Source organism: Sinosporangium siamense (genome assembly GCF_016863435.1).
Taxonomy (GTDB): Bacteria; Actinomycetota; Actinomycetes; order Streptosporangiales; family Streptosporangiaceae; genus Sinosporangium; species Sinosporangium siamense.
Genome location: NZ_BOOW01000027.1, coordinates 1 through 57,267, shown reverse-complemented (window position 1 = coordinate 57,267; position 57,267 = coordinate 1). Strand labels below are relative to the sequence as shown.

At 70.2% G+C, this 57,267-nt stretch carries 52 protein-coding genes (1 of these 52 only partly in view); 18 read left to right on the top strand and 34 right to left on the bottom strand.

The window, feature by feature from the left end:
• Positions 1-801, top strand: the 3' portion of a protein-coding gene (locus Ssi02_RS39360) for a sensor histidine kinase (protein WP_204027568.1). Its footprint begins 423 nt before the window's first position; the window shows 801 of its 1,224 coding nt (coding positions 424-1,224); the start codon falls outside the window, past its left edge; it ends in the stop codon at positions 799-801.
• Here Ssi02_RS39360 and Ssi02_RS19970 read toward each other — a convergent pair.
• Positions 785-2,023, bottom strand: a complete 1,239-nt coding sequence (locus Ssi02_RS19970; protein ID WP_204027567.1) for an RNA-guided endonuclease InsQ/TnpB family protein — start codon at positions 2,021-2,023, stop codon at positions 785-787. The genes Ssi02_RS39360 and Ssi02_RS19970 overlap by 17 nt on opposite strands.
• 160 nt (positions 2,024-2,183) lie before the next feature.
• On the opposite strand from Ssi02_RS19970, the gene Ssi02_RS19965 reads away from it, so the two are divergent.
• Positions 2,184-2,867, top strand: a complete 684-nt coding sequence (locus tag Ssi02_RS19965) for a response regulator (RefSeq protein WP_204027566.1) — start codon at positions 2,184-2,186, stop codon at positions 2,865-2,867.
• Between the two features lie 73 nt (positions 2,868-2,940).
• Here the strand turns inward: Ssi02_RS19965 and Ssi02_RS19960 are convergent, their stop codons facing one another.
• The 8 genes from Ssi02_RS19960 to metH form a co-directional block, all read right to left on the bottom strand.
• Positions 2,941-3,954, bottom strand: a complete 1,014-nt coding sequence (locus tag Ssi02_RS19960; protein ID WP_204027908.1) for an ABC transporter ATP-binding protein — start codon at positions 3,952-3,954, stop codon at positions 2,941-2,943.
• Between the two features lie 14 nt (positions 3,955-3,968).
• On the bottom strand, positions 3,969-5,015 hold the full coding sequence (locus Ssi02_RS19955; protein WP_204027565.1) for an ABC transporter ATP-binding protein: 1,047 nt from the start codon (positions 5,013-5,015) through the stop codon (positions 3,969-3,971).
• A complete protein-coding gene (locus Ssi02_RS19950) occupies positions 5,012-6,031 on the bottom strand; it encodes an ABC transporter permease (RefSeq protein WP_204027564.1) in 1,020 nt (339 codons plus the stop codon). The genes Ssi02_RS19955 and Ssi02_RS19950 overlap by 4 nt, the downstream gene beginning before the upstream one ends.
• Positions 6,032-6,122: 91 nt before the next feature.
• Positions 6,123-7,901 carry an ABC transporter substrate-binding protein gene (locus Ssi02_RS19945; protein ID WP_204027563.1) on the bottom strand — a complete coding sequence of 593 codons (1,779 nt, stop codon included), beginning with the start codon at positions 7,899-7,901 and terminating at the stop codon, positions 6,123-6,125.
• Between the two features lie 57 nt (positions 7,902-7,958).
• Positions 7,959-8,954, bottom strand: a complete 996-nt coding sequence (locus Ssi02_RS19940) for an ABC transporter permease (protein WP_204027562.1) — start codon at positions 8,952-8,954, stop codon at positions 7,959-7,961.
• 296 nt (positions 8,955-9,250) lie between these two features.
• Entirely contained in the window at positions 9,251-9,796 is a 546-nt protein-coding gene (locus Ssi02_RS19935; RefSeq protein WP_307825721.1) for a cellulose synthase, read from the bottom strand.
• Between the two features lie 40 nt (positions 9,797-9,836).
• Complete coding sequence (locus Ssi02_RS19930) at positions 9,837-10,478, bottom strand: HAD family hydrolase (RefSeq protein WP_204027560.1); 642 nt, start codon at positions 10,476-10,478, stop codon at positions 9,837-9,839.
• A 124-nt stretch (positions 10,479-10,602) separates the two neighbouring features.
• A complete protein-coding gene (gene metH, locus Ssi02_RS19925; protein WP_204027557.1) occupies positions 10,603-14,061 on the bottom strand; it encodes a methionine synthase in 3,459 nt (1,152 codons plus the stop codon).
• Positions 14,062-14,355: 294 nt separating this feature from the next.
• On the opposite strand from metH, the gene Ssi02_RS19920 reads away from it, so the two are divergent.
• Together Ssi02_RS19920 and Ssi02_RS19915 are read left to right on the top strand one after the other, a co-directional pair.
• Positions 14,356-15,210, top strand: a complete 855-nt coding sequence (locus Ssi02_RS19920) for a PAC2 family protein (RefSeq protein WP_204027555.1) — start codon at positions 14,356-14,358, stop codon at positions 15,208-15,210.
• A 481-nt stretch (positions 15,211-15,691) separates the two neighbouring features.
• The gene (locus Ssi02_RS19915) at positions 15,692-16,252 is read left to right on the top strand and encodes a hypothetical protein (protein ID WP_204027553.1); all 561 of its coding nucleotides are present in this window, start codon (positions 15,692-15,694) and stop codon (positions 16,250-16,252) included.
• On the opposite strand, the gene Ssi02_RS19910 is transcribed toward Ssi02_RS19915, so the two are convergent.
• Positions 16,225-17,364: a uroporphyrinogen-III synthase gene (locus Ssi02_RS19910; RefSeq protein ID WP_204027551.1), complete on the bottom strand. Its 1,140-nt coding sequence runs from the start codon at positions 17,362-17,364 to the stop codon at positions 16,225-16,227. The genes Ssi02_RS19915 and Ssi02_RS19910 overlap by 28 nt on opposite strands.
• A gap of 231 nt (positions 17,365-17,595) precedes the next feature.
• Between Ssi02_RS19910 and Ssi02_RS19905 the strand changes: the two genes are divergently transcribed.
• The gene (locus Ssi02_RS19905) at positions 17,596-18,081 is read left to right on the top strand and encodes a peptide deformylase (protein WP_204027549.1); all 486 of its coding nucleotides are present in this window, start codon (positions 17,596-17,598) and stop codon (positions 18,079-18,081) included.
• Positions 18,082-18,239: 158 nt separating this feature from the next.
• On the opposite strand, the gene mshC is transcribed toward Ssi02_RS19905, so the two are convergent.
• The 5 genes from mshC to Ssi02_RS19880 all read right to left on the bottom strand — a co-directional run bounded on the left by mshC (position 18,240) and on the right by Ssi02_RS19880 (position 22,427).
• Positions 18,240-19,469: a cysteine--1-D-myo-inosityl 2-amino-2-deoxy-alpha-D-glucopyranoside ligase gene (gene mshC / locus Ssi02_RS19900; protein ID WP_204027548.1), complete on the bottom strand. Its 1,230-nt coding sequence runs from the start codon at positions 19,467-19,469 to the stop codon at positions 18,240-18,242.
• Between the two features lie 62 nt (positions 19,470-19,531).
• Positions 19,532-20,284 carry an NRDE family protein gene (locus Ssi02_RS19895; RefSeq protein WP_204027547.1) on the bottom strand — a complete coding sequence of 251 codons (753 nt, stop codon included), beginning with the start codon at positions 20,282-20,284 and terminating at the stop codon, positions 19,532-19,534.
• 96 nt (positions 20,285-20,380) lie between these two features.
• Positions 20,381-21,142: an SCO1664 family protein gene (locus Ssi02_RS19890; RefSeq protein WP_204027546.1), complete on the bottom strand. Its 762-nt coding sequence runs from the start codon at positions 21,140-21,142 to the stop codon at positions 20,381-20,383.
• A 25-nt stretch (positions 21,143-21,167) separates the two neighbouring features.
• On the bottom strand, positions 21,168-21,719 hold the full coding sequence (locus Ssi02_RS19885) for a DUF3090 domain-containing protein (protein ID WP_204027545.1): 552 nt from the start codon (positions 21,717-21,719) through the stop codon (positions 21,168-21,170).
• A gap of 9 nt (positions 21,720-21,728) precedes the next feature.
• The gene (locus Ssi02_RS19880) at positions 21,729-22,427 is read right to left on the bottom strand and encodes an MSMEG_4193 family putative phosphomutase (protein WP_204027544.1); all 699 of its coding nucleotides are present in this window, start codon (positions 22,425-22,427) and stop codon (positions 21,729-21,731) included.
• A gap of 363 nt (positions 22,428-22,790) precedes the next feature.
• On the opposite strand from Ssi02_RS19880, the gene Ssi02_RS19875 reads away from it, so the two are divergent.
• Together Ssi02_RS19875 and Ssi02_RS19870 are read left to right on the top strand one after the other, a co-directional pair.
• A complete protein-coding gene (locus Ssi02_RS19875; protein WP_204027543.1) occupies positions 22,791-23,735 on the top strand; it encodes an aldo/keto reductase in 945 nt (314 codons plus the stop codon).
• A 125-nt stretch (positions 23,736-23,860) separates the two neighbouring features.
• Positions 23,861-24,775 (top strand): hypothetical protein, encoded by a 915-nt coding sequence (locus tag Ssi02_RS19870; protein WP_204027541.1) that lies wholly within the window; start codon positions 23,861-23,863, stop codon positions 24,773-24,775.
• Positions 24,776-25,078: 303 nt separating this feature from the next.
• Here the strand turns inward: Ssi02_RS19870 and fabI are convergent, their stop codons facing one another.
• Positions 25,079-25,843, bottom strand: a complete 765-nt coding sequence (gene fabI, locus Ssi02_RS19865; protein ID WP_204027539.1) for an enoyl-ACP reductase FabI — start codon at positions 25,841-25,843, stop codon at positions 25,079-25,081.
• A 3-nt stretch (positions 25,844-25,846) separates the two neighbouring features.
• Entirely contained in the window at positions 25,847-26,551 is a 705-nt protein-coding gene (locus Ssi02_RS19860) for a beta-ketoacyl-ACP reductase (protein WP_204027537.1), read from the bottom strand.
• Positions 26,552-26,629: 78 nt separating this feature from the next.
• Between Ssi02_RS19860 and Ssi02_RS19855 the strand changes: the two genes are divergently transcribed.
• Both Ssi02_RS19855 and Ssi02_RS19850 read left to right on the top strand, forming a co-directional pair.
• Positions 26,630-28,129 (top strand): TldD/PmbA family protein, encoded by a 1,500-nt coding sequence (locus tag Ssi02_RS19855; RefSeq protein ID WP_204027536.1) that lies wholly within the window; start codon positions 26,630-26,632, stop codon positions 28,127-28,129.
• Positions 28,126-29,496 carry a metallopeptidase TldD-related protein gene (locus Ssi02_RS19850; RefSeq protein ID WP_204027534.1) on the top strand — a complete coding sequence of 457 codons (1,371 nt, stop codon included), beginning with the start codon at positions 28,126-28,128 and terminating at the stop codon, positions 29,494-29,496. The genes Ssi02_RS19855 and Ssi02_RS19850 overlap by 4 nt, the downstream gene beginning before the upstream one ends.
• Before the next feature lie 133 nt (positions 29,497-29,629).
• Here the strand turns inward: Ssi02_RS19850 and Ssi02_RS19845 are convergent, their stop codons facing one another.
• Positions 29,630-29,842 (bottom strand): dodecin, encoded by a 213-nt coding sequence (locus Ssi02_RS19845; protein ID WP_204027532.1) that lies wholly within the window; start codon positions 29,840-29,842, stop codon positions 29,630-29,632.
• 116 nt (positions 29,843-29,958) lie between these two features.
• Between Ssi02_RS19845 and Ssi02_RS19840 the strand changes: the two genes are divergently transcribed.
• Positions 29,959-30,276, top strand: a complete 318-nt coding sequence (locus Ssi02_RS19840; protein WP_239129139.1) for a DUF3099 domain-containing protein — start codon at positions 29,959-29,961, stop codon at positions 30,274-30,276.
• Between the two features lie 263 nt (positions 30,277-30,539).
• On the opposite strand, the gene Ssi02_RS38795 is transcribed toward Ssi02_RS19840, so the two are convergent.
• The 5 genes from Ssi02_RS38795 to Ssi02_RS19820 form a co-directional block, all read right to left on the bottom strand.
• The gene (locus Ssi02_RS38795; protein ID WP_239129136.1) at positions 30,540-30,665 is read right to left on the bottom strand and encodes a beta-lactamase family protein; all 126 of its coding nucleotides are present in this window, start codon (positions 30,663-30,665) and stop codon (positions 30,540-30,542) included.
• A gap of 17 nt (positions 30,666-30,682) precedes the next feature.
• Positions 30,683-30,928 (bottom strand): DUF6457 domain-containing protein, encoded by a 246-nt coding sequence (locus tag Ssi02_RS19835; RefSeq protein ID WP_204027530.1) that lies wholly within the window; start codon positions 30,926-30,928, stop codon positions 30,683-30,685.
• A 22-nt stretch (positions 30,929-30,950) separates the two neighbouring features.
• Positions 30,951-31,568, bottom strand: coding sequence for a molybdenum cofactor guanylyltransferase (gene mobA / locus Ssi02_RS19830; protein WP_239129132.1), 618 nt, complete (start codon positions 31,566-31,568; stop codon positions 30,951-30,953).
• 334 nt (positions 31,569-31,902) lie between these two features.
• The gene (moaA, locus tag Ssi02_RS19825; protein ID WP_204027902.1) at positions 31,903-32,892 is read right to left on the bottom strand and encodes a GTP 3',8-cyclase MoaA; all 990 of its coding nucleotides are present in this window, start codon (positions 32,890-32,892) and stop codon (positions 31,903-31,905) included.
• A 180-nt stretch (positions 32,893-33,072) separates the two neighbouring features.
• Entirely contained in the window at positions 33,073-34,260 is a 1,188-nt protein-coding gene (locus tag Ssi02_RS19820) for an RtcB family protein (protein WP_204027528.1), read from the bottom strand.
• Positions 34,261-34,487: 227 nt separating this feature from the next.
• Between Ssi02_RS19820 and Ssi02_RS19815 the strand changes: the two genes are divergently transcribed.
• From Ssi02_RS19815 to Ssi02_RS19805, 3 genes are all read left to right on the top strand, one after another.
• Complete coding sequence (locus Ssi02_RS19815) at positions 34,488-35,528, top strand: hypothetical protein (protein ID WP_204027526.1); 1,041 nt, start codon at positions 34,488-34,490, stop codon at positions 35,526-35,528.
• A 332-nt stretch (positions 35,529-35,860) separates the two neighbouring features.
• Positions 35,861-37,345 carry a peptide MFS transporter gene (locus Ssi02_RS19810; RefSeq protein WP_204027524.1) on the top strand — a complete coding sequence of 495 codons (1,485 nt, stop codon included), beginning with the start codon at positions 35,861-35,863 and terminating at the stop codon, positions 37,343-37,345.
• Positions 37,346-37,359: 14 nt separating this feature from the next.
• Positions 37,360-37,977, top strand: coding sequence for a trimeric intracellular cation channel family protein (locus tag Ssi02_RS19805; protein ID WP_239129131.1), 618 nt, complete (start codon positions 37,360-37,362; stop codon positions 37,975-37,977).
• Between the two features lie 66 nt (positions 37,978-38,043).
• Here Ssi02_RS19805 and yczR read toward each other — a convergent pair whose 3' ends face one another.
• On the bottom strand, positions 38,044-39,504 hold the full coding sequence (gene yczR / locus Ssi02_RS19800) for a MocR-like transcription factor YczR (RefSeq protein WP_204027521.1): 1,461 nt from the start codon (positions 39,502-39,504) through the stop codon (positions 38,044-38,046).
• A 64-nt stretch (positions 39,505-39,568) separates the two neighbouring features.
• Here yczR and yczE point away from each other — a divergent pair, with 64 nt between their 5' ends.
• A complete protein-coding gene (gene yczE / locus Ssi02_RS19795; RefSeq protein WP_204027519.1) occupies positions 39,569-40,198 on the top strand; it encodes a membrane protein YczE in 630 nt (209 codons plus the stop codon).
• 9 nt (positions 40,199-40,207) lie between these two features.
• Entirely contained in the window at positions 40,208-41,962 is a 1,755-nt protein-coding gene (locus Ssi02_RS19790; RefSeq protein ID WP_204027518.1) for a glycoside hydrolase family 15 protein, read from the top strand.
• A gap of 24 nt (positions 41,963-41,986) precedes the next feature.
• Here Ssi02_RS19790 and Ssi02_RS19785 read toward each other — a convergent pair whose 3' ends face one another.
• Complete coding sequence (locus Ssi02_RS19785; RefSeq protein ID WP_239129130.1) at positions 41,987-42,904, bottom strand: hypothetical protein; 918 nt, start codon at positions 42,902-42,904, stop codon at positions 41,987-41,989.
• A gap of 257 nt (positions 42,905-43,161) precedes the next feature.
• Between Ssi02_RS19785 and Ssi02_RS19780 the strand changes: the two genes are divergently transcribed.
• Positions 43,162-44,049, top strand: coding sequence for a sulfotransferase family protein (locus Ssi02_RS19780; protein ID WP_204027516.1), 888 nt, complete (start codon positions 43,162-43,164; stop codon positions 44,047-44,049).
• A gap of 286 nt (positions 44,050-44,335) precedes the next feature.
• On the opposite strand, the gene Ssi02_RS19775 is transcribed toward Ssi02_RS19780, so the two are convergent.
• The 8 genes from Ssi02_RS19775 to Ssi02_RS19740 all read right to left on the bottom strand — a co-directional run bounded on the left by Ssi02_RS19775 (position 44,336) and on the right by Ssi02_RS19740 (position 52,903).
• Positions 44,336-46,255: an ABC transporter ATP-binding protein gene (locus Ssi02_RS19775; RefSeq protein ID WP_204027514.1), complete on the bottom strand. Its 1,920-nt coding sequence runs from the start codon at positions 46,253-46,255 to the stop codon at positions 44,336-44,338.
• 142 nt (positions 46,256-46,397) lie between these two features.
• On the bottom strand, positions 46,398-47,201 hold the full coding sequence (locus Ssi02_RS19770) for an enoyl-CoA hydratase/isomerase family protein (protein ID WP_204027512.1): 804 nt from the start codon (positions 47,199-47,201) through the stop codon (positions 46,398-46,400).
• A 134-nt stretch (positions 47,202-47,335) separates the two neighbouring features.
• Positions 47,336-47,551, bottom strand: a complete 216-nt coding sequence (locus Ssi02_RS19765) for a helix-turn-helix domain-containing protein (protein ID WP_093173121.1) — start codon at positions 47,549-47,551, stop codon at positions 47,336-47,338.
• A gap of 114 nt (positions 47,552-47,665) precedes the next feature.
• The gene (locus Ssi02_RS19760; RefSeq protein WP_204027511.1) at positions 47,666-49,264 is read right to left on the bottom strand and encodes an ABC-F family ATP-binding cassette domain-containing protein; all 1,599 of its coding nucleotides are present in this window, start codon (positions 49,262-49,264) and stop codon (positions 47,666-47,668) included.
• Positions 49,265-49,473: 209 nt separating this feature from the next.
• Complete coding sequence (locus Ssi02_RS19755; RefSeq protein ID WP_204027510.1) at positions 49,474-50,172, bottom strand: acVLRF1 family peptidyl-tRNA hydrolase; 699 nt, start codon at positions 50,170-50,172, stop codon at positions 49,474-49,476.
• Between the two features lie 492 nt (positions 50,173-50,664).
• Entirely contained in the window at positions 50,665-51,510 is an 846-nt protein-coding gene (gene hisG, locus Ssi02_RS19750) for an ATP phosphoribosyltransferase (protein WP_204027509.1), read from the bottom strand.
• 89 nt (positions 51,511-51,599) lie between these two features.
• Entirely contained in the window at positions 51,600-51,863 is a 264-nt protein-coding gene (locus Ssi02_RS19745; protein ID WP_204027508.1) for a phosphoribosyl-ATP diphosphatase, read from the bottom strand.
• A gap of 362 nt (positions 51,864-52,225) precedes the next feature.
• The gene (locus Ssi02_RS19740) at positions 52,226-52,903 is read right to left on the bottom strand and encodes a TetR/AcrR family transcriptional regulator (protein ID WP_204027507.1); all 678 of its coding nucleotides are present in this window, start codon (positions 52,901-52,903) and stop codon (positions 52,226-52,228) included.
• Between the two features lie 93 nt (positions 52,904-52,996).
• On the opposite strand from Ssi02_RS19740, the gene Ssi02_RS19735 reads away from it, so the two are divergent.
• Both Ssi02_RS19735 and Ssi02_RS19730 read left to right on the top strand, forming a co-directional pair.
• The gene (locus Ssi02_RS19735) at positions 52,997-54,313 is read left to right on the top strand and encodes a serine hydrolase domain-containing protein (RefSeq protein WP_204027506.1); all 1,317 of its coding nucleotides are present in this window, start codon (positions 52,997-52,999) and stop codon (positions 54,311-54,313) included.
• A gap of 12 nt (positions 54,314-54,325) precedes the next feature.
• The gene (locus Ssi02_RS19730; protein WP_204027505.1) at positions 54,326-56,533 is read left to right on the top strand and encodes a S9 family peptidase; all 2,208 of its coding nucleotides are present in this window, start codon (positions 54,326-54,328) and stop codon (positions 56,531-56,533) included.
• Between the two features lie 346 nt (positions 56,534-56,879).
• On the opposite strand, the gene Ssi02_RS19725 is transcribed toward Ssi02_RS19730, so the two are convergent.
• Positions 56,880-57,267, bottom strand: a 388-nt coding sequence (locus tag Ssi02_RS19725) for a hypothetical protein (RefSeq protein ID WP_204027503.1), incomplete at its 5' end; no start/stop codon positions are given.

The window sequence follows — 57,267 nt, the reverse complement described above, 5'->3', positions numbered from 1 at the left end:
GCGGATCCGGTGCCGTCGTGGTCGGAGCGGGTTCTGGCGCTGCTGCTGCTCGGCGTCGTCTGGGGGGCGGGCCGGGGGGTACGGCTGCGCCGGGCATACACCGCCGAGTTGCGTGATCGCGCCGAGCGTCTTGAGCGTGCCCGCGAGTCGGACACGCGGGCGGCGAGGGCGGAGGAGCGTTCGCGAATCGCGCGGGAGCTGCACGACGTGGTGGCCCACCATGTGAGCGTGATGACGGTGCAGGCGGCGGCGGCCCGCCGGGTGCTGGGGAGCAATCCGGACGGGGCGCGGGAGGCCCTGTCGGCCATCGAGGAGACGGGCCGCACGGCGATGCGGGAGATGCGCAACCTGGTCGGGGTGCTGCGCACGGACGAGGTGGACGGCCCGGCCGAGCGGGGGCCGCAGCCGGGGCTGCGTGACCTGCCGGCGTTGTTCGAGCAGATGCGGGAGGCGGGGTTGCGGGCGCAGCTCTGGATCGAGGGCGAGCCTGGGCAGGTGCCGGCGGGGGTGGACCTCGCGGCCTACAGGCTGGTCCAGGAGGGGCTGACGAACAGCCTGAGGCACGCGGGGCCGGGTGCGCGGGCCTGGGTGACGGTGCGCCATGGGGACGGCGAGCTGGCCGTCGTGGTCGAGGACGACGGCGCGGGCCCGCCCGAGGCGTCGGAGGGCCGCCGCCCTGGTCACGGACTGGTGGGGATTCGCGAACGGGTGGCCCTCTATGGTGGAATTCTGAGGATCGGCCCGCGCTCCGGGGGCGGATTTGAGGTAACGGCGCGGTTCCCCCTCAAGGACGGTTCTTGACTTCCTCCCCCGCCTGAAGGCGAGGGATTCCAGCGGTCGCCCGCTGGGGTTCCTGCTTCACCGACGACCGCCCCGTCCGGGAGGACTCCCGTTGAGGTCTCACACCGTCTCCACAGGCGGACACCGCCAGCCCGGCGGCCAGGATGTTGCGCGCCGCGTTCACGTCGCGGTCGTGCACGGCGCCGCAGCCGCACGCCCACTCCCGGACGTTCAGCGGCATCCCCGCAGCGACCGTGCCGCAGGCCCCGCACAGCTTCGAGCTGGGGAACCAGCGGTCGACCACGACGAGTTCACGCCCGTACCAGGCGCACTTGTACTCCAGCATGGAGCGCAGCTCCGTCCAGGCCGCGTCGGAGACGGCGCGTGCGAGCCTGCCGTTCCTCAGCAGGTTGCGGACGGTGAGGTCCTCGATCACGACCGTTTGGTTCTCACGGACGAGACGAGTCGACAGCTTGTGCAGGAAGTCGCGGCGCCGGTCGGCGATCCGCGCGTGGACGCGGGCGACCTTCACCCGGGCTTTGGCCCGGTTCGCCGAGCCCTGCGCCTTCCGCGACAGCTCCCGCTGCGCCTTCGCGAGGCGGGCGCGGTCGCGACGCTCGTGCCAGGAGTTGGTGATCTTCTCCCCGGTGGACAGGGTCACGAGAGAGGTGAGTCCGGCGTCCAGGCCGACCGCCGCCGTGGCGGCGGGGGCCGGGGCGACGGTGTCCTCGCACAGCAGGGACACGAACCAGCGGCCCGCCGCGTCGCGGGACACGGTTGCCGTGGTCGGCTCCGCCCCCTCGGGCAGCGGACGCGACCAGCGGATGTCCAGGGGCTCCGCCATCTTGGCCAGAGTCAGCTGTCCGTCGCGCCACTTGAAGGCGCTGCGCGTGTACTCGGCCGCCGGCCGGGACCTCTTCCGGCTCTTATACCGGGGGTATCTCGCCAGTTTGGCGAAGAAGTTTGCGAACGCCGTCTGAAGGTGCCGCAGTGCCTGCTGGAGCGGGACGGAGGACACCTCCGTCAGGAAGGCCAGTTCCTCGGTCTTCTTCCACTCCGTCAGGGCGGCGGAGGACTGCACGTAGGAGATCCGGCGCTGCTCTGCGTACCAGGCCCGGGTGCGCTCCTCCAGCGCCTTGTTGTACACGAGGCGGACGCAGCCGAACGTGCGCGACAGCTCGGCCGCCTGCTCGTCGGTCGGGTAGAAGCGGTACTTGAACGCCCGCTTGACCTGCTGCGTCACGCCTCACATACTATCGGTTTCCGTGTGAGTGGCGGTGTCGGCCGGTGGATGGTGGACGCCGGATCGCCCGGGCGGCGATTCGGCATTCTCTGCCCTGCTCCGCAGGAGCCTCGTTTCCACCCCGGCCTGAAGGCCGGGGTACCCACGAAGGAGACCCCTGATGACTATCAGAGTGCTGCTGGTGGACGACCAGCCACTGCTGCGCACCGGGTTCCGTCTGATCCTGGAGGCCGAGACGGACATCACGGTGGTGGGCGAGGCCGGCGACGGCAAGGCCGCCCAGGAGCAGTCGCGTGCGCTGCTGCCCGACGTGGTGCTCATGGACATCCGCATGCCGGGTGTCGACGGCATCGAGGCGACGCGCCGCATCGTCAAGGAGGCCTCGGCGGGGGCGCATGTGCCGCGTGTGCTGGTGCTGACGACCTTCGACCTGGACGAATACATCGTCGAGGCGCTGCGGGCGGGGGCCAGCGGCTTCCTGCTCAAGGACGTGCCGCCCGACGAGCTGGTGCAGGCGATCCGGGTGGTGGCGGCGGGCGACGCGATCGTGGCGCCGAGTGTGACGCGCCGCCTGCTCGACAGGTTCTCGGCCCGGCTGCCTTCGGCCTACCAGCAGTCGACGCCGGCGCGGCTCGACCGGCTGACGGAGCGTGAGCTTGAGGTGCTCAAGCTGATCGCCAGGGGCATGTCCAACGCCGAGATCGCCGCGAAGCTGGTCGTGAGCGAGACCACGGTCAAGACCCATGTGGGCAACGTGCTGACGAAGCTCGGGCTGCGCGACCGTGTGCAGGCCGTGGTGCTGGCCTACGAGACGGGCCTGATCACCCCCGGGGCCATTCCTTAGCAGGCGGGCCCCTCACAGGCGCAAAACGTACGGCACGGGCCCGCGCGGGCTCGTGCCGTACCTCGTGGCTGTGTCAGGCGGTGGTGTTCTCGGCGGGCGCCGTCGTCTCCAGCACCGGCATGTTCTCCGGGAAGTGGCAGGCCACCTGGTGGCCGCTCGCGAGTTCGGTGAGGACCGGCTCGACCGTCTTGCAGACCTCCTGCGCCTTCCAGCACCGGGTGTGGAAGCGGCAGGCGGGCGGCGGGTTGAGCGGGCTCGGCACGTCGCCCTGGAGGCGGATGCGCTCTCGTCCGGTGCGGTTCGCCGGATCGGGGATGGGCACGGCCGACAGCAGCGCGTTGGTGTAGGGGTGCAGCGGCGAGCTGTAGAGGCTCTTGCGCCCGCCGATCTCGACGACCTTGCCGAGATACATGACCGCGACCCGGTCGCTGATGTGGCGGACCACCGACAGGTCGTGGGCGATCACGACGTAGGTGAGGCCGAGTTCGTTCTGCAGGTCCTCAAGGAGGTTGACCACCTGCGCCTGGATGGACACGTCGAGCGCGGAGACCGGCTCGTCGGCGATGATCAGCTTGGGTTTGAGGGCCAGGGTCCGCGCGATGCCGATGCGCTGCCGCTGCCCGCCGGAGAACTCGTGCGGGTAGCGGTTGTAGTGCTCGGGGTTGAGGCCGACGAGCGAGAGGATGTCCTGCACGGCGCGTTTGATGCCGTGTTCGGTCTTGATGCCCTGGATGCGGAACGGCGCACCGACGATGGTGCCGACGGTGTGGCGCGGGTTGAGCGACGAGTACGGGTCCTGGAAGATCATCTGCATGTCGCGGCGGAGCGGGCGGAGCCGCGACTGCGACATGTGGGTGATGTCCTCGCCCTCGAACACGACCTTGCCGGCGGTGGGCTCGATCAGGCGGGTGATGAGGCGGCCCGTGGTCGTCTTGCCGCAGCCGGACTCGCCGACCACGCCGAGCGTCTCGCCCTTGACGACGTCGAAGGAGACCCCGTCGACCGCCTTGACCGCGCCCACCTGGCGTTTGAGCAGGCCCGTGGTGATCGGAAAGTGCTTGCTCAGGTCCTTGACGGACAGGAGCATGTCCGGGTGCTCGCTCACGTTGTCTCCAGCATCGGCTTGACGTCGCTCTCCCAGATGGAACGCCGTTCCGCGGGTGGCATGTGGCAGCGGACCTTGTGGCCGCCGCGTGACTCGGTCAGCTCGGGCACCTCACCCGTGGAGAGGCCGCCGGTGCGTGAGCCGTAGGGGCAGCGGGGGCTGAAGGCGCAGCCCGGCGGCACGTTGATCAGGGAGGGCGGTGTGCCTTTGATGGGCTGCAGGCGGTCGGTCGGCTCACGGTCCAGCCGGGGCATCGAGCCGAGCAGGCCCCAGGTGTAGGGGTGCTCGGGGTTGTAGAAGATGTCGTCGGTGGAGCCGTATTCGATGCACTTCCCGCCGTACATCACGAGGATGTCGTCCGACAGCTCGGCGACCACGCCGAGGTCGTGGGTGATGATGATCAGCGCGGAGTCGAACTCCCGCTGCAGGTCGCGCATGAGGTCGAGGATCTGCGCCTGGACGGTGACGTCGAGGGCGGTGGTGGGTTCGTCGGCGATCAGCAGTTCGGGGTCGCAGGACAGGGCCATCGCGATCATGGCGCGCTGCCGCATGCCGCCGGAGAACTCGTGCGGGTAGTCGTCGACCCGCCGGTCGGGCTGCGGGATGCCGACGCGGCCCAGCATGTCGATCGCGTGCTTGCGGGCGACGGACTTGCTGACCTTGTTGTGGATCCGGTAGGCCTCGATGATCTGGTTGCCGATGGTGTAGTACGGGTGCATGGCCGACAGCGGGTCCTGGAAGATCATCGCCATCTTCTTGCCGCGCAGGCCCCGCACGACGTCCTCGGGCGCGGAGACGAGTTCCAGGCCGTCGAGCCAGATCTCGCCGGAGACCTGGGCGTTGCGCCGGTTGTGCAGGCCGAGCACGCCGAGGCTGGTGACGCTCTTGCCCGAGCCCGACTCGCCCACGATGCCGAGGGTCTTGCCCCGGTCGAGGCGGTAGGAGAGCCCGTCCACGGACTTGACGAGGCCGTCGTCGGTCGGGAAGTGGATGCGCAGGTCACGCAGTTCGAGGAACGCGTCCGTCGCCGGAGACACGGTCACGACAGCCTCACTCTCGGATCGACCACCGCGTAGAGGAGGTCCACGATCAGGTTGGCCACGATGACGAACACCGCGGTGAGCAGCGTGACGCCCATCACCTTGGGCAAGTCGTTGTTGGTGATGGCGTCGACCGCATACTTACCCAAACCCTGCAAAGAGTACGTGCTCTCCGTAAGTACGGCACCGCCAATCAAAAGCCCGAAATCCAGGCCGAAGATCGTGATGATCGGGGTGAGGGCGCCGCGCAGGCCGTGTTTGGTGACCACGACGCGCTCGGCCAGACCCTTGGCTCTCGCCGTACGTATGTAGTCCTCGTTCATCGTGTCGAGCATGCCCGCACGGGTGAGCCGGGCATATCCGGCGGCGAAGAGGAAGGCCAGCGTGACCCACGGAAGGATCAAGTTATAGGCCCACATGATGGGATTTTCAGTGATGGGTGTGTAATGCCCGCCTTGGGCAAATATCGAGAACGGATTGCCGTAACTCAGCGCCACCAGCGAGATCAGACCGGTGAAGAAGATCGGCAGCGACACACCCGCCAGGGCGACGGTCATCGCGGCCCGGTCGAACAGGCTGCCGCGCTTGAGCGCCGACACCACGCCGATGCCGACACCCACCAGCACCCAGATGACGGCCGCGCCCACCGCGAGCGAGAACGTCACCGGCATCCGGTCCAGCAAGTCCGGCCAGACCGGCTGGCGCGTGATGAACGAATATCCGAGGCAGGGGGCCGGGCAGGTCTCCACACCCGGGCCGTAGTCGTACTCGGCGCCGAAGACGATGCCCTTGACGTAGTTGCCGTATTGCACGATCACCGGATCGTTGAACCCTAGGCGTTCGGCCGCCAGCTTGGCGGTCTCCTCGCTGGCCGTTCTGCCGACGTATCGGCTGGCCATGCCTTCGGGCGTCGCCCCCGCGAGCCGCGGCACCAGAAAGAAGATCGCGAAAGTGACCATGCTCACGATGAGGAGCATGAGGATCGCCGCGATCAGGCGCCTGATGATGTATGTGACCACAGTGCCCGGCCCCGGTGACCGCCGGGGATCCTCTCCCCGGCGGTCACCTACGCCTTCACCTGCCTAACTATTCGTTGACGGCCGTCGCCTGCTATTGCTGGACGCCGAGTCCGACGTAGTCGTACATCTGCTGGCTGTCGCTGACGTAGACGTTCGTCAGTCCCTTGCCGCGGATGAGGAGGGCCTTGGCCCACACGCCGGGAAGGATCACGGCCTCCTCCATGACGCGCTTGTCGATCTGAGCCCAGAGAGGCTTGAGCTTCTCGGCGTCGGGCTCGGTGAGCGACTGGTCGATCATCTTGTCCACGTCGGGGATGCGGACGCTGACGTTGGAGGAGCCGCCGCCCGGACGGATGACGCGGCTGTCCACGATCTGCTGCAGGAAGCCGTAGCCGTCGGGGTAGTCCGAGCCCCAGCCGTTGACGGACAGGCCCAGCTTGTTCTCGACGACGTAGGACGGCTTGCCGGCGTAGAGCGAGAAGTAGTCGCCCTGCGGATACGGCTTGAGCGTCAGCTTGATGCCGACCCGGCCGAGAGCCTGCTGCAGGGCCTCGGCGGTCTGCTTCTCCTTCGGGCGCTCGGCGCGGTAGGCGATGTTGGTCTCAAAGCCGTTCGGCTGGCCGCACTTGGTCAGGTGCTCCTTGGCCTTGTTCAGGTCGCCGGTGTTGTCGGGACCCGCCGGGTAGAGGTCGAACCGCTCGAAGCCGGGAACGGTCGGCGGCAGCAGGCCCGTGGCGATCTCGCCGCCGGTGAACTCGCCGCCGTAGGCGGACTGGTAGCCGGCCCGGTCGGTGGCGTAGAGCACGGCCTTGCGGCAGTCGATGTTGTCGAGCGGCTTCACCGTCGGGCTGACCGAGGTGTACCAGAGGCGCTGCATGACGGCGTTGTCGGTGCCGGCCTTCAGGTTCGGGTCCGAGAGCACGCGGCCCTGCGCGGCGGAGCTCACGCCGTTGCCCGTGACGTCGACGTGGATGTCGCCCGAGAGCAGGCGGTTGTCCATGTCGTCGGCGTTGACCTTGAGCTGCACCTCGATGCGGTCGGGCAGCGCGGGACGGTTCGGGTCGGTCGCGGCGTCCCAGTTGGGGTTCCGGACCATGCTGAAGCCCTTGCCGATCTCGTTCTTCTCGAACATGTAGGGGCCCGAGGAGATCACGTGCTCCTGGTACTTCGTCCCGGTGTCCTTGCCCTCGGGCACCGGCATGGTGCCGGGCATCTGGGCCAGGTAGTCGAAGCCGGAGTAGGGCTGCTTCAGCTTGAAGACGATCGTGTGGTCGTCGGGGGTCTCGATGGCCGAGTCGATGTTGGCGCCCTTGGACTTGTAGGGGCCCTTGTAGTCCTTCGGCCAGTTGAGCATGTCGCCCATGTAGGTCGGGCCGTTGGGGAAGGTCTCCCGGTCGACCGTCCGGCTCACGGCGTATTTCACGTCCTTGGCCGTGATCGGCGAGCCGTCCTCGTACTTCAGGCCCTTACGCAGGGTGTAGGTCCAGGTCTTGAAGTCCTTGCTCGGCTTGCCGAGGCTCTCGGCGAGGTCCGGCACGACCGTGTTGCCGTCGGGGCCGGGAGCGGACTTGAACATCACGAGGGCTCGGCCGTACAAGCGGATGAAGTTCCAGGTGTACGCGTAGTACGTGTCGGCCGGGTCAAGGGAGTCCCACTCGCCGGGGTTGGCGAACTTGAGGGTTCCGCCCTTCTTGGTGGACGGGTTGAACACCTTGGTGAGGGCCGCGTTGAACTCGCCCTTGGCCGCGGCGCCCTGGTTGTCGCCCCCGCCGGACGTGGTTCCGCCCCCTCCGCCACCTCCGCAGGCCGACAGGCCGAGCGTGATGACGGCGCCGAGAGCGACGGCCGCCAATGTGGGTTTTCTCTTCATTTCGTGGTACACCCCTTGATCGTTAGGAAATCGAGGAACATGTGGGACGGCGGAAAGTCATCGAGCACGTGGGTCGAGAGCGTCGCGCAGGCCGTCTCCGAAGAGGTTGAACGCCAGAACCGTGAGGAAGATCGCCAGTCCGGGGAAGATCGCGAAGTGCGGCACGGTGTAGTAGCGCACCGCGTCCGCGAGCATGCCTCCCCAGGTCGGCGTCGGCGGCCGCACCCCGACGCCGAGGAACGACAGCGCGGCCTCGAACAGGATGTTGGTCGGGATGAGCAGCGTGGCGTAGATGAGGATCGGCGCCATGAGGTTCGGCAGCAGCTCGCGGAAGATGATGTACGGCCGGCGTGCGCCCAGGCTGCGTGCGGCGTCCACGAACTCGCGCTCGCGCAGTGAGAGCGTCTGGCCTCGGATGATCCTCGCGATGTAGGGCCAGTTGAAGAAGCCGATGATGAAGACCAGCAGGGACACGCGGAGGGTGTCGCCGGACAATCCGAGGGCCTCGTCCGGCACGACCCCGGCGAGCGCGATGGCGAAGACCAGGATCGGGAAGGCGAGGAAGACGTCCATAGCCCGGCTGATGATGGTGTCCACCCAGCCGCCCGCGAAGCCCGCGACGACGCCGAGGACGGTGCCGATCACCACCGACAGCAGCGTGGCCAGGAAGGCGATCAGCAGGGAGATCCGCGCGCCGTAGACGACCCGGCTGAAGATGTCGCGGCCGTTCTGCGGCTCGACGCCGAAGAGGAAGTCCGTACTGATGCCGCCGAAGGCGCCCTTCGGCACCTGGGTGGTCGGGTCGACCATGTTGCGGTAGTGCTGGAGCGGCGGGTGGCCGAAGAGGTTCACGATGAGCGGCGCGAAGACCGCGACGAGGATCAGGAAGACCACGATCGCGAGCCCCGCCATGGCCACGCGGTCCCGCTTCAGGCGGGCCCACGCGATTTGACTGAGAGACCTTCCCTGGATCGCCACGCCTGCGCCCGCCGAGGGGCCGGCGCCCTCATCTCCGGGGAGATGAGGGCCCGAGACGTCGAGCGGTGCGGTCATGAGATTCGGCCCCCTGCTGCCAGACGGTTCTTGTCCGGCCGACATGACACCAAGCAAGATGACATGTCGGCAGAGGTCCACGTGTGGACCCCTGGAGGCAGAATCTATGCGCTGAGCTGCGCTGACCAGTACCTCAACACGGGCTGTGGCTCAACCGTGATTCGGCCGAAACGGATTCGTGTTGATCTTGAGGTGATTGTCAGAGCGGTGTTTTAGTTACGTCTCGGAATTGAAACAACACGCAAAACTCAGGGCGGCGCGGGCCCCCGGTCTTCCCCTCCGGGAGCCCCGCCCTCCTAACTGATGCCTCGACGCTTGAGCAGCTCTTCGATGTCAGAAAAGTCGTCGTCGGCCTTCGGCTTCGACTTGGCGACCTGCGGGCGGCGCGGCGCGGCGGGCGCCTGAGGGGCGGCCGGCCCGGCCTGCGCGGACGGCGCGGCGGGGGCGGACCCGCCGCCGCCCTTGGCCGCGGAGGTCCCGGCCGAGCGTGCGCCTCTGCCGTACATATAGCCGGAGGCGACGTAGAGGACGACGGCGAGACCCGTCAGCGCCACGCCGACCCACACCGTGGGCGAGAAGACGAGCCCCGCGAGGAAGCCGGCGATGGAGGTGCCGATGCTCCAGAGGGTCTGCAGGGCGCCGATCAGATAGGCCGCGAGCGGCAGCAGCGACCATGCCAGGCCCCGTAGTCCGGCCGCCAGGCCCTTGCGCCGCATCGCCAGGAAGCTGAGGACCAACCCCACGGCGGTGAGCCCTCCGCAAAGCGGGAGCCAAGCGATGTCGTTGAAGTCCATAATCTGCCGCCCCTCGTCTCGTCCGTGCACCTCCATCCTGGCACGCACCCGGGCGTTCTCCCCTCCTCCGGAGGGAGGGGATCAACCCCTAGGGGATGAGGGACCGGAGGTACGGAAGATCCACATCGAGGAGTGAGGACACCACGGCGCGGCCGGGAGCCGGCTCGATGGGCAGCAGGCTCGGCACCGCCACGACCGCGCAGCCCGCGGCGGTCGCCGCGGCCACGCCGTTCGGGGAGTCCTCCAGCACCACGCAGCGGGCCGGATCCACCCCCAGCAGGCGGGCCGCCGTCAGGTAGGGCTCGGGGTGGGGTTTGGTGCGGGTCACATCCCCGGCGGTCACGATGGCCGAGAAGTGCGCGCGCCCGATGTGGTCGAGCACGAGGCCGGCGATCTCGGGCACCGACGACGTCACGAGCGCCGCCGGCACACCGGCCGCGACGACCTCGCCGAGCAGCTCCAGCGCGCCCGGCATGGCCTCGACGCCCTCGCTCAGCCGGCGGGTCATGCCCTCGGTGAGCCACTGCCGCAGGACCTGCGGGGACACCGGGACGCGCGAGTGCTTGATCATGTAGTCGACCGTGCGCTCCATCGAGCCGCCGACGAGATTGCGCTGGTGCTCGTGGCTCCACTCTCCGCCGAGCCGCTCCATGACCTCGGTCTCCACCAGCAGCCACACCTTCTCCGTGTCCGCCAGCAGGCCGTCCATGTCGAAGAAGACAGCTTCCACGTGCACCCCTTCATTTGCCCGAGACCATTTGTTCTGCCCGGGTCCATGTCTGCTAAGACCACGCCGCGCCCGGTGCGGACCGGGCGCGGAGCGGCTGATTAACCGTCTACATGCTTAGACATTGCTAGACGTTGAAGTATTTCGCCTCGGGGTGATGGACCACGAGGGCCGAGGTGGCCTGCTCGGGGTGGAGCTGGAACTCCTCCGACAGGGTCACGCCGATGCGGGCCGGGTCGAGCAGCTCCACGAGCTGCCGCTGGTCCTCCAGATTGGGACAGGCCGGATAGCCGAACGAGTAGCGGCACCCCTGGAAGCCGACCTTGAGCATGGCCGTCAGGGACTCGTGACCGCCGATCCCGAGCTCCGCGCGCACCCGGGCGTGCCAGTATTCCGCCAGCGCCTCGGTGAGCTGCACGGAAAGGCCGTGCAGCTCCAGGTAGTCGCGGTAGGCGTGCGCGGCGAACAGCTCCGCGGCGGCCTCGCCGACCCGGCCGCCCACGGTGACGATCTGGAAGGCCACCACGTCGGTCTGGCCCGACGCCCGGGACCTGAAGAAGTCCGACAGGCACAGATGCCGGTCGCGGCGCTGCCGGGGAAACGTGAAGCGGGTGCGCTCGCCGCCCTCCTCGCCGAGGACGACGAGCGAGTCGCCCTCGCTCACGCAGGGGTAGTAGCCGTAGACCACGGCGGCCTCCAGCAGCCCCTCGGTCTGCATGCGCTCCAGCCACATGCGCAACCGGGGCCGCCCCTCGGTCTCCACCAGCTCCTCGTAGGACGGCCCGCCGCCCCCTCGGGCCGCCTTCAGCCCCCACTGGCCCATGAACGTCGCCCGCTCGTCCAGGCAGGCCGCATAGCCGGCCAGCGGAACGCCCCTGACGACACGGTCGCCGTGGAAGGGGGCGGCGGGCACCGGGTTGTCGGCCGCCACGTCCGACCGGGCCGGGAGCTCCTCCACCGGGGTGCGCCGCAGCGTCGCCCCGGTCCGGACACGCCGCTCGCGCAGCGGGGGCGGGGCGGCGCCGCCGCGTTTGACCGCCATGAAGGCGTCCATCAGCCGCAGCCCCTCGAAGGCGTCGCGGGCGTAGCGCACCTCGCCCTGGAACAGCGCGGCGAGATCCTGCTCCACGTAGGCCCGGGTCAGCGCGGCCCCGCCGAGCAGGACGGGGTATCGGCGGGCGAGACCGCGGGCGTTCATCTCCTCGAGGTTCTCCCGCATGATCACGGTGGACTTGACCAGCAGGCCCGACATGCCGATCACGTCGGCCCGCATCTCCTCTGCGGCGGCGAGGATCGACGACACCGGCTGCTTGATGCCGAGGTTGATCACCTCGTAGCCGTTGTTGGACAGGATGATGTCCACGAGGTTCTTGCCGATGTCGTGCACGTCGCCCTTGACGGTGGCGAGCACGATGCGGCCCTTGCCGCCGTCCTCCACCTTCTCCATGTGGGGTTCGAGGTAGGCCACGGCGGTCTTCATGACCTCGGCCGACTGGAGCACGAAGGGCAGCTGCATCTCGCCCGAGCCGAACAGGTCGCCCACCGTCCTCATGCCGTCGAGCAGCACGTCGTTGACGATCTCCAGGGCGGGCCGCCGCGCCAGGGCCTCGTCGAGATCGGCCGCAAGCCCCTTGCGCTCGCCGTCCACGACGCGCCGCTTGAGCCGCTCCCACAGCGGCAGCGCGGCCAGCTCGGCCGCCCGGTCCGCGCGCACCGCGCCCAGGTCGACGCCCTCGAACAGCTCCATGAACCGCTGCAGCGGGTCGTAGCCCGGGCGCCTGCGGTCGTAGACCAGGTCGAGCGCGACCTCGCGCTGCTCCTCGGGGATGCGGGCCGTCGGGAGGATCTTGGAGGCGTGCACGATCGCCGAGTCGAGCCCCGCGTTGACGCACTCGTTGAGGAAGACGGAGTTGAGCACGACGCGGGCGGCCGGATTGAGGCCGAAGGAGATGTTGGACACCCCGAGGGTCGTCTGCACGGACGGGTAGAGCCGCTTGAGCTCGCGGACGGCCTCGATCGTCTCGGCCCCGTCGCGGCGGGTCTCCTCCTGGCCGGTGGCGATGGGAAAGGTGAGGCAGTCGACGACGATGTCCTCCACCGCCATCCCCCACCGGCCGGCCAGGTCGCCGATGGTCCGCGACGCCACGCGCACCTTCCACCCGGCGGTGCGGGCCTGCCCCTCCTCGTCGATGCACATCGCGACCACGGCCGCGCCGTGCTCCTTCACCAGGCGCATGATCCGGGTGAAGCGCGAGTCCGGGCCGTCGCCGTCCTCGTAGTTGACCGAGTTGACGACCGCGCGCCCGCCGAGCATCTCCAGCCCCGCCCGCAGCACCTCGGGCTCGGTCGAGTCGAGCACGATCGGCAGGGTCGAGGCGGTCGCCAGGCGGAAGGCCAGCTCCTTCATGTCGGCCACGCCGTCCCGCCCCACGTAGTCGACGCAAAGGTCGAGCATGTGCGCCCCGTCCCTGGCCTGCGCCCGCGCGATCTCAACGCACTCGTCCCAGTGCCCGGCGAGCATCGCCTCCCGGAACGCCTTGGAGCCGTTGGCGTTGTTCCGCTCGCCGATGGCGAGGTAGGAGGTGTCCTGCCGGAAGGCGACCGCCTGGTAGAGCGAGGAGGCCCCCGGCTCGGGCCGCGGCCGCCGCGCCGCCGGCTCGCGGCCGCGCACCCGCTCCACCACCCGGCGCATGTGCTCGGGTGTCGTGCCACAGCATCCGCCCACCAGGCTCAGGCCGTAGTCGCGCACGAACCCCTCGTGCGCGCCGGCGAGCTCGTCCGGCGAGAGCGGGTAGTGCGCCCCTGCGGACGTCAGCTCGGGCAGCCCCGCGTTGGGCATGCAGGACAGCGGCAGGCGGGAGTGCCGGGCGAGGTAGCGCAGGTGCTCGCTCATCTCCGCCGGGCCGGTGGCGCAGTTGAGGCCGATCATGTCGGCTCCGAGCGGCTCGATCGCGGTCAGCGCGGCGCCGATCTCCGATCCGAGGAGCATCGCCCCGTTGGTCTCGATGGTCACCTGCGCGATCACGGGGATGTCGCGCCCGGCCCCGGCCACCGCGCGGAGCGCTCCCACGACCGCGGCCTTCACCTGGAGCAGGTCCTGGCAGGTTTCGACGATCAGCGCGTCGGCGCCGCCGTCGATCAGGCCCCTGGCGTTCTCCTCGCTCGCGTCGCGGAGCCGCCGGTACGGCACGTGCCCGAGAGTCGGGAGCTTCGTGCCAGGGCCCATCGATCCCAGCACGAACCTCGGGTGTCCGGGGGCGGACCAGTGGTCGGCCCTTTCTCTGGCCAGCCGGGCACCTGCTTGGGACAATTCGTAAATGCGGGAGCTAATGCGATATTCGCCTAGATTCCCAAGGTTGGCGCCGAAGGTGTTCGTCTCGACGCAGTCGACACCCGCCGCGAAATAGGCGTCGTGCACCGCGCGGACGATATCCGGGCGGGTGACGTTGAGGACCTCGTTACAGCCGTCGTGGCCGTCGAAATCCTCGAGCGAGAGGTCATGAGCCTGCAACATCGTCCCCATGGCCCCGTCCGCGACCAGAACGCGACGTGACAAAGCCTCTCTGAACGACGACGTGAGAGTCATGCGGCCAGCCTATCCAGGCCGAATTCCCTTCCCCGGGAACGCCGGGCCGGGCTCTTCCTCCGGCCGTGCGGCCGCTCCGAGCAGCGGCTTCTCCGGGTATCCCGCGCCCCGCCCGCGCGAGCTTTTTCCGAGCCCGGCTCGCCACTCCGCGCTTATGGTCGCGTTCCCTCTCCCCTCGGCCCGCCAAGGCTCGCTACGCTCGCTAAAGCTCTCTTCGAGTCGGCTCGCCGCTCGTTTAACGCGAGGGGGGTCGCAACACATAGGCTTAGCCCAAACAGCGAGAGGAGACGGCGCGTGATCGAGCTCGAAGGGCTCCCCGAGCTCGTCGATCCGGTGCTCATCGCGGCGTTCGAAGGGTGGAACGACGCAGGTGAGGCCTCTAGTGGCGTGCTCACGCACCTGGAGACGGCCTGGAAGGCGACGCCTCTGATCTCCCTCGATCCCGAGGATTACTACGACTTCCAGGTGACCCGGCCGATCGTCGAGCTCGGCGACGGGCTGACCAGGTCCATCACCTGGCCCACCACCAGACTCTCCTACGCCAGACCGCCCGGCCTGGAGCGTGACGTCGTGCTCCTGCGCGGCATCGAGCCCAACATGCGCTGGCGCACCTTCTGCGAGGAGATCGTGGAGATCTGCCGTGAGCTCGGCGTGGAGACGGCGGTGCTGCTCGGGGCGCTGCTCAACGACTCGCCCCACACCCGTCCGGTGCCGATCGTGGGCGCGGTGAGCGACCCCGGCATGGCACGTGCGATCAACCTGGAGCTGACGCGCTACGAGGGGCCCACGGGCATCGTGGGCGTGCTGCAGCAGGCGTTCGGCTCCTCGGGGATGCGGTCGGTCTCGCTGTGGGCGTCGGTGCCGCACTACGTCGCCCAGCCGCCCAACCCCAAGGCCACGCTGGCGCTGCTCCGCCGGGTCGAGGACCTCCTCGACATCCCGATGCCGCTGGGCGAGCTGCCCGAGGAGGCGCGGGCGTGGGAGCACGGCGTCGACGAGCTGGCCTCGCAGGACAGCGAGGTCGCCGAATACGTGCGGGAGCTCGAGGAGCGCAAGGACGCCGCCGAGCTGCCCGAGGCGAGCGGCGACGCCATCGCGGCGGAATTCGAGCGTTATCTGCGCCGCAGAGACCACGACACCGACAGCTAAGAGGCTCCTGGATCGCCTCTCCGGCCGGATTTGGACGGAGCGGCATCCGGCGACACGTCGGCTCCTCAAGCTGGTGTACAGCCTTTTGAGATGGCAGGAGAACCCCTGCTCACAGGGGCCGGCCTGGTCTTTTGTTGGCCTGCTCCTCACCTACGGCTGAAGGCTTGCTGAGACTTCTCGTCAAATTCACCATTTCTCCTGGTTTTCGGGTAATAATGAGCGCCAACTGAGCGCCACCCGTCCCGAACGGTTTGCCCCCGCTAGGGAAGGGCTGCCGGTATCCACATCCACTACCAGGAGAAACGCGGCTCTGTAAACGTCGGTGTACGAGCGGCGAGCCCGGGTCCGACTACAAGTGAGGATCTGTGTGAGCGCGACTCTCAAGACTGCGCATGTTAGGGCAACTATGGCGATTCCCCAGCTTGAACCGCATCAGAGGACACAAGAGACGCGCCGTCGCGTCCTTGAGATCGCCGGTTACATGAAGCGGGATGATGGTGAGGACGCTGCGGCACGTCCCCCCATCAGAAACGGCCCGCCGGCGGCCGGGCAGGCGGTGGACAGATTCCTCGCCCTGCTCCAGGATCGGCTCCCCATGTGGCTGCGCATCTTGGATGACCTGAGCAATCTGGTCGGCAAGGGCAACGTCAACGACAATCTTCTCCCGATCGCACGCGCCGGCATCGAATACTACGTCGACGTGCACTCGGCCCAGCTTCCCGCGTTCACCTCGCCCACGGTGACCGTACGGTTCCGTGAGGCGCAGCGGGAGGCCGGCCTCAGCCCCATGTCCGAGATCCAGCCCCTGGCGGACTACATCGCCGCGGAGCAGAAGGCCGGACGGGTGCGTGCCGACGTCGCCCCGGTCGCGAGCGCGCGACTGCTCCTCGCCGGTTGTTTCCGCTATGCCTACGAAGAGCTCTTCGCCGGACCGCATGTCGGGACGTCACATGAGGACGTGGCCGAGGAAATCGTGCGCGAACTACGGCTCACACCGCAGATCCGCGTCGTGGATCAGGGCATCACCGACCACTTGTCGTAGGCGAGGCGATAGCCCCGCTTCACGACGGTCTCCACGATCCCGGCCTGTCCGAGTGCGCGGCGCAGCCGCGTGACGGCCATCTCGACGGCATGCTCTGCGGGATCGCGAGAGGAGCCACCGGGCAGAACGGTGCGCAACTCCGAACGGGCGATCACATGCCCCGGGCGGCGAGCCAGCCGCTTGAGCACAGCCATCGGAGCGGGCGGCAGCGGACGCAACTCCCCGTCGACGGCGACCGCGTGCCCGCGGATCTCCAGCTCGTGACCACCGGCCGACAGCCGGATCACACCGCACTCCGGAAGATGCCTCACCAGCGTGCGAGCCAGGGCCCCGAGGCGAAACCGATCCGGCTGAAGCACCGGCACCCCCCTGGCGAGCAGCGGCCCCGCACTCACCGGGCCCACACACGCCGCCACCACCGGCCCCGCCAGCGCCGCCAGCAGGGCCTCCTCCACCCCCTCCTCGCTCGCGACGGCGAGCGTCGCACGCACCGCGGGAGAACTCGTGAAGGCGACGGCGTCGAGGCTGCCCGACACGACAGCCGCGATCATGCGCCGCAGCGGCGCCGAGTCGGGATTGGGCAGCCAGCGGTAGACGGGCAGCTCGATCACCTCGGCGCCCGCCGACCGCAGCGCGCCCGTCAGCAGAGGCAGCGGCTCGCCGTGAGGCAGCACGGCGAGCCGTCGCCCCCGGAGGTCCTGCGCCAGCAGGTGCCGGGCGACCTCCTCGCACAACTCACCCGCGTATGCCTCGCACTCGCGCAGCCCCGCGGCACGCACCGCGCCCGTCGCCTTGGGTCCCCTGGCCAGGATCCTGGCCTTGTCCAGGTGGGCGGCCAGCTCACCGCCGAGGCCCCACCCCTCGGCCGCCGCCATCCACTCCTGGAACGCGACCCCGGTCGTCACCACGACGTCGTCCACCGGCGCGGCCAGGACATTCCGGGTCGCCACCAGCAGGTCGCCGTCGTCGGCGGCCGGCGCCAGGCGGATCGCGGGCGCGCCGACGACCCGTGCTCCCCTGCGTTCCAGCAGCACGCGCAGCTCTTCGTGGCGTCGGGTCGCGGTGATCCCGATGGTGAACCCGGCCAGCGCGTCAGGCGCCGTCTCCAGCATGGTCCGATCGTGCGGCCTCCCGGTTTCGGTCTTGAGTCCGCTCTGTTACCGCTGTGCTACGGCACGCACGCTGCCTTGGGTATGCGGCGACGATCGGCCTATAAAATAATCGCTCAACGCGGTCATCCGGACAGGCCGGATAATGCTCTTCGCCCCGATTCTGATGATTGGATGGATGCTGCCGCGGGCAACTCAAAAGCTGGATTCTCAGCTCGGTTTCGGGGAGGGCATGTGACGGTTCGGCAGATCCGCGTCTTCGGTGATCCCGGCCTGCGGGAAGTGGCCGAACCGGTCACCGCCTTCGACAAGGAGCTGCGGGGCCTGGTCAAGTCCCTCACCGCCACCCTGCACGCCGGCGCCGGCCGCGCCGGCCTCGCCGCACCCCAGGTGGGGGTGCCTTTGCGGGTGCTCGTCTTCTCCTACGACGGCAGGTCGGGGCATCTCGTCAACCCCCGCCTTGAGCTGTCCGAGCGCAAGATCACGGCCGATGAGGCCTGCCTGTCGGCCCCCGGGGTCTGGTGGCCGCTGGAGCGTTCCTACTCGGCGGTAGCCAAGGGGCGCGATATGTACGGCAAGCCGGTCACGGTGCGTGCCCTCGGGGTGCTCGCCCGGGTTCTCCAGCATGAGGCGGACCATCTTGACGGGACATTGTTCATCGACCATCTTCCCGCCGACGAACGCGCACGTTTCCTGACCTCAGCCAACCTCGCCGAGTAGGGCTTTTATCCGCTTTCCTGCGATTTTTCAGGACAAATCGCATTTGGAGGCTTCCCGCCGTACCGCCCTTTTCTTCTGGGCGGCACGGACGGTGAGATCGGCCGGGCCCGAGCCTCGCAGGGCTGCCCGGCACCACAGGGCACGGGTGCCGGAAGGTGTCAGATGGTGAGGTCGATGCCCAGGAGGGCGTCGGCGGTGCTGTGCATCAAAGCAGGGGCGGTGGTGTCGGGGCCGCCCTCCGACAGGGCGTGCTCGGACCAGTTGTCGACGGCGGCGACCGCCGACGGGGTGTCGAGGTCGTCGGCGAGGTGGTCGCGGACCTGCTCAAGGAGGCGTTCGGCGGGGGGACCGCTCGCAAGGGCCGCGGCGGCGCGCCAGCGGGCGAGGCGGGTCTCTGCGGCGGTGATCTGGTGGGGGGTCCACTCCCAGTCGGCGCGGTAGTGGTGGGCCAGCAGGGCGAGGCGGACCGCCATGGGGTCGTGTTCATCCCGGAGGCGGGACACGAACACCAGGTTGCCCCGGGACTTGGACATCTTCTCGCCGTCGAGGGCGACCATGCCCGCGTGGACGTATGACTTGGCGAAGGGCCAGTCGCCGGTGGCGACGTGGCCTTCGCAGGCGCCCATCTCGTGGTGGGGGAAGATCAGGTCGGAGCCGCCGCCGGCCACGTCGAAGCCCGAACCGAGGTTGGCGAGCGCGATGGCCGTGCACTCCACGTGCCAGCCGGGGCGGCCGGGGCCGAAGGGCGAGGGCCAGGAGGGCTCGCCGGGGCGCTCCGCCCGCCAGAGGAGCCAGTCGAGCGGGTGCTGCTTGCCGGGGCGGCCGGGGTCGCCGCCGCGGTCGGCGAAGAGGGCGAGCATCTCGTCCTCCGAGTAGCCGGACACGGCGCCGAACTTGGGGGCGGCGGCGACGTCGAAGTAGACGTCGCCGTCGAGGGTGTAGGTGGCGCCCTTGTCCCGCAGGACCGCGATCAAATCGGCGATCTGGTCGACGACCTCGGTCACCCCGACGTATTCGCGGGGCGGGAGCACCCGCAGGGCCTCCATGTCGCTGCGGAACAGGTCGATCTCGCGTTCGGCGAGCACCCGCCAGTCCTCGCCGGTCCTTTCGGCACGTTCCAAGAGCGGGTCGTCCACGTCGGTGGAGTTCTGCGTGAAATGAACCTCATGGCCGGCGTCACGCCACACCCGGTTGATCATGTCGAAGGCGAGGTAGGTGTTGGCGTGCCCGATATGAGTGGCGTCATAGGGGGTGATTCCGCAGACGTACATCTTGGCGGCGGGGCCGGGCTCGGTGGGCCTGACCTCGCGGGAGGCCGTGTCGTAGAGCCGCAACGGAGTGCCGACGCCGGGGAGCCGAGGGATCTTCGGGGCAGACCACGATCGCATGCCTTGAGCCTATCCATGCAGCGGACTACCCGGATCACCCCGGGGTGGACATTAAGTCGTTTTCACCCCAATCCAGGGCGAGGGAGGACGCGCTCCCACGGTCCCGGATCGTCGCCGAGCACGCGGAAGTCGTAGCGTGTGCCATCGGATCCCAAGGCCACCATGGTGACCGACAGGGAGGCGTAGACGAGCCCGCCGGACATCTCGTGCCGCACGACCATCGCCCTCGGATCCCCGAAGGGCAGCCCCGCGCCCGAGGCCAGCCCGGCCCACTCGCCCCAGAACTCCCCGGGCTCCGCGCCGAGGTCCGCCAGGGGCGCCGGGGCGGCGGCGAAGAGGGGGCCGAAGTGGTCGGCCCGGGGGTCGCCGGGCAGGCGCGCCCACCCGGAGTTGACCATGACATGGGTGCCTTCGGGAAGCTTGTCCTGGCTGAGCCGCGTGCCGTCCCAGCTCCACAACCTCACCCCGTCGAGATCGCCGAGCACCAGGTGAAAGGGGTCGTAGCGACTCAGATCACCGTCGGGTGGCCCGCCCTCCCGGATGGCGTGCAGGGGGATCCCACCGCGCGAAATGCGCCGGTCGTGATGAGCGGGCGTGCCGTGCCCGTTGAGGAGGGCCGCCACGCGCGGGAGCCCGGGCGCCGCCGCCAGCCAGGTGCCGCCGGCGCGCAGATCGACGCCCCCGTAGACACCGGGCGAATCCGGCCAGTGCTCCCCCGGTCCACGTGTGGGGCGGGTGGACAGCTCATCCCGCACTCCCACCAGCAGGACGGGCGCCCACCTGCCGGGGTCCACACTCACGACGACGGTGCACATCCTCAACCACCTCCCGGATCACCGGCCAGAGTACGGCGAAGCCGTACGGCGGTCCGGATGGACCCCCTGCCTTCCGCGACTCCTGCGGCCGGGCGGTCAGATCGGCGGCCAGGGAACCGCCGGCCAGTCGCCCGAGGGGACCGGGTGCACGCCGCTGTCGAGCAGGCGGCGCACCCGGGCCGCGGTGGCGGCGGCCTCGGCGGGGGTGAGAAGTTCGCGGAGGCGGCGGCCGAGGTGGCCGTTCTCGAGTTCGCGGTCGAGGCGGGCCAGCACGTTGACGGCCTCGCGGGGCAGGGTCTTGTTGCGCCACTGCCACAGCACGGTGCGAAGTTTGTCCTCGGCGGAGAAGCAGACTCCGTGGTCGACGCCGTATACGTGACCGTCGGGAAGCGGAAGCAGGTGCCCGCCCTTCCGGTCGGCGTTGTTGACCACGGCGTCGAACACCGCCATGCGCCGCAGGGCGGGGTGGCGGCTGCGGACCAGGGCCATGAGGTCGATCTCGCGGTCGCTGTCGATCCAGAGCTGGCACATGCCCGGCCCGAAGGGTCCGTCCCGGTAGACGGTGGGGGGGACGATGCGCCAGCCCGTCACGGCCGAGACCTCGAAGGCGGCGACCTCGCGGGCGGCCAGGGTGCCGTCGGGGAAGTCCCACAGGGGGCGTTCGCCGCGGACCGGCTTGTAGACACAGGCCGCGCCAAGGTCGCCGAGCCGTACCGAGCAGTAGAGCGTCATGTTGGTCGCCTCGACCAGCCGGCCCGCGACCTCGAGGCGGCCCTCCCTGAGAAGGCGGAGGGCGGATTCGTCGTCGATTCTGGACACGTGCGCCGCGCTCAACGCGGGCTCGCTTTCGGCGCTCATGCGGCCTCTTCCAGGGTTTGCTCGATCACACACCACCCCGACCGGCACGATATCCATTCAATCGCACGCAGATGTGCCCCTCCGCTTCCAATGGCTGACCGCACAGCGGACAGGCCGGACGGCCCGCCGCCACAAGTTCGAGTGCTCGTTTGGAGAAGGCCCGCGCCGACTTCGCGCTGATGTGCACGCGCAGCACGGCGGGTTCCGGGCCTTCGATCTCGTCTTCGTCGTCGATGAGCTCCTTGGCCTCGATGACCACGAGAGATGTCTCGGGATCCCAGCCGAGCGTCATGGTGCCCACCCGGAAGTCCTCGATCAGAGGCTGGTCGAGCGGGGCCTCGTCCTGGAGGTCGGCGGGCGCCATGGCGGGCACGTGGCCTTGGGGGCCTATGCGGCGCAGCACCTCGTCGAGCAGCTCGTCCAGCCGGTCGGCCAAGGCTGCCACCTGAGACTTCTCCAGGGCCACCGTCGTCAGCCTGCCACCCCCGCGGGCCTGCAAAAAGAAGGCACGTGACCCCGGCTGCCCTACGGCACCGGCCACGAACCTTTCTGGCGGATCGTAGTCGAAGACCGGCATAACCCGACCCTACGTGGTTCCGGCTCCGCCGCCGACGGCGGCATCGCTCCCGGTGAGGTTTACTGCCCCGTCAGCCGACTCCGAACCCTCCGCGGACGGCAGTCTCACAACGTCGCCCCCGACGTCGTTGAGGCGGAGGAGAAAAGGACGTAGCGGGGTGTATCGAATCACCGTGACCGATGCGGGATCGGCGGTGATGCGCTGGAACTGATCGAGGTGCAGGCCGAGCGCGTCGGCCACGATCGCCTTGATCACGTCTCCGTGACTGCACACGAGGTAGGCCTCCTCGGGCCCGAACCTCGCGTTCCACTCGCGGACCGCCGCGACCGCCCGCGCCTGAACCGCGGCGAGCGCCTCCCCGCCGGGGAACGCCGCCGCGCTGGGGTGCGCCTGCACCACCTGCCACAGCGGCTCACGCGCCAGCTCGGCGATCGGGCGCCCGGTCCACTCGCCGTAGTCGCACTCGCCGAACCTGTCGTCGGTCACCACCTCGGCCCGGCGCTCCTCCGCGACGGCGGCGGCGGTCTGCACACACCGGTCGAGAGGACTGGACACGACGGCCGCGAGCGGCACCTGAGCGAGCCTGGCCGCAAGCCCCTTGGCCTGCGCCCGGCCCGCGTCGTTGAGCGCCACCCCGGGCGTACGGCCCGCGAGGACCGGCCCGGTGAGATGGGTCAGCCCGTGGCGAGCAAGGATCAAGGTCGTCACACCCCACAGCGTACGGCTGCACTACGTTCGCCGTTCACGCATCCGACAATCTCCTACGAGTTATGCACAACCCCGCACCAGTCCTACCCGTATGAAAGACCACGGGGGCCGGTCCCCGCGGCCCGTACGGCGCCGCCAAGGCGGCCGGTCCCGCCGGGCGCGTGCACAATGTCACACCGCCGCACTCGCCTCCGGTGGCGCGGGCGCCCGATCCCCCTGTGCCGTAAGGGGTGCGGGGATCGACACGCGCGGTGGGACGGTGATTACGGCGTGCCGCAAAGCGGTTCAGAGGGGGGCAACATCAGCGGGTCGTGGCAGGGTAATCGAAGGTTCTCCCTGCCCAGACGGTAATCTGGCCGGATCATGGAGCAGCGTTACGTCGGGCGGAGCGGGCTGTCGGTGTCCCGCCTCGGGCTCGGCACAATGACATGGGGGCGCGACACCGGGGCCGAGGAAGCAGCGGCCCAGCTGCGCACGTTCGCCGATGCCGGCGGCACTCTGATCGACACCGCCGACGTCTACACGGGCGGCGACGCCGAGCGACTGCTCGGGCGCCTCATGCAGGACACGGTGCCTCGCTCCGAGCTGGTGATCGCGACCAAGGCCGTGCTGACCCCGACGGCCCGGCGCCCGCGCGACGCGTCGCGCAAGCATTTGATCGCGGCCGCCGACGCGTCGCTGGCCCGTCTGGGGCTGGAGGACGTCGACCTGTGGCAGTTGCACGCGTTCGACTCGGAGGTGCCGCTGGAGGAGACGCTGGCGGCGGTCGACACGATCGTGTCGACGGGCCGGGCGGCCTACGCCGGGGTGTGCAACTACGCGGGGTGGCAGCTCGCCGCGGCGGCGGTGCACCAGCGGGCGCTCGGGCGCACGCCGATGGTGTCGGCCCAGGCGGAATACTCGCTCCTGGCCAGGGACGCCGAGCGGGAATTGCTGTCGGCGGCCGAGCATCTCGGGGCGGGGATGCTGGCGTGGTCACCCCTCGGACGAGGGGTTTTGACTGGGAAATACCGTACGGGGGTTCCAGCCGATTCCCGAGCGGCCACACCCCATTTCGCCGATTTTGTCCGCCCTTATCTCGACGAACGCTGCCGTCGCATCGTCGAATCGGTCACCACAGCGGCGGAAGGCCTGGCCGTATCCCCTTTGTCGGTGGCCCTTTCATGGGTGCGCGACCAGCCGGGGGTGTGCGCCGCGATCGTGGGAGCCCGCACAAACGCCCAGCTCAACGGCATCCTGCAGGCAGAGGAACTGACACTTCCGATGGAGATCCGGGAAGCGCTGGACGACGTCTCGGCCATCGAATGAGAAGTGAATTCACATATCACTAATTGATACCGAATCGCAACTTTTTGTGGAATGCTTCAGTGTCCCCACAAAACTATCAACGGGTAACAGGATGGGGTCACCCTTGATGGTCCGAGGGGGAACATATGGAAACTGGACGCCGGGCATCCGCGATCTCGGCCGGAGCCCTGGCGCTGGCGCTGGGCGGGCTGCCCGTGGTGGGTGCCGCACCCGCCCAGGCCGCCGTGCCGGGACTTGGCACCGCACGGGCTCCCGCGTGTGAGAAGAGCGGCGGGTTGCTCTCCGGCTTGACGGGCGGGATCTGCGACATCGTCAACGACGTCACCGATGTGGTGGACGAGTTGACCGGCAGTTCCCTGAACCCGGTCACCGGCACGGTGACCGACACCACGACGAATGTGCTTAACGGCGTCGGCGGCGCGCCCCAGGCGCCCCCCGCGCCGGCTCTCCCGGCGCCCGAGCCGCCCGGGAAACCGGGCCCGGCCCCCTCGGCGCGCCCGGCTCCGACGGACGGCGCACGGCCGGGCGAGGACGGCGCACCGGCGGCCCGGGACACTCACTGCCGGGCCGGGAGGGTCTGCGAGAGCGCCGACTCCGCCGCCGCGCAGAACGGTCCCGAGGCCCCGCCGCCTCCGGCACGGCCCCGGCCGCCGAGGGAGCGGCCCGAACGGCGTGCGCACAAACCCGCGCCTAAAACGCACGCGCCGTACATCCCCGAGCGGCGAGTGCATTCCTACGGCAGCAGCCCGATAGACGGGGCCGCCACAGGCCCCGGCAAACCCCGGAAGGGCACCTCGGTCGACGTCGACCGGATGGGGGTGACGCTGATGTGGCATCCGGACATCTTGAGCACCCCGCTGGGTCCGGGTCTGGTGCGGCCGCGCGCCAGGCAGTCGGACGCGCTCGGCACGACGCTGACGATGGCGCTGCTCCTGTCGGCGATCATCGCGACCCGCTTCGTGTACGCCAAGAGGCGGGGAGGCCGCGAATCGATCCCGTTCGAGCCTCTGCGCCCCGGCGGACAGCACCGGCTCGCCTGAGCCACGCCGCCCCGGACCGAGGGTCGAGGCACACTGTGCAACGGCCGGCCGCACGCCACCCGAACCGCTCCGCCGTACCGGCCGGAGAGCGAGCCGGACGGTGCAGCGGCCGGCCGCACGACGTCCGGGCGGCTCCGCCGCACCGATCCGGCACACGACATGCGTACGGCTCCGCCGTACCGGCCCGGCCCGGATCTGAAGGCCGGCGGCGACCGAGACATGAGACAGCCGCAGAGCCCCTCAAAACAGCACCGGCGCCCACCCGCCGGAGCGGGTGGGCGCCGGGTCGCATGTGGGACCGGGTCAGACCCCCATGGCGTGCACGCCGCCGTCGACGTGCACGATCTCACCGGTCGTGGCCGGGAACCAGTCGGACAGCAGCGCCACGCAGGCCTTGCCCGCGGGGCCGGTGTCGGAGAGGTCCCACCCGAGCGGCGCCTTGGCCGGCCAGCTCTCCTCGAACTCCTTGAAGTTCGGGATGTTCTTGGCCGCCATCGTGCGCAGCGGCCCGGCGGCGACCAGGTTGACGCGGACGCCGTGGGGGCCGAGGTCGCGGGCGAGGTAGCGGGAGCAGGACTCGAGGCCGGCCTTGGCGACGCCCATCCAGTCGTAGACCGGCCACGCCTTGGTGGCGTCGAAGTCGATGCCGACGATCGAGCCGCCGCTCTTCATCAGCGGCAGGCACGCCGTCGCGAGCGCCTTGAACGAGTAGGTGGAGACGTGCATCGCGGTGGCGACGTCCTCCCACGGCGTGTTGAGGAAGTTGCCGCCGAGCGCCCCCTGCGGGGCGAAGGCGATGGCGTGGACGACGCCGTCGAGGCCGTCGACGTGCTCACCGACGCGGTCGGCGAGGGTGTCGAGGTGCTCGGTGTTCTGCACGTCGAGCTCGACCACCGGGGGCGGCTCAGGCAGCCGCTTGGCGATGCGCTCGACGAGGCTCATGCGGCCGAACCCGGTCAGCACGACCGTGGCGCCCTCCTCCTGGGCGATCCTCGCCACCGCGTAGGCGATGGAGGAGTCCGTGAGGACCCCGGTGACCAGGATGCGCTTGCCTTCGAGTATTCCCATGACTCAGTGCCCCATTCCCAGGCCGCCGTCGACGGGGATGACCGCCCCGGTGATGTAGGCGGCGTCCTCACTTGCGACGAACCTGACCACGCGCGCGATCTCCGACGGGGTCGCGAAGCGCCCGAGGGGGATGTTGCCGCGGATCTTCTCCTGATAGGTGTCGTCGAGCACCGCGGTCATGTCGGTCTCGACCATGCCCGGGGCCACCACGTTAACGGTGATGTTGCGCGAACCGAGCTCGCGGGCGGCCGACCGGGCGAACCCGATCATGCCGGCCTTGGAGGCGGCGTAGTTGGTCTGCCCGGCCGAGCCCATGGTGCCCACGACGGAGGAGATCAGGACGATCCTGCCCCGGCGCATGCGCAGCATGCCCTTGATCGCGCGCTTGGACACCCGGTAGGCACCGGTGAGGTTGGCGTCGATGACGTCGGTGAACGTGTCCTCCTTCATCATGGGAAGAAGGGTGTCCTTGGTGATGCCGGCGTTGGCCACGACGACCTCGACCGGGCCGTGCTCGGCCTCGGCCTTGTCGAAGGCGGCGTCGACGTCGGCGGTGCTGGTGACGTCGCAGCGGACGCCGAAGAGGCCCTCGGGGGGCTCCCCTGAGCGGTAGGTCACGGCGACGGCGTCGCCGGCCGCCGCGAGTTCACGGGCAATCGCGAGGCCGATGCCCCGGTTGCCACCGGTGACGAGTACTGAGCGTGCCATGAGCACTGACGTTATCGCCTACTGCCGCGTAACCCGCATGTCCGGGGGGTACAAGATCACGTGGCTAGGATCGTTGACATGCGCCAGATCGATCCAGATTTTCTCGCACTGCCCCTGCGGCAGCTCGCGGACGCAGCCTTGCAGCGGGCACGCGAACTCGGTGCCGAACACGCGGATTTCCGGTTCGAACGTGTGCGGGCTGAGACGTTGCGCCTTTACGACGCACGCTTGGAAGGCTCCATCGACTCCGACGATCTCGGCTTCGCCGTACGAGTGATCAAAAACGGCACCTGGGGGTTCGCCGCGGCCATCGAGCCGACCCCGGAGGCAGCCGCCCTCGCCGCCGAGCAGGCGGTGCGGGTCGCCACCGTGGCGGCGGCGGTCAACCGCGAGCCCATCGAGCTGGCCCCCGAGCCGGTCCACGCCGACGCCGTGTGGGTGTCGGCGTATGAGGTGGATCCGTTCGACGTGCCGATGAAGGACAAGGTCGAGCTGCTGTCGGGCTGGTCCGCCGACCTGCTCAAGGACTCCCGGGTGGACCACGTCAGCGCCACGCTGATGGCGGTCAAGGAGCAGAAGTTCTACGCCGACACCGCGGGCACGGTCACCACCCAGCAGCGCGTGCGGCTGCATCCGGAGCTGGTCGCCGCCCGGGTGGAGGGCAACCGGTTCGACGACATGGCCACGCTCGCGCCGCCGGTCGGGCGCGGCTACGAATATCTGACCGGGACGGGATGGGACTTCCCCGGCGAGCTCGCCCGCATGCCCGAATACCTCGCGGAGAAGCTCGCGGCGCCGTCGGTGGAGGCGGGGGACTACGACCTCGTCATCGACCCGACCAACCTGTGGCTCACCATCCACGAGTCCATCGGGCACGCCACCGAGCTGGACCGGGCGCTCGGCTACGAGGCGGCCTACGCCGGCACCAGCTTCGCGACGTTCGACCAGCTCGGCACGCTTGAGTACGGATCACCGATCATGAACGTGACCGGGGACCGCGTCGCCGAGCACGGCCTCGCGACCGTCGGCTACGACGACGAGGGCGTGGCGGGGCAGCGGTTCGACATCGTCAAGGACGGGCGGCTCGTGGGCTACCAGCTCGACCGGCGCATGTCCCTCATGAAGGGCCTCGGGCGGTCGAACGGCTGCGCCTTCGCCGACTCGCCCGGCCACATGCCGATCCAGCGCATGGCCAACGTGTCCCTCCAGCCGGCCCTGAACGGCCCCTCGACCGAGGAGATGATCTCCGGGGTCGATCGCGGCATCTACGTGGTGGGCAACAAGAGCTGGTCGATCGACATGCAGCGCTACAACTTCCAGTTCACCGGCCAGAGGTTCTTCAAGATCGAGAACGGCCGGCTGGCCGGTCAGCTCCGCGACGTCGCCTACCAGGCCACCACCACCGACTTCTGGCGGTCGATGGACGCCGTGGGCGGCCCCGAGACCTACGTGCTGGCCGGGGCGTTCAACTGCGGCAAGGGACAACCCGGGCAGGTCGCGCCGGTCAGCCACGGCTGCCCGTCGGCGCTCTTCCGGGGCGTGCGCATCCTCAACACCATCCAGGAGGGTGGAAAGTGACCCCACAGGAGACGGTCGAGCGGGCGCTTTCCCTCAGCACCGCCGACGACGTGATCGTCATCGCCGACGAAGGCTCCACCGCCAACCTGCGTTTCGCCGGCAACACCCTCACCACCAACGGCGTGGCCCGCTCGTCCCAGCTCACGGTGATCTCCATCGCGGGGCAGAGCACCGGCGTCGTGTCGCGGTCGGCGGTCAGGCCCGACCAGATCGCCGACGTCGTGGCCGCCGCCGACCGGGCCGCACGCGACGCGCGCCCCGCAGAGGACGCCCGCCCCCTGATCGAGGGCAAGGGCGAGAGCGGCGGGTGGAGCGCCCCGATCGAGCCGACCGGCATCGACGTCTTCTCGGCGTTCGCCCCGGCGCTCGGCGAGGCGTTCGCCGCCGCCGAGGAGGGCGGCAGGAGGTTGTACGGCTTCGCCGAGCACTCGCTGACCAGCACCTTCGTCGGGTCCTCCAGCGGCCTGCGGCTCCGCCACGACCAGCCCACCGGCCGGCTGGAGCTCAACGCCAAATCGCCCGACATGAAGCGCTCCGCCTGGGCGGGCGTGGCGACCCGCGACTTCGCCGACGTGGACGTCGCCGCGCTCAACGCGACCCTCGCGGGGCGCCTGGAGTGGGCCGTCAAGCGCGTCGACCTGCCGGCCGGCCGCTACGAGACGCTGCTGCCGCCCACGGCGGTGGCCGACCTCATGATCTATCTGTACTGGACGGCGGGAGCCCGCGACGCCGCCGACGGCCGCACGGTGTTCTCCGCTCCCGGCGGCGGCACCCGCGTCGGCGAGGAGCTCTCCTCGACCCCGCTGCGCCTCTACAGCGACCCGTCGGCCGCCGGGGTCGAGTGCGCGCCGTTCGCCGTCGCCCACGCGGGCGGGCGGGACTCCTCGGTGTTCGACAACGGCCTGCCGCTGTCGGCCACCGACTGGATCAGCGAAGGCCGCCTGGCCAACCTGCTGCAGACCCGCTACTCGGCGGGGCTCACCGGGTTGCCGGTCACTCCCGCGATCGACAACCTGATCATGACGGCCCCCGGGGCCGATGCCTCCCTGGAGCAGATGGTCGCCGAGACCGAGCGGGGCCTGCTGCTGACCTGCCTGTGGTACATCCGCGAGGTCGACCCGCAGCAGCTCCTGCTCACCGGCCTCACCAGGGACGGCGTCTACCTCGTCGAGAACGGCGAGGTGGTCGGCGAGGTGAACAACTTCCGGTTCAACGAGAGCCCGGTGGACCTCCTCGGCCGCGTCAGCCAGGTGGGTGCCTCCGGCCAGACCTTGCCGCGGGAGTGGAGCGATTACTTCACCCGCACCGTCATGCCGGCGCTAAGGGTGCCGGACTTCAACATGTCAACGGTCAGCCAGGCGAACTGATCTCCGGGCGAGTCCGGCCGGGGCCCGCCCCGGCCGGACCTTTACCCCATCGGACACGGCGTCTGTACGGCTTCCGCCGTACAGACGCCGTCCGGCGTGGGTAACGGCCCGGGTCTCCTGCGGCGGCGGCAGATCACGGGTCCTCCAGGCGGAACCCGACCTTCATCCCGACCTGGAAGTGGGCCACCTCGCCGTCGACCAGGTGGCCGCGCACCTCGACGACCTCGAACCAGTCCAGGTGGCGCAGGGTCTGCGCGGCCCGGCCGAGTCCGTTGCGGATGGCCATGTCGATGCTCTCCCCCGAGGAACCCACCACCTCGGTCACCCGATACGTTCGGTCCGTCATAGCGCTCCCCCGATCCCGTACGCGGCCTGATCGCCGGCGTGCTCCTTCGGTTTGACTACCCGGGAGCGCGCGCCACATGCAGTGGCCACACGGTGGCCGGGGAGGACTAACGTGGAATGGTGAAGCTGTGGCGTAAAAAGGCGATCGTGCATCCGGTGACCGATGCCCAGCCCTCTCTCAGCGAGGACATCGGCCGCAGGGAGAAGCGCTACCTGATTCAGATGGGCATTCGCACCCTTTGTCTGATTCTCGCCGTTGTCGTGCCCGGCCCCTGGCCGTACAAGATCCTGTTCATCGCTGGTGCGATCTTTTTGCCATACATTGCCGTCATCGGGGCGAACGAGCGGGGCAAAGGTGCCCCTGCGCCGACTTTTGACACACCCGAAGCTAACCAAAACGAGATACCACGGCATCGACGTGAGATCGGGTCGTGACTAAGTCTTGACGCACACCATGGGTAGTAGGTGTACGCTTTAGGCAAGCGCCCTGGTCCCCCGTCGGGGCGCTGGTGCCGGCGTTCCGGGCCCCCGTCGGAACGCCGATGACGCGGCGCCGGGTGGTTTGCCCCCGTAACCACCCGGCGTCGCCTTTTTATGCGACGCCTCCGGACATCCCGGCACTTCATGCGATTTGCGCCCTCGCTTCAGTCAAGGAAGCGAGTCAGGATCTTTCCGATTTCTCCGGCTCATCGGACTTTTCAGCACGGCCGCGCCCCCATCGTGATCGCGCCGACGTCGTTGCCGTTGCCGCGCACCAGGCCGGGGAGATATCTCTCGACGGGCGCGTCGAGGTCGGGCCTGTCCTCCCCCGCCAGCTGCAACACGACTCACGGCGCGGGCGTCAGTCCTCTTCCGGCGGCGCCTTGAAAGTGCGCGCCATGCGGGTGAGGAGCGCCACCGCCTCCTCAGGGCCGGTTCCGGCGCCGCGCGCCAACCCGAGCAGATAGACCGTGAGGGGGGCGGCGGGCCGCGCGACGTTGTGGGCGACCTCGCGGGTGAGGTCGAGCACCTCGTCCCGGTCGAGGGACGCCGGGTCGATGCCGAGCTCGCGGCACACGGTGGACGTCCACTCCTCCAGCACGTTCACGATGACGCTCCTTCCTGTGCTCTCACGCGTCCTCCCCCTCACGGCGCGCGATCAGCCGCCGCGCCGTGCGCAGGTCGTCCATTGTGTCGCAGTCGAACCACACGTCCGCTCCGTCGGGCCGTGGTGGTACGGCGAGGCGCACCGGACCGAGTGGACCGAGCAGGCCACGGAGCGAGCCCCCCTCATATCCCGCCAGAGCCTCCCTGAGGGCCTCCACGCGCCACGTACCGGCCAGCCACTGCTCTCGGCCCCCGTTGTCCACCAGAACGGCCCCAGAGGCGCTCTCAGCGGCTTTCAGCAGTTCGGCGACGATCCACGGCACCAGGAAGGGGAGATCTCCCGCGAACAGCGCCAGGCAGGGGGCCTCGACCTCGGCCAGCCCGGCCCGCAGCGCGGGCACCGGTCCGCCACCCGGCGGGTCCTCGCGGACGAAGACCGCTCCCGGCAGGTCCCTGCGCGGCCCGACCACGACGACCCGCCGCGCCCCGGCCTCCGCCAGCGCCGACACCACACGCCCCAGCAGACTCCGGCCCCCCACCTCCTGCGCGGGTTTGTCCAGCCCGTCCAGCCGCCTGGCCTGCCCTCCCGCGAGCACGACCGCGTCAAACGCGCGGGCGCCGGCACCCATGTCCGTGCTCATGCCGCCGTCCATACCGGTGATCGTGCCACTGCCGCCTCCCCGGATCGCCACCACATCCCCGCCGGAACCACCGCCACTCCCCCGCCGCCGGCCACCACTCACGGGCGGAACGTGTAACGGGCTGAATGCGGCGCACATGCCCTGCCCCTAGGCACCCGCAGGCCGGACCCGTCGCGGAGCGGAGCCTCCGGACGACGCCCCGGGGCAAGACCGGCGGATCAGCCGCCGCCCCGCCGCCACTCCGGCCCATCCCCCCCACCCCGGCTTGGCGAACACGACTCACCCGGCCAGAAGGCCCGTGCCGTACCCCACGTGGCGGCGAGCCCCCGGGCGGTCAGCCGCCGATGGCCGACATGGGGCGGGCGGGCTGCAGGAAGCTCGGGTCGTCGATGCCGTGGCCGGCCTTCTTGACGCGTACGGCGGAGGCCCAGCGCTCGGCCAGTTCGTCGTCGGAGGCGCCGCCGCGCAGCGCGGCGCGCAGGTCGGACTCCTCGGTGGCGAACAGGCAGTTGCGGATCTGGCCGTCGGCGGTGAGGCGCACCCGGTCGCAGCTGCCGCAGAAGGGGCGTGTCACCGATCCGATGACCCCGACGGTCGCCGGGCCGCCGTTCACCAGGAACCGCTCGGCGGGGGCGCTGCCGCGCTCGCCCGGGTCCTCGGGCACGAGGTCGAACCGGGTGAGCAGGTGTGCCAGGATCTCGTCGGCGGTGACCATGGTGTCGCGCCGCCACCCGTGCTGGGCGTCGAGCGGCATCTGCTCGATGAACCGCAGCTCGTAGCCGCGTTCCAGGCAATAGCCGAGGAGCGCCGCCGGCTCGTGGTCGTTGACGCCGCGCATGAGCACGCTGTTGACCTTGACCGGCCGCAGGCCGGCGGCGTCGGCGGCGGCGAGGCCGGCGAGCACGTCGGGGAGGCGGTCGCGGTGGGCGAGTTTGACGAAGGTGTCGCGGTCGAGGGTGTCGAGGGAGACGTTGACGCGGTCCAGCCCGGCCGCGGTGAGGGGGGCGGCCAGGCGGTCGAGGCCGATGCCGTTCGTGGTGATCGACAGGTGGGGCCGGGGGGTCAGCGCGGCGGAGCGGGACACGATGTCGACCAGTTCACGCCGGAGCAGGGGTTCGCCGCCGGTGAAGCGCACTTCGGCGATGCCGAGCCGTTCGACGCCGATGCGGACGAGGCGCACGATCTCGTCGCCGGTCAGAAGCTCGGGTTTCGGCAGCCATTCGAGGCCCTCGGGTGGCATGCAATAGCTGCACCGCAGGTTGCACCGGTCGGTGAGCGACACCCGCAGATCCGTGGCCACCCGGCCGAACGAGTCCACCAGCAACTGGGCCCACCTCCCGCTTTCCGTACGGAGCGTCCGCAGGAGAACACCGGCCAAGGCTATGAGTCCTGCTACAGACCACTCAAGAGTAGGGCTATCAGGATCTTTGCCGTCAAAAAACCCTTTACACCCGACAACAGTGGGCCACCCGGGGTGATTCCGGGTGGCCCGCCGTCTTCGCGGTCATCCCTTGATGCAGATGAGCTGCCGGAGGTGCGCGACGACCTGGACGAGGTCGGTCTGGGCGGCCATGACCGCCTTCAGGTCCTTGTACGCCCCCGGGATCTCGTCCAGCACCCCGTGGTCCTTGCGGCACTCCACACCCGCGGTCTGCGCCTCAAGGTCGGCCAGGGTGAAGGTCTTCTTCGCCTTGTTCCTGCTCATCTTGCGCCCGGCCCCGTGCGAGGCGGAGTTGAACGCCGCCTCGTTTCCGAGGCCGCGCACGATATAGGTGCCCGTGGCCATCGAGCCCGGGATGATGCCGAGCTCGCCGGTGCCCGCCCTGATCGCCCCCTTGCGGGTGACAAGCACGTCCACGTCGTCGTAGCGCTCCTCGGCCACGTAGTTGTGGTGGCAGGAGATCTCCGGCTCGAAGGTGATGTTCGGCAGGTGGCGGCGGAGCACGTCGCGGACCAGAGCCATCATGAGCGCCCGGTTGCGCCGCGCGTAGTCCTGCGCCCAGAACAGGTCCCGGCGGTAGGCCTCCATCTGCGGCGTGCCCGCGACGAACACCGCGAGGTCGCGGTCGGGGATGTCCTGGTTGTGCGGCAGCCCGCGCGCCTCCTCGATGTGGTGCTCGGCGAGCTCCTTGCCGATGTTGCGCGACCCCGAGTGCAGCACCACCCAGACCGCGCCCTCGTCGTCCGCGCACACCTCGAGGAAGTGGTTGCCGCCCCCGAGCGTGCCCATCTGCACCTCCGCGCGGTCCCTGCGCGGGCGTACGGCACGGGCCAGGTCGTCGAAGCCCCGCCAGAAGGCGGCCCAGTCCGCGGTCGGGAAACCGTGGAGTCTGGCCGGGTCGACCGGCCGCTTATGCGCCTGGAAACCGACCGGGACGGCCTGTTCGAGTTTCGAGCGGAGATATGCGAGGTTGTCGGGGAGTTGTGAGGCGGTATATGAGGTTTTGACCGCTGTCATTCCGCAGCCGATGTCGACTCCCACCGCGGCGGGCGAGACGGCGCCGCGCATCGCGATGACCGACCCCACGGTCGCGCCCTTCCCGTAGTGCACGTCCGGCATGACCGCGACCCCGTGCACCCAGGGCAAGTTGGCGACGTTGCGCAGCTGGCCCATCGCCTGGTCCTCGACCTCTGCGGGATCCGCCCACATCCGGATCGGTGCCCGGCCCCCCGCCACCGTGGTGAACGTCATTCCGTGTCGCCTCCTTCCATCTATTCGACCCCTATATGGCCAGAAAGTGTGGCAGTCGGGCAACTTATTTAGGCTCGACAAGCACAATTATCCGCCCCGACGAATCGGGCAAATGACATTGCCATGCCGTACGGCGGGGCGCGCTTTCCTCTGGCCCGGGGGGCTTTGCCGTAGGAGGTGCATGTCGGCTCCCGAGCCGTGACCCGGCACTTCCTAACCTCACGAACATGATCAAGAGAGTAGTGCTTCTGTCCCTCCTGACAGGGACGATGGCGTTGCCCGCGGTCGCCCAGGCGCTGCCCGCCTCGGCCGACGACGAGCTCGCCATCCGTGCCATCCGCATCAAGCCCGGAGCTCCCGTGGTGGGGCCCAGCGGGGCCGTCCGCATGGTGATCGACGTTGTGGCCCGGGGTGTCTCCGGCAAGAACGGCGTGACGATCAAGGTCAGTCCCGGCATGCCGCCGGCGCCGCAGGGACAGCCGGGGCAGCCCGCCCAGCCCGCCCAGCCCGCCCAGCCCGGTCAGCCCGGTCAGCCCGGTCAGCCCGGTCAGCCGGGACAGCCCGCTCAGCCGGCTCAGCCCGGCCAGCGGCCGGAGCAGAAGAAGCCGGACGCCGCGCAGGGTGAGGCCAGGCCCGAGGTCAAGGGCGACAAGGCGGCGGGGCCGGCGGAGGGCGACAGGGACCCCGCCAAGGAGAGCAAGCCCGCCCAGCAGCCGCAGGCCCCCGGGGCCGAGGCGGAGGTGGAGGAGCTGGAGGGCGAGGCACAGGAGACGCCCGCCGAGTCCAACGCGCCCAAGGGAGCCTGGAAGACCTGGCGCTTCCTGCCCGAGAAGGGCCTCAGCCGGTGGTATCCGACCGGCCACTGGACGGTGCGCGTCACCGCCAAGGGCGCCGACGGCAAGACCGTGACCGAGTTCGCCGGCTTCAGGCTGCGCCGCAACACCCACTTCAGCGACCTCCGGGCCGCCCGCGTCAAGAACACCCAGGCGGTGCGGGTGCGCGGCACGCTCGAGCGGGTCGACCCGACGGGCCACCTCGACTACGCCCCCTACGCGGGACAGCAGGTGGAGATCCTGCACCGGCCGCACCAGGGCAGCCGGTGGGAGCTCGCCGCGACGGTCACGACCGACCAGTCGGGCCGCTTCGCGGAGCGGATCGCCGGCCGGGCGGCGGGCCTGTGGCGCATGCGGTTCGTGGGCTCCGACCACTACGCCGGTGAGCTGAGCGAGGTGCAGCGCACGTCCGTCGTGCGGCCGCGGCGCCTCTAGTCGCCACCCATGACAAATTCTGTAAGAAACCAGTCAACCCTTCCGCACTCTGACGCGTCTTGATGTGTGGGGAGTAGCGGCTCGCGGCCTGTGCCCCGTGCGCTTGAGCGCCGGATCACCTCACCGCCGACGCCGCACCCACCCGCGGTCGTCGCTGAAGGGGCCCTTCCGGAAACGCGCCCGGTTCTCCGCCCCCGAGAACCGGGCGCGGCGCCGTTCACACCGGATCACATGTTCCCAGGTCAGACGGCATACATGAGGACTGACGCCCCCATTTTGTGGGCAATTTATCCGGCACGTGCCCATCGAGGTCGCGAACGGGGGCGGAGGCGATGGCCGACGGCACCCTCCACTCCACTGAGCGCACTTTTTTCGGCCACCCGCGCGGGCTGGCCACCCTCTTCGGCACCGAGATGTGGGAGCGTTTCAGCTTCTACGGCTTGCGCGCCGTCCTGGGGCTCTTCCTCATGGCCCCGCCCGTCCGCGAGGGGCTCGGGCTGCCCGCCGCCACCGCCTACGCGGTCGTCGGCATCTACCAGGGCCTGGTCTACCTGACGGCGCTGCCGGGCGGCTGGATCGCCGACCGCGTGCTCGGCGCCCGGCGCACGGTGCTCTGGGGCGGCGCCGTCATCATGGCGGGCCACATCTGCATGGCGATCCCCGTGCGCGGCCCGGCGTTGATCTGGGCCGGCCTGACCCTCATCGTGTGCGGCTCGGGACTGCTCAAACCCAACATCTCCAGCATGGTGGGCTACCTCTACCGCGACGACGAGGACGCCCGCAGGGACTCGGGATTCTCGCTGTTCTACATGGGCGTCAACATCGGTGCCTTCGCCGGGATTCTCGTCACGCCGCTGCTCGCCGGGGAGGACCGCTGGCACCTGGCGTTCGGCGCGGCGGCGGTGGGCATGGCACTCGGGCTCACGCAGTACATCGCCGGCGGACGCCGCCTGCGGGGCGCGGGGACACGCCCGGGGGACCCGCTGACGCCCGCCGAGCGCACCCGCGCGCTGCGCATGCTCGCCCTGGCCGGAGTGCTGTGCGCGACGGCCGCGGCGATCGCGGCCGCCACAGGGGTGCTCACGATCGACAACGTCACCTATATGGCGACGGCGATCACCCTGCTCGTGCCGTTCGCCTACTTCGTCTACATCCTGCGCCACCCGCAGGTCACCGCCGGGGAGCGGCGGCACATGACCGCCTACGTCTGGTTGTTCGTCGCGGCGGCGGTCTTCTGGATGATCTTCGATCTGGCTCCAGGACCGGTCACCGGCTTCGCCCACAGCCATGTGGACCTCACCGCGTTCGGGTTCGCGATCCCCGCGGGATGGACCCAGAACTTCAACTCCCTGTTCGTCATCGTCTTCGCCGGGGTCTTCGCGGCGCTCTGGCCGCGGCTGGGCGATCGGGTGGGCAGCCCGGCGAAGTTCGCGTTCGCGCTGTTCATGGTTGGGCTCAGCTTCGTGATCCTGGCCGCGGCCTCGGGCGTCGCCGAGGCGGGGGTGAAGGTGGGCCTCTGGTGGCTCGCGGCGATGTACCTCGTGCAGACCTTCGGCGAGCTCTCCCTCAGCCCGGTCGGCCTGTCGGTCACCGCCAAGCTGGCGCCGGCCGCGTTCAAGGGGCAGATGCTGGGCGTGTGGTTCCTGGCCGCCGCGGTCGGCGACTCCGTCGGCGGGCAGACCTACCGCCTGCGGGCGTTCCTCTCGGAGACGCACTACTTCCTGGCGCTCGCGGCGGTCGCCGTCGTGGCGGGCGCCGTACTCCTGCTGTTCTCGCGCCGCCTGCGGCACCTCATGTCGGAGCACGAGGCCGCGTAGACGAAACTTTGTCGGTGAATGTGACGTCCCTCCTCGACCTGACAGGAATCTTTGTCTTCGCCCTGTCCGGCGCGGTCATGGGGGTCCGCAAACGCCTCGACGTGGTGGGCATGGCGGTCCTCGCCTCGATGACCGCCCTCGGCGGCGGCATCCTGCGCGACCTCATCCTCAACGTGCGGCCCGCCGCCTTCGAAAGTCTCGGCTATGTGCTGGTGCCGCTGCTCGCGACCGTCATCGTGTTCTTCTGGCATCCGCAGGTCGAGCGGAGCATGCCGGCGGTGCTGGTGTTCGACGCGGCGGGCCTCGGCCTGTTCTGCGCGGTCGGCACCGAGAAGGCGCTGACCTTCGGGCTGAGCCCGCTGCACGCGGTGCTGCTCGGGGTCACCACGGCGGTCGGCGGCGGCATCCTGCGCGACGTGCTGGCCGGGCAGATCCCGAGCCTGCTCTACGACAGGCAGCTATACGCGGTCCCGGCACTGCTCGGCTCTGCCGTGATGGCGAGCCTGTGGCGCCTCGGCCACGCCGGCTGGCAGGCCACCCTCGCCGCCGCCGTGCTCGCGTTCACGCTCCGCATGTTCGCCATGAGGTACAGCTGGCGCGCCCCGCTGGCCCGCGGCGTGCCGGACGACTGAACCCCGGGGACAGTCACACGTGCTCCCTTACACCTGACCCTTACACGTGCCCCCTACACGTTCCCCCTACAACACCGGGGTCATGAGGTCCGCCGGCAGGCTCCCGCGAGGGGCGGTCGCGCCGGCCTGGGCGGCGGCGACGCGGCGGACCGCTTCGGTGATCACCTGGGGTGGCTGGGTGAAGGGCAGGCGGAGGTAGCTCTCCAGGGTGCCGTCGACACCGAACCACGGCCCCGGCGCCAGCCGTACTCCGTGGCCGACGGCGGCCTCGGCGATCGGGGTGGCGGCGGGGGCCGGCAGGAGCGCCCAGATCGAACCGCCGCCGCGCGGGAGCGTGTAGGTCCACGAGGGGAGTTCGGCGGCGAGAGCGGCGGTGAGGGCCGCGCGTGAGGCGAGCAGGGCGGCGCGGCGTTCGGCCCGGCCCGCGGGGAGGTCCTCGAACAGCCTGGCCACGACGAGCTGCTCCAAGAGCGGGCTCGCGATGTCCACCCCCGCGCGGAAGGCCGACAGCCTGCGCACCATGGCGGCGGTGGTGCGGATCCAGCCGATCCGCAGGCCGCCCCACCAGAGTTTGGCGGCCGACCCGATGCTGAAGACGCGCCCGTCGGTGTCGAAGGCGGCCATCGGCCGGACGGCGGGCACCTCGTCGAGCGTGGTCTCGGCCCAGGTCTCGTCGACGATCAGCGTCGTGCCGCAGGCGCGGGCCGCCGCGACGAGCTCGGCGCGGCCGGCGTCCTCCATCAGGTGCCCTGTGGGGTTCTGGAAGTCGGGGATGAGGTAGGCGAGGCGGGCGGCCGACTGCCGCATCGCGCACGTGAGCAGGTCGAGGTGCCACCCGCCCGGCGGGATGCCGACGGGGACGATGCGGGCGCCGCGCAGGCGGGCGAGGTCGAGCACGTGCGGGTAGGTGGGCGACTCGACGAGCAGGGCGTCGCCCGGCGAGGTGAGCAGGTGCACGATCAGGTGCATGGCCTGCTGCGCGCCGGTGGTGATGAGGATCTGCTCGGGCCGGGTGGCCGCGCCGCGTTCGGTGTAGCGGGCGGCGACGGCCTCCCGCAGCGGTTCGAGGCCGAGGGGGCGGTAGCCGATGCCGAGCGTGTGGCGCGGCAGATCCCTGGCGGCGGCGTCGACGGCGGCGGCCAGCGACGTGGGGGCCATGGGCGCGGCGGCGTGCATGGGGATCAGCCCGCCGTCCTCGTCCGCCGCCCACGGGCTGTCGGCGCCGAGCGCCTGCGGATCGGGCAGCTCGGTCCAGCTTCCCGCGCCCTGGCGGCTGGCGAGGTAGCCCTGCTCGCGGAGCCTGTCGTAGGCGGAGGTGACGGTGGTACGGCTGACGCCGAGCTCCTCGGCCAGGTGCCGCTCGGCGGGCAGCCGCACGCGCACGGCCAGGCGGCCTTCGAGGATGAGGGAGCGCACGGCGCCGGCGAGGGCGCGGTATTTCACCCCGGGGGCGGGGGTGAGCCCTCCGCCCGCCTGCACGAGCCGGGCCAGTTGCGGTGCGCTGATATGCCGGTCAATACCAGTCATAACGCCACTTTTCACGATTGGCCCTTTCAAAGCAACCTGGGACCGGTCCACTCTGAGTGGCGTTATGAGCGAACTCACCCTGGGCCGCCTCGGCCCCCTCCCCGGCCGCCTCCTGCGCCTCTACACGGGACTCGCCCTCTACGGCGCGGGGATCGGCTTCCAAGTCGAGTCCAATCTCGGCAACTCCCCCTGGGACGTGCTCCATGAGGGACTCTCCCTCAGGACGGGCTGGTCCATCGGCATGTGGGTCATAGTCGGCGGCGCGCTCGTGATGCTGCTCTGGATCCCCCTCCGCCAGCGGCCGGGCCTCGGGACGATCAGCAACGTGTTCTGCGTCGGGTTGTTCGCCGACCTCACCCTGTGGCTCACCCCCACCCCCGATGACCTCGCGGTCCGCACCGGCTACCTGGTGCTCGCCATCCTGATCACCGCCGTCGCCACCGGCCTCTACATCGGGGCGGGGTTCGGCGCGGGCCCCCGCGACGGGCTGATGACCGGTCTCGCGGCCCGGGGCCTGTCGATCCGGCTCAGCCGTACCCTCGTCGAGATGACGGTGCTGGCGGCGGGCTGGCTGCTCGGCGGCACCGCCGGCGTCGGCACGCTGCTGTTCGCGTTCACAATCGGGCCGCTCGCCCAGGTCTGCATACGGCTTCTCGCGGTGCGGAAGCCTCAATCCGAGGGCGGAGCCGTATAACGTCGAAGCATGCGGATCGAGGACTACGCCCTGATCGGGGACATGCAGTCAGCCGCCCTGGTGGGCAGAGACGGGTCGATCGACTGGCTCTGCCTGCCCCGATTCGACTCCCCCGCGTGTTTCGCCGGGTTGCTCGGCAGTGACCGGAACGGCCACTGGTGGCTCGGCCCCACCGGCAGGCCGATGGCGACGCGGCGGCGCTACCGCGAGGACACGCTCATCCTGGAAAGCGAGTGGGATACGCCGGGCGGCACGGTCCGGGTGATCGACTTCATGCCGCCCCGGCAGGCCAACCCCGACGTGGTGCGCATCGTCGAGGGTGTGGCCGGCACCGTGGAGATGAGCACCCGGATCCGCATCCGCTTCGACTACGGGCGCATCGTGCCGTGGGTGCGCCGCGCCGACGGCCACCTGCACGCCATCGGCGGGCCCGACTCGGCCTGGCTGCACTCGCCGGTGCCGCTCGCCGGCGGCGACTACGCCCACCACGCGACCTTCCGGGTGTCGGCGGGCGAACGGCTCGGGTTCATCTTCACCTGGCACCCCTCCCATGAGCCCCGGCCCGAGCTGATCGACACCGAGGAGCAGCTTGAGGAGACCGAGTCGTATTGGACCGACTGGGTGTCGGCCTGCTCCCACAAGGGCCGCTGGCGCGAGGCCGTCGTCCGGTCCCTCATCACGCTCAAGGGCCTGACCTACTCCCCCACGGGCGGCATCGTGGCGGCGCCCACCACCTCCCTGCCCGAGGACTTCGGCGGGGTGCGCAACTGGGACTACCGCTTCTGCTGGCTGCGCGACGCCACCATGACCCTCGACGCCCTCATCGGCGCCGGCTACCTCGACGAGGCGCGGGCCTGGCGCGAATGGCTGCTGCGCGCCATCGCCGGGCGCGCCCAGGACCTCCAGATCATGTACGGCGTGGCCGGCGAACGCCGTCTGCCCGAGCTCGAGCTCGACTGGCTGCCGGGCTATGAGAACTCCCGGCCGGTCCGCATCGGCAACGGCGCGGTCAACCAGCTCCAGCTCGACGTCTACGGCGAGGTCGTCAACTGCCTCTACTCCTCACGCACGTCGGGCCTTCCGCCCGACAAGCGGGCGTGGTCCATCCAGCGCGAGATGCTCGACTACCTCGAGTCCCGCTGGCACGAGCCCGACGAGGGGCTCTGGGAGGTGCGCGGCCCCCGCCGGCACTTCACCCACTCCAAGGTCATGTGCTGGGTCGCGCTCGACCGGGCCATCCGCCAGGCCGAGGTCTTCGACAAAGGCGGCCCGCTCAAGCGGTGGCGCGCGCTGCGCGACCAGATCCACGCCGAGATCTGCGCCAAGGGCTACGACACCGACACCGGCACGTTCACCCAGTCGTACGGCTCGCGCGAGCTCGACGCCGCACTGCTGCTGATCCCGGTCGTCGGGTTTTTGCCGGCGTCCGACCCGAGGGTGATCTCCACAATCGAGTCGATCGAGAACGAGCTGATGGTCGACGGGTTCGTGCTGCGTTACCCGGTCGCCGCGGAGAATCCGGTGGACGGCCTGCCCGGGCGGGAGGGGGCGTTCCTCGCGTGCAGCTTCTGGCTGGCCGAGGCCAAGGCCATGATCGGGCGCAGGGACGAGGCCGTCGAGCTGTTCGAGCGGCTGCTCGACCTGCGCAACGACGTGGGGCTGCTGGCCGAGGAATACGACCCGGTGACGAGACGTATGGCGGGCAACTTCCCGCAGGCGTTCAGTCACGTGCCGCTGATCCACACGGCACGGTCACTGTCCTAGAAGGTCTGCTCGCCGCCTGCCTGGTCAGTCGTCCCTGCCGGCGATCTCGGCCAGGAGGCGGGCGAACTCGCGGGACGGCGCGACCACGAGCCTGGTCTGGCCGTCCCCGCCGACCAGGTCGGCCTTGATCAGGGTGAGCCGCCCGTCGCGCCACCAGTAGATCTGCGGGCTGACCGGGCGGTCGCCGCCGTCGTATTCCCGCTGGGCATAGAGGCGGAGGCGCTCGATGGCACGCACCACGCCGATGCCCCGCACCGGGTGCACCACCATCGTCGAGTTCCCCGGGAACGCCACCAGGGCGCCGGCGGCCGGGACCGGCACATAGTCGGCGAGCCACCGCAGGTGGGCCGCCGCGCCGACGGTCGAGCCCGACAGCCGCCACACCGGGACGCCGCCCAGCTCGCCCTGCTCGACGGCGAGCCGCTCGTCGTCGCGGACGTTGGACACGGCCAGGTCGAGCGCCTCCCCCGACGGCACCGGCCAGCAGCCCGCCTCCTCGGGGCGCAGGGGCCGCGAGGCTCCGCCGTATCCGACCGTCAGCAGCTCGACGAGGTCGGAGGTGAGGTGGCGGCCCACGACCTGGGTGAGGTCGGGGATGTCGTCGGCGAGCTGCACGCTGGTGCGCAGCATGGGGCGGACCTGCTCAAGGTCGGTGGCGTCGAGCGGCTCGCCCGCGGTCTCGATCACGTGGCGGAGGTGGGTGGAGACGAGGGTCGGCCAGTCCTCGCGGGCGCGGCGGCCGGCCTCGCGGCGGAGGCCGCCGAGCCGCACGACGTGCCGTTTGACGCCGTTCAGCTCAAGGGTGAGGGTGCCGCCGCCGGGGGCGAAGACACAGGTATAACCGAGGCTCTCCCCGACGAGGGCGAGCAAGGAGTCGAGGTCGACGTCCTGGACCGGCCGCGGAGGTGCCTGCCGGTCCCGTCTCCGCCGAAACAGCCACACGCGATGGGCCCCCCTCTTCGCGTCTCGCTAGCGTTCATCCCCCTTTAGCGAATCTTCCCCGCCGACCGGAAGGAAGACCCGGCAACATGTCTCTATTGTCCCCTTCTCTCCGGATGCGGGATACCTCAGAGAGCACGATTCCGTATCAATAACACCAAGAGCTTTCCGCGGTGTGGCGCCTGTCACAGGCCCTTCGGGGGCGGAGCGGCGATCATTGGCTCGGACACCCTGCAAACGGTGTCACACTGTCCTCACCTATGCGACCCCCGACCCACATTCTGGTGGTCAACGGCGTCAAGGTCCGTCGGCCCGTCTTCGTGCTCGCCGCCCCGCACTCGGGAGCGGAGTTGCTCGGCCGTGCCCTCAAACGTTCCCCAGGCTTCCACGTCACCATGGGCCGCGCCTCCGTCGCCCACGTGATCTACGCCTACGCCCGCAGACCCTCCATCGCCACCACCCGCGGCACCGGCGCCGTGCGGGTGCTCCGCGACGCCCTCGCCGAGTGCTGGCAGCTAACCCCCGGTTCCTGTGGTCAGTGCCCCGCCTCCTGCCGCGACGCCGGCGGGGTCACCGGCGTCGGCCCCTGCACCGCCCCCGGCACCGTCGCCCGCTTCGGCGACGCCGGACCCGACCTGCTCTACAGCGCGCCGGTGCTCCTCCAGGCATTCCCCGACGCGCGTTTCGTCCAGCTCATCCGCGACGGGCGCGACGTGAGCGCCGACATGCTCAACGACCCGGCGTGCCTCGCGTGGTTCAAACCATCCATGCTGAGCGACGACACCGAGTTTCCCAACGCCTTCCTGGGCGTGAAATCCGAGGAACACCGCGACCGCTGGAAGGCCATGCCGACCGCCGGCAAATGCGCCCTGCGCTGGCGCGGCGCCGTCCGCCTCGCGGCCGAACTCCGCCAGGAGCTGCCCAAGGAGCAGCTCCTCACGCTCCGCTACGAAGACCTCGTGGCCGCGCCCGCGGAGACCGCCGAGGCCGTCTCGGCGTTCCTCGCCACCCGCGTCTCCAAGGTCGCCCTCTACGGCGGCCCCACCTCCCCCACCGGCACCTGGCGCACCCGCCTGCGCCCCGAAGACGCGGCCCTGGTGGAGAAGGTCGCCCGGGAGGAACTCACCCGCCTCGGCTACCTCCCCTGACCCGGCGGAGGTTTCCGGCCCCTTGCCCGCAGGCGGCTTCGAGGCGGTCACGACACGGGGTGCCCGGCATTTACCGCAAAGCCCACCTGGCGCCCCCGTACGCCCCACCCCTCGCCGCACAGGGGCACAGCGCCGCTCCCCTCCTCGCCGCTTCGCCGCACAGTCGGCCGAGTCGTCTCCCCGCCCTGTGGACCAAGCCGGCGCCCTGGGGCCGGTGCCGCGCCGTGCGGGCTTCGCCGTACGCCCCCATGAGGACTGCGAGGCTTCGCCGTACCTCTCGGCGGGGTCAGCCGGTTGTGCTCTGCGGGTCGTAGAGGGCGCGGGCCGGGGAGTCCGGCTGGTGTTCGAACTGGGTTCTATAGAGCTCGGCGTAGAGGCCGCCGCGGGCCAGGAGGGCTTCGTGGCGGCCCTGCTCGGCGATGCGGCCGCCGGCGACGACGAGGATCTGGTCGGCCTCCCTGATCGTGGAGAGGCGGTGGGCGATCACCAGGGACGTGCGGCCCGCCAGGGCGGTCTTCAGGGCGCGCTGGACGGCGGCCTCGGACTCGGAGTCGAGGTGGGCGGTGGCCTCGTCGAGGACGACCACCCGCGGGGCCTTCAGCAGCAGCCTGGCGAGCGCCAGGCGCTGCTTCTCGCCGCCGGACAGGCGGTAGCCGCGGTCGCCGACCACGGTGTCGAGGCCCTCGGGCAGGCCTTCGATCATGTCGGCGATCTGCGCGGCGCGCAGCGCTTCCCAGATCTCCTCGTCGGAGGCGGCGGGGCGGGCGTAGCGGAGGTTGGCGCCGATCGTGTCGTGGAACAGGTGGGCGTCCTGGGTGACGACGCCGACGGTGTCGCGCAGTGAGGCCATGGTGGCGTCGCGTACGGGCAGGCCGTTGACGCGCACCTCGCCGCCGGTGACGTCGTAGAGGCGGGTGGCGAGCGAGGTGATCGTGGTCTTGCCCGCACCCGAGGGACCCACCAGAGCCACCAGCTGACCGGGTTCCGCGGTGAACGTGACGCCGGTGAGCACCTCCTGGCCGGGGCCGGTGTCGGGGCGGGCCACGGCCTCCAGGGACGCCAGGGACACCTCGTCGGCCGCCGGGTAGCGGAACGCCACGTCGTCGAACTCGATCCGCACCGGGCCGCCGGGCACGGGCCGGGCGCCTGGGCGCTCGGCCACCATCGGCTTGAGGTCGAGGACCTCGAAGACGCGGTCGAAGCTCACGAGGGCCGTCATCACGTCCACGTGCACGTTGGAGAGGCTCGTGAGGGGGCCGTACAGGCGCATGAGCAGTGAGGCGAGAGCGACCAGAGTGCCGAGCGCGAACACGCCCTCGACCGCGAGCATGCCGCCGAGGCCGTAGACGAGCGCGGTGGCGAGGGCGGCGACCAGGCCGAGGGCGATGCGGAAGAACGCGCCGTACATGCCGACGGTGATGCCGATGTCACGCACCCGGCCGGCCCGCTCGGCGAAGGCGTCGGCCTCCTCCTCCGGCCTGCCGTACAGCTTGGCGACCATCGCGCCGCCCACGTTGAACCGCTCGGTCATCACCTGGCTCATGTCGGCGTCGAGCGTCATCTGCCGGCGGGTCAGCCCCGACATGCGCCGCCCCACCCATTTGGCGGGAACGACGAAGATCGGCAGCAGCACCAGGGCCACCAGGGTGATCTGCCACGACAGCAGCAGCATGGCCCCGAGGACCATGATCAGGCTGACCACGTTGGACAGGACCGAGGACAACGTGCTCGTGATGGCCCGCTGGGCGCCGATGACGTCGGAGTTGAGCCGCGACACCAGCGCCCCGGTCTGGGCGCGGGTGAAGAAGGCCACGGGCATGCGCTGCACGTGGTCGAAGACCTCGGTGCGCAGATTGAAGATCAGCCCCTCCCCGACGCGGGAGGAGAACCACCGCTGGCCGAGGGACAGGGCCGCGTCGAGCAGGGCGAGAGCGGCGATGGCGAGCGACAGCTGCACGACGACGTCGACCCGGCGGGGGATGATGCCGTTGTCGATGACGGCCTTCATGAGCAGGGGCGAGGCGATGACGGTCACCGACCCGAGCACGACGAGGATCAGGAACGCGGTGATCTGCCGGGAGAACGGCCTGGCATAGGCGGCGATGCGGCGGACGGTGCCCGGCGTGAGCCTCTCGTTGACCACCGAGCCGTCGCGCCTCAGCGACCGATAGACCGAAGGGCCGTAGCCCCCACCCAGCATCGACATACAAACCGCCCGTTCATTCCCGCACAAGGGCACAAATACGCTCTAGCCACTCAAGCACGGAAAAACGCCGGGTGATTCCCGGCCCGGGCCTCCGGCGGCCCGAGCTTCGCTGCCGGCCGGCTCGCGGGGGAACCTGCTCCCGTCAGTTCGGCGGGGCGAACAAAGCCTGCAAACGCCCCCACTGCTCATGCCGTTCGAGGGCGGCCTGCTCCTCCAGTGTGTTGCCCCCTGCCGCGACGAGGAGGCGCTTGGTGGCGGAGGCGGCGTCCCTGTTGACGGACAGCAGTGCCTTGACCAGGTCGTCGACGGCCGAGGGGAGTTGCCCGGGCTCGACGACGAGTTCGGCGAGGCCGAGGCGCAGAGCCTCGTGGGCGCCGACCGAACGCGCGGTCAGGCAGATCTCCATGGCTCTGGACAGGCCGACGAGGTCGACCAAGGGCTTGGTGCCGGTCAGATCGGGAACCAGGCCGAGTGCCGGCTCCTTCATGCAGAACCTCGCGTCCGAGGTGAGGATGCGCAGATCGCAGGCCAGTGCGAGTTGGAAGCCCGCGCCGATCGCGTGCCCCCGCACCGCCGCGACCGAGACGATGTCCGGTCGGCGCAGCCAGAGAAATCCTTCCTGGGCGGCGGTGACCCGCTCCATGAAGGCCGTGCGGGACGTCGCGGCGGCCGACGCGAACGACCCTTGTCCGGGAACCCCGTCAGGTGTGAACATGCGCAGGTCCAAGCCTGCTGAGAAGGACGGCCCCTCGCCATTGACCACGACGACACGCACCTGCTCTGGCAAGTTTTTTCCGATCCAAGCCAGTGCCGACCAAGTAGCGAACGTTTGAGCGTTTCGCTTCTCGGGCCGGTTCAGAGTGATCGTCGCGATTTCACCGTCCACCTCGTAGCGGAGCCCGCTGCCGGCGAGCTCAGCGCTCCCCCCATGCACCGCGTCCGTCATCGCCGCCTTCTCCCGCATCGGTGACCGTCGCACCCGAGCCTACCGATCCTCTAGAACGAGGTTCTATCGGTCCGGGTGCGACGGCTCCGGATGAAGGGGGACGAGCGGCTGCGGTCGCACGTTCCGAGGCGGTGTCAGCGCTTGGACTTGCCTCGGGTGGCCCCACCGCGTCCACGCAGAGTCACGCCTGACTCGCTGAGGATGCGGTGGATGAACCCATATGACCGGCCGGTGGAAGCAGCCAGGGCGCGGATGCTTTCACCCGCGGCATAGCGCTTCTTGAGATCGGCGGCCAGTTTTTCACGGTCGGCCCCGGTCACCCGGGTGCCCTTCTTCAGAGTCTCGGCCACGAGTACCTCCTGTAGTGCCAGACTTCCGCAGCGTTACTCACGCCATGATCAGTCATTTCGGCGGGATCGGCTACCTACTCCACGGGAAAAGATCCGTACCCGCTCAAATTAAGATCAGGCGAGTGCCACAAGATCGGAAAATTCATCGCTCCAAGCGTCTTCAACTCCGTCCGGTAGCAAGATCACCCTATCCGGTCTTAGGGCCTCTACTGCACCCTCATCATGCGTGACAAGGACGATTGCCCCAGAATAGGACCTAAGCGCTGAAAGCACTTGATCGCGGCTGGCTGGGTCGAGGTTGTTCGTAGGTTCGTCGAGCAGGAGGACGTTGGCGCTCGAAAGCACCAATGTGGCAAGGGCCAGGCGTGTCTTCTCCCCGCCGGAAAGCACCCCCGCGGGTTTGTCCACATCGTCGCCCGAGAACAGGAACGATCCGAGCACCTTGCGCAGGTCGACGTCCGCCACGTCGGGACCGGCCGAACGCATGTTCTCCATCACCGTGCGCCCGGCGTCGAGGGTCTCGTGCTCCTGGGCGTAGTAGCCGAGCTTCAGCCCGTGCCCCGGCCTGACCTCCCCCGTGTCGGGCGTCTCCAAGCCGCCCAGCAGGCGCAGCAGGGTCGTCTTGCCCGCGCCGTTGAGGCCGAGGATGACGACGCGCGACCCGCGGTCCACGGCCGCGTCGACGTCGGTGAACACCTCTAGCGAGCCGTAGGACTTGGACAGCCCCGTGGCCGTCAGCGGCGTGCGCCCGCAGGGGGCGGGCTCGGGGAAGCGCAGCTTGGCCACGCGGTCGGAGCGGCGCTCCTCCGAGACGCCGGCGAGCAGCCGCCGGGCGCGGCGCTCCATGTCCTGGGCGGCCTTGGCCTTGGTGGCCTTGGCCCGCATGCGGTCGGCCTGGGACATCAGGGCGGTGGCCTGGCGCTCGGCGTTGGCGCGCTCACGCTTCCTGCGCCGCTCGTCGGTCTCCCGCTGGGCCAGATAGGCCTTCCAGCCGACGTTGTAGGTGTCGATCACGCAGCGGTTGGCGTCGAGATGCAGGACGCGGTTGACCGTCGCTTCAAGAAGGTTGACGTCGTGGCTGATGATCACCAAGCCACCTTGATGAGATCGCAAAAAATCGCGAAGCCAGCCGATTGAGTCTGCATCGAGGTGGTTTGTCGGTTCGTCGAGCAGGAGAGTTTCAGCGGAACTGAAGAGGATTCGTGCCAATTCAACACGTCTCCGCTGCCCACCGGACAGTGTGCTGAGGGGTTGACCCAGCACACGATCGGGCAAGCCCAGACTGGAGGCGATCGACGCCGCCTCGGCCTCGGCCGCATAGCCGCCGAGCACATGAAGCTGGTCCTCAAGCCGCCCGTAGGCCTTGACCGCCCGGTCGCGCTTGCGCGTGTCGTCGGCCGCCATGCCCGCCTCCGCGGCGCGCAGCTCGCGCAGCACCTGGTCGAGCCCCCGTGCCGACAGGATGCGGTCACGCGCCAGCACCTCGAGATCGCCCGTGCGCGGGTCCTGCGGGAGATAGCCCACCGCGCCCGACACACTCACCGATCCGGCCGCCGGAGCTCCCTCGCCCGCGAGGACCCGGCAGAGCGTCGTCTTGCCCGCGCCGTTGCGGCCCACCAGACCGATCTTGTCGCCGGGGCCGACCCGGAAACTCGCATCCTCGATGAGCAGGCGTGCGCCGACTCTCAATTCGATATCAGAAGAAATGATCATGTTAGAGAAAGGACTCCCAGGCCGGAGGTCGTCGGGACTCACTGAGCATTGTCGTGCGAATCGGGGGCCGGAGCGTGAGAGCCGACAAAGACGAATCCGGACGTCAGCCCGCCGCGGAACCACCCGGCACCTCGACGTCAGGGGACGGCGCCGAGGCGGCCGACTCGGTCTAATCGGGAGTGGACATGGCGTTCAGTCTATGGCCACCCTCACAGACCGGGCTCACGCTTTTCATGCGGCGTTACAACCCTGGTCTTGACAGCGCGGAAAAGCCGGGGCGTGTCGATGAGCACGGCGAGCCGGGGCTCGGGCACCGACAGGAAGTCCCCAGTCTCCAGGGCGAAAAGGGGCGCGAGCCCCCGGACCTCCCGCAGCGCCTCCACCGACCGTCTGCTGCCCCCGAACACCACGCCCGCGAGCTCCGGGAGGCGAGGCACAAGCACCCTGACCACGGTCTCCGCCGCCGCGCCGTGCGCCTCGCCGGCCTGCTTGGCCCGGCGCCGCGCGAACCGCTGCTGCGACCATCCGCCCGCCGCCGTCCGGCCCTGCACGTGCCGGGATCCCACCTTGGAGACCACGAGATCGGCCCCCTCGAACACCCCCACCGCATAACCGCCGAGCCGCACAAGCACGACCCCGACCCGCCGCTCGCACATCGCGTGCTCCACCAGCGCCGCGGAGTACGGCTCGCGCAGCGGCCCCCCGGCCGTCCCCACAGGCGGAAGCGGTGGAAAAGGCACATGACACTCGGCCACCTCCCCATCGGGCGCACTCAGCCGCACGACCTCCGCTGTCGCCGACACCACCGGCGGCCCGTGCCGCTCGGCGAAACCACGCAGCCACCCGGCCAGCCTCTCGGGCGCCACCGACACCCACCGGCCCCCACCCGCGGCGGGTCGCGACCCCATCTCACCACCCCGTCACTCTCATCGGCGCCGCCTTGTTTTCCACACGGCAGGTCTCCACACGGCGGTCGGCGACACGATAGCGCCGCCCCACCACGGGACATCCCCCGCCCACCGCGCGAACGCACCTCATACCCCGGCCGCGCACCGGCACACGGATCTCGTGCCGGCGTTCGGCGGAATCCGCCCGCGGCACCAATCCCCTTCATCACCGCACGTCGGCAGCCTTCCCCCAGAAGGAGCTCACATCTGGACGACCGGCCGCTTCCACCGCCATCACACCACTGAGCAGGCCGATGCGGGAGACCCGTTCGCCGCCGATCGTTCCCGGGGGGCCGTACGGCGAGAGCCTCCGCGACCGGTTCGGCGCAGGTTGGCCGCGGGTCACCGTACGGCGCGGCGGCAGGGCGGGGGTCCCCCCGTGCTGCGGCCGTGTGCGGCGGTCAGAGCGGACGGGCCGGCGCCAGTGAAGGTGAGGCCGGCCCAGGAAGGGAGTCAGATGCGGCAGGCGTATATGTCGGTCACCAGGATGGCCCGGGCGCCGATGTCCCAGAGCTTGTCCATCACCTGCTGGTGGCCCTTGCGGCGGACCATCGCGCGGACGGCCACCCAGCCCTCGCGGTGCAGAGGCGACACCGTGGGGCCCTCCATGCCGGGGGTGAGCGCGATGGCCTCCTCGATGCGCTCGGCGCGGATGTCGTAGTCCATCATCACGAAGTCGCGGGCGTGCAGCACACCCTGAAGGCGGCGGATGAGCTGGGAGAGACCGTTACTCTCCGCGGCGCCCTCACGCTTGATGAGCACGGCCTCCGACCTCATGATCGGGTCGCCGAAGACCTCAAGGCCGACGTTGCGCAGCGTCGTGCCGGTCTCGACCACGTCGGCGACGGCGTCGGCCACGCCGAGCCTGATGGAGGTCTCCACCGCGCCGTCCAGCTTGATCACGCGGGCGTCGACGCCGGTCTCGGCGAGGTAGCGGCCGAGCAGACCGGCGTAGGAGGTGGCGATGCGCAGCCCGGCGAGGTCCTTGACGCTGTCCATGCTCCCCGGCCGGGCGGCCAGGCGGAACGTGGAGCCGCCGAAGCCGAGGGTGAGGATCTCCTCGACCGGGGCGCCGGAGTCGATCAGCATGTCGCGGCCGGTGATCCCGGCGTCGAGGGTGCCCTCGCCGACGTAGATCGCGATGTCGCGGGGGCGCAGGAAGAACAGCTCGCAGGAGTTCTCCTCGTCGATGACGACGAGTTCCTTGGAGTCGGAGCGGGGCCGGTAGCCCGCCTCCTTCAAGATTGTCTGGGCGGCCTCGTTGAGGGCGCCCTTGTTGGGTACGGCGAGACGCAGCATCGAGAAGTCCTCAGTCTGATGGATCGGAATCGGGCGAGGCCGGTCTTGGTCCTGCCCCGCGCGGCGAGCGGAGCCGGCGGGAGGAGGACCTAGAGATGCTTGTAGACCTCGTCCAGTCCGATGCCCCGGGCCAGCATGAGCACCTGCACGTGGTAGAGGAGCTGCGAGATCTCCTCGGCGGCGCGCTCACGCGACTCGTGCTCGGCGGCCATCCAGCTCTCGGCGGCCTCCTCGACGACCTTCTTTCCGATCGCATGGACGCCGGCGTCCAGCGCGGCGACGGTGCCCGAGCCGGCCGGCCGGTCACGCGCCTTCTCCGACAGCTCGGCGAACAGCTCTTCGAAGGTCTTCATGGTCTCTTCTCGGAAATCGGCGGATCTGCGAGTCCAGCTTAATGGCCCCCGGCCGGAGCACGGGTGAAGCGTCCGCGTGGCGAGACCGCGCGTGCCTGCGGGCGGCCCGGCGGAGGCGGCTCCCCCGCGAGTCGCCGGTATGGGCGGGGCCGGGCGTGTCGGCGGGCCGCTCTCACGGCCTGCCCGGCTGATCCGTACAAAATTCCAGGAATAATCCCCTGCCCACTGGAGGGGTTTTGTTGTGAAATATCGGGTGCGGAATCCATGACCGGATGCGCCGTCCAGGGAATACGTCCGGGAATCGAGCCTCCCGGTGGGCCGGTCGGCCCCGGATCGCCGTGGGGCGCGGCGATGCGGGATTCTCAAGAACTGTGTTCCGCCGCCGCGCGGAAGCGGTTCATGAGTTCGTTGAGGCCGAATTCGAAGACCTCGTCCTGGGTATAGTCCGACAACTCCGTGCTGAACAAATGGAGGGACGGGTAATCGTCCCGAGGGAGTTTGCCGAGCTCCGTCCGGAGTCTTTCCCAGTGGCGGGGATCGTCCCAAGCGCGGCGGCCGGGATAGAGCGTCGCGCAGCCGAGGGTGAAGCGGAAGGTGGTGGCGACGAGGCCGACGGCGGTGCGCTCGGGGATGCCGAGGCGGCCGACGATGGAGTAGATGGTCTCGGCCAGGCGCAGGTCGCCGGGTGAGGTCTCTTCGCGGCTGTGGTCGCGGCGCACGAGCCAGGGGTGGGCGACGAGCATGCGCCAGTAGGCGCGGAAGATCTCGCGGAGGGCCTCGACGCCGCCGGAGCCGGGTTCGGGCAGGTCGAGCATGGCGATCAGATGCTCCTCCGCGGCGGTGAGGAGTTGCTCCTTGCCCGAGAAGTAGGTGTAGAGCGACATCGACCGGGTGCCGAGCGCGTCGGCGACCGCGCGCATGGTGAGGGCGTCGAGGCCGCCGTCGGCGAGGACCTCGACGGCCGCCGTCACGATGGCCTCCCGGTTGAGAGTGCCCCGGGGTATACGCGCCCGCTGGGCCATTTCATCGTCTCCGTTCACGAATTTCCTGGCGATCGTTAGGCCGCGCCACCAAAGCGTACGGCATACGGTACGGCGTACCGTTCGTCATACGCTAACTGGAGAGGCTCCACAGTGTTCGACCTTCCCACGCTCCTCGCCGAGACGGCCAAGCGCCTCGGCGTCACCGGCGCCCAGGCCGCGTACTCGGTCGGCGGCGAACTCCACCGCGCCGCCACCGGGGTGGCCGACGCCCACGGCAGCCCGGTCGCCGACCACACGCTCTTCCAGATCGGCTCGACCACCAAGCTGCACACCGCGGTGCTGATCCTGGGACTGGTCGACGAGGGGCTGATCGACCTCGACCGGCCGGTCACCGAGCACCTGCCCGAGCTCGAGCTGGGCGAACCCGAGTGGACCAAGGCGCTCACCCCCCGCCACCTGCTGTCGATGTCGAGCGGCATCGACAACGGGCCCTACGACGACACGGCGACCACCGCGGAGGCGGTGCGCTCGGTCGCGGGCTATCCCTTCGCGTTCGAGCCGGGCACGGGTTTCGGCTACTCCAACACCTCGACCAACGTCTCCGGTCTGCTCATCGAGCGTGTGACCGGCCTGCCCTGGCACGAGGCGCTCCAGCGCCGCCTGTGCGGGCCGGCCGGGCTGACAGACACGGTGAGCGAGCTGGACGAGCTCGTCTACCGCCACGTCGCCCTGGGCCACACCCGCGAAGGCGAGATCGTGCGGCCCTGGACGTTCGCCCGGGGCGCGGCGCCGGCCGGCAGCACCCTGTGCGGCACGGCGGGCGACCAGGTGAAGTTCGCGCGGATGCTGCTCGGCGGGGGCGCCCCGGTGTTGTCCGCAGAGGCGGTCGCGACGCTGCACACGCCGCAGGTCGACGTGCCGTGCACGTGGTTCGCGGAGAAGTGGTGCGCGGGGCCCTATCTCAAGATCTGGGACGGTGTGCGCGTCTACGGGCACGGCGGCACGAACCTCGCCGGTTCGTCCACGGTCGTGTGGATCCCCGAGCACGACGCGGCCATGGCGGTCACCGTGAACACGCCCTCACGCGGTTATCCGTTCGCCGACGCCGTGTTCGAGGCGATCTGCGCGGAGGTGCTCGGCATCACGAAGCCGGGGCCGCCCGAGCCCGGCCCCGCGGCGGCGGTCGCCGATCCCGGCCTCTACACGGGGGTCTACGAGGCGTACGGCTTGCGCTACGAGGTGACCGCCCCCGAAGGGCGGCTGTTGATCGCGATGACGGCGCAGGGCGAGACCCTCACCAGCGAGCTGCTCCCCCTCGGCGGCCACCGCTTCCTTCCCGCCGACGAGCGCATCGGCGGCTACCACGGGTGGGACGTCGCGTTCGTGCCGGGCCCTGACGGCAGCGCCGTACGGTTCGTCAACGGCGCGTTCCCGGCCCGGCGCACCGGCCCGTCCGCGACCCGCTGAGAGGACCCCCAAATGCGTGACGCCTACGAGCGCGCGGACCGGCTGACCGGCGCGCACGCCGATAAGTTGATCTTCCGGGCGTCGGTCGCCCCCGTGTGGGTGGGCACGCCGCCCACCGCGCTGCGCTACCTGGTGCGCGTGCCCGACGGACACGAACTGATCGAGGCCGACCTGGCCACCGGCGAACGCCGGGTGGCGGCGCGGGTCACAGAGCCCGGCGGCGAGAGCCTGTCGGCGGTGGACCTCACCGGCGAGCACGAGGTGACGCTCGGCTCGGCCGAGTCCCTGTGGACGCTGGACCTCGCGACCGGCGGGCTCACGAGGTCCGGCGAGCGCGACAAGCCCCCCATGGACCGCTCGGCGTCGCCGTGCGGCAAACACCACGCGACCGTCGCCGACGGCGACCTCCACGTCGACGGCCGCCGCCTCACCCATGACGCCGAACCGCCCGGCCTCGCCTACGCAAGGCCGAGTGACCAGCGCGACCTGCCGATCGTGCTCCAGCAGCGTGGCCTCTCGCTGCCGCCGCTCGTCGTGTGGTCGCCGGACGGCGAGCGCCTGGCGACCGTCCTGCGCGACCAGCGGCACGTGCCCGTGCTGCCGCTCACACAGGCGATCCCGCCGGACGGCGGCCCGCGCCCGATCCTGCACACGCTGCACTACGAGATGCCGGGCGATCCCCTGCCCACGGTGCGGATCATCGTCTTCCACGCCGAGACCGGCAAGCGGATCGACGTGGACCTGCCGCCGCTGGAGTTCACCTACGGGGACCCGGTGAGCGCGGGCAACCTGTGGTGGAGCGAGGACGGCGGCACACTGTGGCTGCTGCACCCGTCCCGCGGCCACCGCTCCCTCACGCTCTACCGGATCGACCCCGGGACAGGGGCCGCCCGCGTGATCGTCGAGGAGAGCGGCGGCACGATCGTCCAGCCCGGTCCTTCCATCGTGCTCCCGCGCGTCACGCGCACCACGGCGGACGGCGAGGTGCTGTGGTTCTCCGAGCGCGACGGGTGGGGCCGGCTCTACTCCTACGACGCGCGGACGGGTGACCTCAAGGCGGCGGTCACCGAGAGCCCCGGCATCGTCACGGGGATCGCCCACGTCGAGGACCGCACCGCCTACGTGAGCATCTGCGGCCGCGAACCGGGCAACCCCTACCACCGCTACCTTTACGCCGCCGATCTGGACGGGGGCGGCCAGCGGCTGCTCACCCCCGAGCGCGGCGACCACCACGTGGTGTTCTCCCCCGACGGCAAGTGGTTTGTCGACACGTACGGCAGTGCCGGCACGGCCCCCGTGACCCTGCTCCGCGACGCGTCCGGCGCGGTGGTGGCCGAGCTGGAGACCGCCGACCTGTCGCGCCTGCTCGCGACCGGGTGGCGGGCGCCGGAGGAGGTCAGCGGCCTCGCGGCGGACGGCGAGACCGAGGTGTGGGGCCTGCTCTACACCCCGAGCACGTTCGACCCCGAGGCGAAATACCCGGTGGTCGACTCGGTCTACCCCGGCCCGCAGATCATCCGGCAGATCAGGGTGCCGGGCGACGGCGGGCTGGACGGCCCCTTCCTCATCGACGAGCTGGGCCACGCCAACGCCGTCGCCGAACTGGGCTTCGCCGTACTCGTCATGGACGGGCGGGGCACGCCCTTCCGCAGCCGGGCGTTCGCCGACGTGTCGTACGGGAGGCTCGAGACCGCGGGCAGCCTGGAGGACCACGTCGCGCTGCTCAAGCAGCTCGCCGCCGACCGGCCGTGGCTGGATCTTGAGCGGGCCGGGATCTACGGGCATTCCGGCGGCGGTTTCGCCACTGCGACGGCCATGATGCGCCACCCCGGCTTCTACAAGGTGGGCGTCGCCTCGGCCGGGAACCACGACCAGCGGTCCTACTACGCGGTGTGGGGTGAGACCTACCACGGCGCGGCGGACTACGCCGAGCAGGCCGTCGCCGCCCACGCCGAGCGGCTCGCAGGGAAGCTCTTCCTCGTCACCGGCGAGATGGACGACAACGTGCATCCCGGCATGACCTACCGGCTCGTGCGGGCGCTCATCGACGCCGGCAAGGACTTCGACCTGCTGGTCGTCCCCGGCGCCGCGCACTCCTATCTGGAGGCCGAGCCCTACGTGCTGCGGCGCCAGTGGGACTTCCTCGTGCGGCACCTGCTCGGCGCCGAGCCGCCGGCGGGAGTACGGCTCTCGCCCGAGCTGGGCAGACTCCGGCTCTGACGCCCGGGTCCTGCCCGCCCCTCGCGGCGGGCAGGACCGGCGAAGGCTCCGCTTCCCCGGCCGTGGTTTCCAAGGGTGGTTCCATGGGTGGCAGACCACGGCCGGGGAAGCGGTTTTCACTTGTGCGGGGCTCCATGGTTCATTTGAGCTCCGCCGGCACGGGCCCCTGGCCGGAGTGGGCCGCCCTGCCAGTGCGGCCCCGGCTCATGCGGGTCGTGCGTCTTTCCCCCAGGTCTCCTCGGCCCCCTCCCGCCCTTCGCGCGTGGGCCGATCCTTCCGGTCGCCGGACCGCTGTTTCCTGGCGCGGCGAGTCCGGCGGCCACCCCCTATCGCCTTTCGCCGCCCCTCAAGGCCGCAGCTCCCCCCTGCGGCCCTTCATCCGCCCGCTCACGTGCCCGAAGGCGCGGGCGGGCGCGGGGCCGCCGGCGCGGCGGGGGCGGGGGCCACGACGGGCCCGCCCGGGTGGCGCCGTGTGCCCGGCGGGTAGGTCGTGCTGCGGCGGAGCCGCGCCGGGGTGTGCCGGACGGCACACCCCGTCGAAACGGGGCCGGCGGTTTTTCGCATGTGTCCACGCGGATCCGGGGGTGGACGCCGGGGACCGGGTCGTCGTGACGGCGCTGAACGGGCCGCTGTGGGCGGCGCTCGACGATTGCCTGCGGAACGCCGCCGCGCCGCGGATGACCGGCTGAGCGCCCGCCGCCGCGAGCCGGTCCGGGGTTCCCCGCCCGGCCGGC

Bases quoted from the DNA above. Each gene is read 5' to 3' on its own strand.
- Ssi02_RS19965 (WP_204027566.1), top strand. From the start codon at position 2,184: ATGACTATCAGAGTGCTGCTGGTGGACGACCAGCCACTGCTGCGCACC.
- Ssi02_RS19960 (WP_204027908.1), bottom strand. From the start codon at position 3,954: ATGCTCCTGTCCGTCAAGGACCTGAGCAAGCACTTTCCGATCACCACG.
- Ssi02_RS19945 (WP_204027563.1), bottom strand. From the start codon at position 7,901: ATGAAGAGAAAACCCACATTGGCGGCCGTCGCTCTCGGCGCCGTCATC.
- Ssi02_RS19940 (WP_204027562.1), bottom strand. From the start codon at position 8,954: ATGACCGCACCGCTCGACGTCTCGGGCCCTCATCTCCCCGGAGATGAG.
- metH (WP_204027557.1), bottom strand. From the start codon at position 14,061: ATGACTCTCACGTCGTCGTTCAGAGAGGCTTTGTCACGTCGCGTTCTG.
- Ssi02_RS19915 (WP_204027553.1), top strand. From the start codon at position 15,692: ATGAAGCGGGATGATGGTGAGGACGCTGCGGCACGTCCCCCCATCAGA.
- Ssi02_RS19910 (WP_204027551.1), bottom strand. From the start codon at position 17,364: ATGCTGGAGACGGCGCCTGACGCGCTGGCCGGGTTCACCATCGGGATC.
- mshC (WP_204027548.1), bottom strand. From the start codon at position 19,469: ATGCGATCGTGGTCTGCCCCGAAGATCCCTCGGCTCCCCGGCGTCGGC.
- Ssi02_RS19895 (WP_204027547.1), bottom strand. From the start codon at position 20,284: ATGTGCACCGTCGTCGTGAGTGTGGACCCCGGCAGGTGGGCGCCCGTC.
- Ssi02_RS19890 (WP_204027546.1), bottom strand. From the start codon at position 21,142: ATGAGCGCCGAAAGCGAGCCCGCGTTGAGCGCGGCGCACGTGTCCAGA.
- Ssi02_RS19885 (WP_204027545.1), bottom strand. From the start codon at position 21,719: ATGCCGGTCTTCGACTACGATCCGCCAGAAAGGTTCGTGGCCGGTGCC.
- Ssi02_RS19875 (WP_204027543.1), top strand. From the start codon at position 22,791: ATGGAGCAGCGTTACGTCGGGCGGAGCGGGCTGTCGGTGTCCCGCCTC.
- Ssi02_RS19870 (WP_204027541.1), top strand. From the start codon at position 23,861: ATGGAAACTGGACGCCGGGCATCCGCGATCTCGGCCGGAGCCCTGGCG.
- fabI (WP_204027539.1), bottom strand. From the start codon at position 25,843: ATGGGAATACTCGAAGGCAAGCGCATCCTGGTCACCGGGGTCCTCACG.
- Ssi02_RS19860 (WP_204027537.1), bottom strand. From the start codon at position 26,551: ATGGCACGCTCAGTACTCGTCACCGGTGGCAACCGGGGCATCGGCCTC.
- Ssi02_RS19855 (WP_204027536.1), top strand. From the start codon at position 26,630: ATGCGCCAGATCGATCCAGATTTTCTCGCACTGCCCCTGCGGCAGCTC.
- Ssi02_RS19845 (WP_204027532.1), bottom strand. From the start codon at position 29,842: ATGACGGACCGAACGTATCGGGTGACCGAGGTGGTGGGTTCCTCGGGG.
- Ssi02_RS19840 (WP_239129139.1), top strand. From the start codon at position 29,959: ATGGTGAAGCTGTGGCGTAAAAAGGCGATCGTGCATCCGGTGACCGAT.
- mobA (WP_239129132.1), bottom strand. From the start codon at position 31,568: ATGAGCACGGACATGGGTGCCGGCGCCCGCGCGTTTGACGCGGTCGTG.
- Ssi02_RS19820 (WP_204027528.1), bottom strand. From the start codon at position 34,260: ATGACGTTCACCACGGTGGCGGGGGGCCGGGCACCGATCCGGATGTGG.
- Ssi02_RS19815 (WP_204027526.1), top strand. From the start codon at position 34,488: ATGATCAAGAGAGTAGTGCTTCTGTCCCTCCTGACAGGGACGATGGCG.
- Ssi02_RS19810 (WP_204027524.1), top strand. From the start codon at position 35,861: ATGGCCGACGGCACCCTCCACTCCACTGAGCGCACTTTTTTCGGCCAC.
- yczR (WP_204027521.1), bottom strand. From the start codon at position 39,504: ATGACTGGTATTGACCGGCATATCAGCGCACCGCAACTGGCCCGGCTC.
- yczE (WP_204027519.1), top strand. From the start codon at position 39,569: ATGAGCGAACTCACCCTGGGCCGCCTCGGCCCCCTCCCCGGCCGCCTC.
- Ssi02_RS19790 (WP_204027518.1), top strand. From the start codon at position 40,208: ATGCGGATCGAGGACTACGCCCTGATCGGGGACATGCAGTCAGCCGCC.
- Ssi02_RS19780 (WP_204027516.1), top strand. From the start codon at position 43,162: ATGCGACCCCCGACCCACATTCTGGTGGTCAACGGCGTCAAGGTCCGT.
- Ssi02_RS19775 (WP_204027514.1), bottom strand. From the start codon at position 46,255: ATGTCGATGCTGGGTGGGGGCTACGGCCCTTCGGTCTATCGGTCGCTG.
- Ssi02_RS19770 (WP_204027512.1), bottom strand. From the start codon at position 47,201: ATGACGGACGCGGTGCATGGGGGGAGCGCTGAGCTCGCCGGCAGCGGG.
- Ssi02_RS19760 (WP_204027511.1), bottom strand. From the start codon at position 49,264: ATGATCATTTCTTCTGATATCGAATTGAGAGTCGGCGCACGCCTGCTC.
- Ssi02_RS19755 (WP_204027510.1), bottom strand. From the start codon at position 50,172: ATGGGGTCGCGACCCGCCGCGGGTGGGGGCCGGTGGGTGTCGGTGGCG.
- hisG (WP_204027509.1), bottom strand. From the start codon at position 51,510: ATGCTGCGTCTCGCCGTACCCAACAAGGGCGCCCTCAACGAGGCCGCC.
- Ssi02_RS19745 (WP_204027508.1), bottom strand. From the start codon at position 51,863: ATGAAGACCTTCGAAGAGCTGTTCGCCGAGCTGTCGGAGAAGGCGCGT.
- Ssi02_RS19730 (WP_204027505.1), top strand. From the start codon at position 54,326: ATGCGTGACGCCTACGAGCGCGCGGACCGGCTGACCGGCGCGCACGCC.